Annotated in this window: 51 protein-coding genes (1 of these 51 running past the window's edge); 5 read left to right on the forward strand and 46 right to left on the reverse strand. The window is 44.2% G+C overall.

The genetic code is table 11. From position 1 onward, the window contains the following. Nucleotides 1-67 precede the first annotated feature (67 nt). The 6 genes from G5B11_RS10150 to G5B11_RS10175 all read right to left on the reverse strand — a co-directional run bounded on the left by G5B11_RS10150 (nucleotide 68) and on the right by G5B11_RS10175 (nucleotide 6,515). The gene (locus G5B11_RS10150; RefSeq protein ID WP_173727952.1) at nucleotides 68-478 is read right to left on the reverse strand and encodes an AAA family ATPase; all 411 of its coding nucleotides are present in this window, start codon (nucleotides 476-478) and stop codon (nucleotides 68-70) included. A gap of 563 nt (nucleotides 479-1,041) precedes the next feature. Next, nucleotides 1,042-1,221, reverse strand: coding sequence for a hypothetical protein (locus G5B11_RS10155; protein WP_055194971.1), 180 nt, complete (start codon nucleotides 1,219-1,221; stop codon nucleotides 1,042-1,044). A 13-nt stretch (nucleotides 1,222-1,234) separates the two neighbouring features. Further along, nucleotides 1,235-2,635 carry a zinc-ribbon domain-containing protein gene (locus tag G5B11_RS10160; protein WP_173727954.1) on the reverse strand — a complete coding sequence of 467 codons (1,401 nt, stop codon included), beginning with the start codon at nucleotides 2,633-2,635 and terminating at the stop codon, nucleotides 1,235-1,237. Between the two features lie 253 nt (nucleotides 2,636-2,888). After that, nucleotides 2,889-4,814, reverse strand: coding sequence for a lysine--tRNA ligase (gene lysS, locus G5B11_RS10165; RefSeq protein WP_173727957.1), 1,926 nt, complete (start codon nucleotides 4,812-4,814; stop codon nucleotides 2,889-2,891). 73 nt (nucleotides 4,815-4,887) lie between these two features. After that, nucleotides 4,888-5,370 carry a transcription elongation factor GreA gene (greA, locus tag G5B11_RS10170; RefSeq protein WP_158422077.1) on the reverse strand — a complete coding sequence of 161 codons (483 nt, stop codon included), beginning with the start codon at nucleotides 5,368-5,370 and terminating at the stop codon, nucleotides 4,888-4,890. A gap of 197 nt (nucleotides 5,371-5,567) precedes the next feature. Continuing rightward, the gene (locus tag G5B11_RS10175) at nucleotides 5,568-6,515 is read right to left on the reverse strand and encodes a glycosyltransferase family 2 protein (protein WP_173727959.1); all 948 of its coding nucleotides are present in this window, start codon (nucleotides 6,513-6,515) and stop codon (nucleotides 5,568-5,570) included. 430 nt (nucleotides 6,516-6,945) lie between these two features. Between G5B11_RS10175 and G5B11_RS10180 the strand changes: the two genes are divergently transcribed. The 3 genes from G5B11_RS10180 (at nucleotide 6,946) to G5B11_RS10190 (ending at nucleotide 10,604) form a co-directional block, all read left to right on the forward strand. Further along, on the forward strand, nucleotides 6,946-8,037 hold the full coding sequence (locus G5B11_RS10180) for a polysaccharide pyruvyl transferase family protein (protein ID WP_173727961.1): 1,092 nt from the start codon (nucleotides 6,946-6,948) through the stop codon (nucleotides 8,035-8,037). 9 nt (nucleotides 8,038-8,046) lie between these two features. Beyond that, complete coding sequence (locus G5B11_RS10185) at nucleotides 8,047-9,261, forward strand: Coenzyme F420 hydrogenase/dehydrogenase, beta subunit C-terminal domain (protein ID WP_173727963.1); 1,215 nt, start codon at nucleotides 8,047-8,049, stop codon at nucleotides 9,259-9,261. A gap of 131 nt (nucleotides 9,262-9,392) precedes the next feature. Then, complete coding sequence (locus tag G5B11_RS10190; RefSeq protein ID WP_173727965.1) at nucleotides 9,393-10,604, forward strand: lipopolysaccharide biosynthesis protein; 1,212 nt, start codon at nucleotides 9,393-9,395, stop codon at nucleotides 10,602-10,604. Nucleotides 10,605-10,768: 164 nt separating this feature from the next. Here G5B11_RS10190 and G5B11_RS10195 read toward each other — a convergent pair whose 3' ends face one another. The 21 genes from G5B11_RS10195 to G5B11_RS10295 form a co-directional block, all read right to left on the reverse strand. Further along, nucleotides 10,769-15,232 carry an Ig-like domain-containing protein gene (locus G5B11_RS10195; protein ID WP_173727967.1) on the reverse strand — a complete coding sequence of 1,488 codons (4,464 nt, stop codon included), beginning with the start codon at nucleotides 15,230-15,232 and terminating at the stop codon, nucleotides 10,769-10,771. After that, the gene (locus G5B11_RS10200) at nucleotides 15,207-15,944 is read right to left on the reverse strand and encodes a hypothetical protein (RefSeq protein WP_173727969.1); all 738 of its coding nucleotides are present in this window, start codon (nucleotides 15,942-15,944) and stop codon (nucleotides 15,207-15,209) included. The genes G5B11_RS10195 and G5B11_RS10200 overlap by 26 nt, the downstream gene beginning before the upstream one ends. 358 nt (nucleotides 15,945-16,302) lie before the next feature. After that, a complete protein-coding gene (locus G5B11_RS10205) occupies nucleotides 16,303-17,517 on the reverse strand; it encodes a M20/M25/M40 family metallo-hydrolase (protein ID WP_173727971.1) in 1,215 nt (404 codons plus the stop codon). A 27-nt stretch (nucleotides 17,518-17,544) separates the two neighbouring features. Then, nucleotides 17,545-18,516 (reverse strand): tRNA dihydrouridine synthase DusB, encoded by a 972-nt coding sequence (dusB, locus tag G5B11_RS10210; RefSeq protein ID WP_173727973.1) that lies wholly within the window; start codon nucleotides 18,514-18,516, stop codon nucleotides 17,545-17,547. 5 nt (nucleotides 18,517-18,521) lie between these two features. Continuing rightward, complete coding sequence (locus tag G5B11_RS10215) at nucleotides 18,522-18,866, reverse strand: DUF6145 family protein (protein WP_158422089.1); 345 nt, start codon at nucleotides 18,864-18,866, stop codon at nucleotides 18,522-18,524. A gap of 109 nt (nucleotides 18,867-18,975) precedes the next feature. Beyond that, a complete protein-coding gene (locus tag G5B11_RS10220; protein ID WP_173727975.1) occupies nucleotides 18,976-19,779 on the reverse strand; it encodes a biotin--[acetyl-CoA-carboxylase] ligase in 804 nt (267 codons plus the stop codon). Further along, nucleotides 19,779-20,780: an ornithine carbamoyltransferase gene (argF, locus tag G5B11_RS10225; RefSeq protein ID WP_173727977.1), complete on the reverse strand. Its 1,002-nt coding sequence runs from the start codon at nucleotides 20,778-20,780 to the stop codon at nucleotides 19,779-19,781. The genes G5B11_RS10220 and argF overlap by 1 nt, the downstream gene beginning before the upstream one ends. Nucleotides 20,781-20,840: 60 nt before the next feature. After that, nucleotides 20,841-21,779 carry an SPFH domain-containing protein gene (locus G5B11_RS10230; RefSeq protein ID WP_173727979.1) on the reverse strand — a complete coding sequence of 313 codons (939 nt, stop codon included), beginning with the start codon at nucleotides 21,777-21,779 and terminating at the stop codon, nucleotides 20,841-20,843. 3 nt (nucleotides 21,780-21,782) lie between these two features. Further along, nucleotides 21,783-22,223 carry an NfeD family protein gene (locus tag G5B11_RS10235; RefSeq protein ID WP_173727981.1) on the reverse strand — a complete coding sequence of 147 codons (441 nt, stop codon included), beginning with the start codon at nucleotides 22,221-22,223 and terminating at the stop codon, nucleotides 21,783-21,785. 12 nt (nucleotides 22,224-22,235) lie between these two features. Continuing rightward, on the reverse strand, nucleotides 22,236-23,027 hold the full coding sequence (locus G5B11_RS10240) for a TrmH family RNA methyltransferase (RefSeq protein ID WP_173727983.1): 792 nt from the start codon (nucleotides 23,025-23,027) through the stop codon (nucleotides 22,236-22,238). Nucleotides 23,028-23,045: 18 nt separating this feature from the next. Continuing rightward, a complete protein-coding gene (locus tag G5B11_RS10245; protein WP_173727986.1) occupies nucleotides 23,046-23,693 on the reverse strand; it encodes a potassium channel family protein in 648 nt (215 codons plus the stop codon). 10 nt (nucleotides 23,694-23,703) lie between these two features. Further along, nucleotides 23,704-25,062, reverse strand: a complete 1,359-nt coding sequence (locus G5B11_RS10250; RefSeq protein WP_244092972.1) for a TrkH family potassium uptake protein — start codon at nucleotides 25,060-25,062, stop codon at nucleotides 23,704-23,706. A gap of 34 nt (nucleotides 25,063-25,096) precedes the next feature. After that, nucleotides 25,097-26,101, reverse strand: coding sequence for a 6-phosphofructokinase (gene pfkA / locus G5B11_RS10255; RefSeq protein WP_158422064.1), 1,005 nt, complete (start codon nucleotides 26,099-26,101; stop codon nucleotides 25,097-25,099). A gap of 369 nt (nucleotides 26,102-26,470) precedes the next feature. Continuing rightward, nucleotides 26,471-29,938 carry a DNA polymerase III subunit alpha gene (locus G5B11_RS10260; RefSeq protein WP_173727988.1) on the reverse strand — a complete coding sequence of 1,156 codons (3,468 nt, stop codon included), beginning with the start codon at nucleotides 29,936-29,938 and terminating at the stop codon, nucleotides 26,471-26,473. 42 nt (nucleotides 29,939-29,980) lie between these two features. Beyond that, entirely contained in the window at nucleotides 29,981-30,820 is an 840-nt protein-coding gene (locus tag G5B11_RS10265) for a CvfB family protein (RefSeq protein WP_173727990.1), read from the reverse strand. A gap of 146 nt (nucleotides 30,821-30,966) precedes the next feature. Then, entirely contained in the window at nucleotides 30,967-32,232 is a 1,266-nt protein-coding gene (locus G5B11_RS10270; RefSeq protein WP_244092973.1) for a serine hydrolase, read from the reverse strand. 423 nt (nucleotides 32,233-32,655) lie between these two features. Beyond that, nucleotides 32,656-32,859, reverse strand: a complete 204-nt coding sequence (locus G5B11_RS10275) for a TA system antitoxin ParD family protein (protein ID WP_158422061.1) — start codon at nucleotides 32,857-32,859, stop codon at nucleotides 32,656-32,658. Nucleotides 32,860-32,861: 2 nt separating this feature from the next. Continuing rightward, the gene (locus G5B11_RS10280) at nucleotides 32,862-33,881 is read right to left on the reverse strand and encodes an SPFH domain-containing protein (RefSeq protein WP_173727992.1); all 1,020 of its coding nucleotides are present in this window, start codon (nucleotides 33,879-33,881) and stop codon (nucleotides 32,862-32,864) included. A 102-nt stretch (nucleotides 33,882-33,983) separates the two neighbouring features. After that, complete coding sequence (locus G5B11_RS10285) at nucleotides 33,984-34,889, reverse strand: ribokinase (RefSeq protein ID WP_158422059.1); 906 nt, start codon at nucleotides 34,887-34,889, stop codon at nucleotides 33,984-33,986. Between the two features lie 179 nt (nucleotides 34,890-35,068). Next, a complete protein-coding gene (locus G5B11_RS10290; RefSeq protein ID WP_173727994.1) occupies nucleotides 35,069-35,779 on the reverse strand; it encodes an acyl-[acyl-carrier-protein] thioesterase in 711 nt (236 codons plus the stop codon). 49 nt (nucleotides 35,780-35,828) lie between these two features. Further along, a complete protein-coding gene (locus tag G5B11_RS10295; protein ID WP_173727996.1) occupies nucleotides 35,829-37,199 on the reverse strand; it encodes an MATE family efflux transporter in 1,371 nt (456 codons plus the stop codon). A gap of 138 nt (nucleotides 37,200-37,337) precedes the next feature. Here G5B11_RS10295 and G5B11_RS10300 point away from each other — a divergent pair, with 138 nt between their 5' ends. Then, on the forward strand, nucleotides 37,338-38,549 hold the full coding sequence (locus G5B11_RS10300) for an MFS transporter (protein ID WP_173727998.1): 1,212 nt from the start codon (nucleotides 37,338-37,340) through the stop codon (nucleotides 38,547-38,549). On the opposite strand, the gene G5B11_RS10305 is transcribed toward G5B11_RS10300, so the two are convergent. From G5B11_RS10305 to G5B11_RS10345, 9 genes are all read right to left on the reverse strand, one after another. Beyond that, nucleotides 38,536-39,174: a transglutaminase domain-containing protein gene (locus G5B11_RS10305; protein ID WP_173728000.1), complete on the reverse strand. Its 639-nt coding sequence runs from the start codon at nucleotides 39,172-39,174 to the stop codon at nucleotides 38,536-38,538. The genes G5B11_RS10300 and G5B11_RS10305 overlap by 14 nt on opposite strands. After that, the gene (locus G5B11_RS10310; protein WP_173728002.1) at nucleotides 39,171-40,457 is read right to left on the reverse strand and encodes an L-cysteine desulfidase family protein; all 1,287 of its coding nucleotides are present in this window, start codon (nucleotides 40,455-40,457) and stop codon (nucleotides 39,171-39,173) included. The genes G5B11_RS10305 and G5B11_RS10310 overlap by 4 nt, the downstream gene beginning before the upstream one ends. A 95-nt stretch (nucleotides 40,458-40,552) precedes the next feature. Beyond that, nucleotides 40,553-41,095, reverse strand: a complete 543-nt coding sequence (locus tag G5B11_RS10315; protein ID WP_158422922.1) for an HdeD family acid-resistance protein — start codon at nucleotides 41,093-41,095, stop codon at nucleotides 40,553-40,555. Further along, the gene (ftsH, locus tag G5B11_RS10320; RefSeq protein WP_173728004.1) at nucleotides 41,092-42,921 is read right to left on the reverse strand and encodes an ATP-dependent zinc metalloprotease FtsH; all 1,830 of its coding nucleotides are present in this window, start codon (nucleotides 42,919-42,921) and stop codon (nucleotides 41,092-41,094) included. Before ftsH ends, G5B11_RS10315 begins: the two co-directional genes overlap by 4 nt. A 232-nt stretch (nucleotides 42,922-43,153) precedes the next feature. Beyond that, nucleotides 43,154-44,158: a PD-(D/E)XK nuclease domain-containing protein gene (locus G5B11_RS19445; RefSeq protein ID WP_244092974.1), complete on the reverse strand. Its 1,005-nt coding sequence runs from the start codon at nucleotides 44,156-44,158 to the stop codon at nucleotides 43,154-43,156. A 193-nt stretch (nucleotides 44,159-44,351) separates the two neighbouring features. Beyond that, nucleotides 44,352-44,999: a cyclase family protein gene (locus G5B11_RS10330; RefSeq protein WP_158422623.1), complete on the reverse strand. Its 648-nt coding sequence runs from the start codon at nucleotides 44,997-44,999 to the stop codon at nucleotides 44,352-44,354. 86 nt (nucleotides 45,000-45,085) lie between these two features. After that, nucleotides 45,086-46,420 carry an ATP-binding protein gene (locus G5B11_RS10335; RefSeq protein WP_173728006.1) on the reverse strand — a complete coding sequence of 445 codons (1,335 nt, stop codon included), beginning with the start codon at nucleotides 46,418-46,420 and terminating at the stop codon, nucleotides 45,086-45,088. A gap of 301 nt (nucleotides 46,421-46,721) precedes the next feature. Continuing rightward, nucleotides 46,722-46,934, reverse strand: coding sequence for a hypothetical protein (locus G5B11_RS10340; RefSeq protein ID WP_158422601.1), 213 nt, complete (start codon nucleotides 46,932-46,934; stop codon nucleotides 46,722-46,724). Between the two features lie 44 nt (nucleotides 46,935-46,978). Further along, a complete protein-coding gene (locus G5B11_RS10345; protein WP_158422602.1) occupies nucleotides 46,979-47,395 on the reverse strand; it encodes a hypothetical protein in 417 nt (138 codons plus the stop codon). Between the two features lie 454 nt (nucleotides 47,396-47,849). Here G5B11_RS10345 and G5B11_RS10350 point away from each other — a divergent pair, with 454 nt between their 5' ends. Next, nucleotides 47,850-48,389: a helix-turn-helix domain-containing protein gene (locus tag G5B11_RS10350; RefSeq protein ID WP_173728008.1), complete on the forward strand. Its 540-nt coding sequence runs from the start codon at nucleotides 47,850-47,852 to the stop codon at nucleotides 48,387-48,389. A 14-nt stretch (nucleotides 48,390-48,403) separates the two neighbouring features. Here G5B11_RS10350 and G5B11_RS10355 read toward each other — a convergent pair whose 3' ends face one another. The 10 genes from G5B11_RS10355 to G5B11_RS10395 all read right to left on the reverse strand — a co-directional run. After that, the gene (locus G5B11_RS10355) at nucleotides 48,404-49,000 is read right to left on the reverse strand and encodes a YitT family protein (protein ID WP_330603120.1); all 597 of its coding nucleotides are present in this window, start codon (nucleotides 48,998-49,000) and stop codon (nucleotides 48,404-48,406) included. A gap of 205 nt (nucleotides 49,001-49,205) precedes the next feature. Continuing rightward, the gene (locus tag G5B11_RS10360; protein ID WP_173728010.1) at nucleotides 49,206-49,967 is read right to left on the reverse strand and encodes an ABC transporter ATP-binding protein; all 762 of its coding nucleotides are present in this window, start codon (nucleotides 49,965-49,967) and stop codon (nucleotides 49,206-49,208) included. Between the two features lie 20 nt (nucleotides 49,968-49,987). Beyond that, nucleotides 49,988-52,363, reverse strand: a complete 2,376-nt coding sequence (locus G5B11_RS10365) for an ABC transporter permease (RefSeq protein WP_173728012.1) — start codon at nucleotides 52,361-52,363, stop codon at nucleotides 49,988-49,990. A gap of 117 nt (nucleotides 52,364-52,480) precedes the next feature. Then, nucleotides 52,481-53,569 (reverse strand): sensor histidine kinase, encoded by a 1,089-nt coding sequence (locus G5B11_RS10370; protein WP_173728014.1) that lies wholly within the window; start codon nucleotides 53,567-53,569, stop codon nucleotides 52,481-52,483. Continuing rightward, the gene (locus tag G5B11_RS10375) at nucleotides 53,562-54,224 is read right to left on the reverse strand and encodes a response regulator transcription factor (protein WP_158422608.1); all 663 of its coding nucleotides are present in this window, start codon (nucleotides 54,222-54,224) and stop codon (nucleotides 53,562-53,564) included. Before G5B11_RS10375 ends, G5B11_RS10370 begins: the two co-directional genes overlap by 8 nt. 154 nt (nucleotides 54,225-54,378) lie before the next feature. Further along, nucleotides 54,379-54,834, reverse strand: a complete 456-nt coding sequence (locus G5B11_RS10380) for a ferritin-like domain-containing protein (RefSeq protein ID WP_158422609.1) — start codon at nucleotides 54,832-54,834, stop codon at nucleotides 54,379-54,381. A gap of 183 nt (nucleotides 54,835-55,017) precedes the next feature. Then, nucleotides 55,018-55,419, reverse strand: a complete 402-nt coding sequence (locus tag G5B11_RS10385) for a (deoxy)nucleoside triphosphate pyrophosphohydrolase (RefSeq protein WP_158422610.1) — start codon at nucleotides 55,417-55,419, stop codon at nucleotides 55,018-55,020. Between the two features lie 21 nt (nucleotides 55,420-55,440). Continuing rightward, entirely contained in the window at nucleotides 55,441-57,006 is a 1,566-nt protein-coding gene (locus G5B11_RS10390) for a DUF3427 domain-containing protein (RefSeq protein ID WP_244092975.1), read from the reverse strand. Next, nucleotides 56,933-57,286 carry a DEAD/DEAH box helicase family protein gene (locus G5B11_RS19585; RefSeq protein ID WP_317258468.1) on the reverse strand — a complete coding sequence of 118 codons (354 nt, stop codon included), beginning with the start codon at nucleotides 57,284-57,286 and terminating at the stop codon, nucleotides 56,933-56,935. The genes G5B11_RS10390 and G5B11_RS19585 overlap by 74 nt, the downstream gene beginning before the upstream one ends. Then, nucleotides 57,258-57,671 carry the 3' portion of a phospholipase D-like domain-containing protein gene (locus G5B11_RS10395; RefSeq protein ID WP_173728016.1) on the reverse strand. The gene runs 114 nt beyond the window's last position, so 414 of the gene's 528 nt are visible here — the last part of the coding sequence; its start codon lies off the right edge, out of view; its stop codon occupies nucleotides 57,258-57,260. The genes G5B11_RS19585 and G5B11_RS10395 overlap by 29 nt, the downstream gene beginning before the upstream one ends.

Below are 57,671 nucleotides of genomic sequence, written 5' to 3' on the forward strand. Positions count from 1 at the left end.
ATAAATATGGGGTATTTCAAAAGTTAATCAGCATAATAATTTACTCCGCATTAGATTGTTTATGTGGTTAACCACATAAACAGTCAATAAGGACATAATCGTACTTGTCTTTTACAAGGCTCAGATAATTCTTCAGGACGCTTTCTCGGCTCATCGCCGTTACAAGCGTCATTTCCAATGACGATAGGCTGAGATTGGACGGTACAAGGTCTACCTTCTCTTTATGTTGCAGGATACCGTCAAAGGGATTTTGCTCCTGCTCCGATATGATTGCCTGAAGCTTCTCTGTCAGCGTTACGGAAAGGCTGTCGCTATCCCTCCAGCCGAGACAGGTCGTTAAATCTCCCTGCGGATCAGCGTCAATCAGAAGCACCTTTTTCCCTTGCATAGCAAGTCCAATGCCTAAATTAACCGTAGTCGTGGTCTTGCCCACACCGCCTTTTTGATTGCATACCGCAATCGTCTTGCAGTTTGACATCTCCGGCTTTACCTCCTTTCATAGATTTCACAGCCTGCCTCAATAAGAGGCGGCTATGTAAAGACCGCAGCATTTGTTCTCAACACCCCCTGCGGAAAGCGATTTGCTTTGTACGGGAAGCACTAAGGTTACGGTTTGCGAAACCGTATCATAGGAATCTCACCTCTGCCGGGTACTCCGCCAGCTCCGTAGAGAAGTATCATTATCATTCTGACTGTCATTGCCGTTTCAGTAGCAAGCTGAATTTCAGGTCGGGGATTCTCGCTCGTTCTCCGTATATCAATAGGAAAAGTCACGGCGTACCCACCTTCGGGCTATTCATCAGAACTAATGTCCTTAGCGCCTGTCTATTCAATTTTCAAGGTACTTTGAAGGGGGAAATCCCCTGCGGGAAAATAACCCCTTCACTCATTTGGACAAAGGGGGGCAAAATGCACACCCAAAATCGCCCCTTTTCCGAAAAAAATTTGAAAAAAATTTTTTGACCTTGAAAATTGCCCTAAAAACGCAAAAAAGCCGCCTGCTTCTCCGTAAAGAAACAAGCGGCATAACTGCGGTTTTATTCAGATGTATTGCACGGTCATCTTTTTCTTTCGTGCTTTTGTAAATTTGATAAGGACATCATCTACTGCGTCCGTATATCTGCCTTGTGCTATCAGATTATTTTTAAGGGCGATTAACGCCTGCAAAACCTGTCCGTACTCCTCGTCATCAAGATAGATATGAAATTGTCTGTCTTTCATCAAATCGTCTCCTTTATTTTATCTGTCCTTTTCTCCATTCAAAAAACCTCTGCCGGATAAACACTGTATCCTCATCTTCATTCGAGGTTATGAAAATATGTAAGCTGCGAAACGCTTTTTTGATTTTCATAGCGAAGTCTATTTCGCTGTTTCCTAATGTATATGGGATTTTAATCAGTTTGATCTCCCGCTTCCGGCACAGATATGCTTTCAAGGTTTCTACATTCTCTGTCCGACTAACCGTTTCAATCGCTGCTTTTTCTTCAGGTAAATATATTTCAAGAGGTATGCCGATAATCTTATCCGTATCCATCTGTACCTTTATGTGCTTCTTCGCTGCATAATACATAACCGCCAGCTTTGGAAAAACCGTCAGATAGTCTTTTTCACACACCTTACAGCCTTTTCCCTCAATCGCTCTTTCTGAAATTTTTGCCTTCCACGAGTGTCCGAGCGAACACTTCCACCATACACTCTGCATTGAATTCCTTGATATTTTGTTTGGGAAAATATCTTTGTTCCTCTCGTAATCCCATTCCGAAAGAAGATGTGTATCCGTCGTTGCTAAATCATTATACCCTGTCATAACCGCCCGATCTGCACAGACAGGACATACCGTTCCTTTTACACGAGCATATACGACTGACTGCCATTCATACCCGCACTCTCTGCACTTCCACCAGACATTTCTGCGGGACTTTTCGTTTATCATATCAGGAGTAAGAGGCAGATTCCTATCCGACCATTCCTGTGCAAGCTGAGGGTGTGTCGTAGCGAAATCATTAAATCCTTTCAGCAGAAGTTGACCGCTGCAATAAGGACACCCGCTTCCGCCTGAACGAGTGGAAATGAGCGTGTTCCATTCGTGACCTTTGCTGCACCGCCACCATACCTTCCGATTTGCAAAGACCGTAACCATATCAGGCTTTAGTGGGTAATTTCTCTCAGACCACTCAGAAGCGATTTGAGGGCGCTGTGAGGCAAGGTCATTAAATCCTACTAAGATTTTATTATGGGAGCAATACGGACAGCCTGTACCGTTTAACGCCCTGCTCTTAACCGTTGCTGTCCATTCGTGACCATATTTATCCTGCCAAATCACTTTTTTATGAGAGCCTGTCGTTACCATTGTCGGTTTCAGCGGATCATTCTTACTCGACCATTCATCAGCCAGCTCCGGCTTCAGCGTTGCCAGATCATTGATACCCTCTATCACTCTTGCGCCTGAGCAGATTGGGCAGTTTTCGCCGTTTGAACGAGCTTTAACACTTGTCTGCCATTCGTGACCGCAAGCGCCTTTCCACCAAACGACTTTGTTTGAGCCGTATGTAATCTTATCCGGAGTAAGCGGCAGGTTTTTATCCGACCATTCCGCAATAAGTTCAGGGTGTACCTCTGATAAAATATTGCTCATACTTAATCCTCTCCTTCCTCTGCGATTAGCTTCATTATATTGGGAAAGCGTGGATTGGTATAGTTTGCGATAATGGGTAGTAAAACTATGAGAAAATACAGAAGCCCCTGAGAAGCTATAACTTCTCAGGGGCTGTGTGAAACTAAAAATTATGCGATTTTTTTGTTGCTGCACCGATTTTAGCACCGATTGGTGTAAAATTGGTGTATTTGTGTAAAATCCGAGGTTTTCGGAAAATGAAGTACATCTCGTTTTAGTAGAGCTTTGCGCCCGCCGGAATATGGTCATCTACCATTAGAAGATGGAGCTTTTCTTCGCCTTCTTCGTGGTGTACCGCACTAATCAGCATACCGCAGGAATCAATGCCCATCATCGGTCTTGGCGGAAGATTGGTAATAGCGATACAGGTCTTACCAACCAGTTCTTCCGGCTCGTAATAGGCGTGAATACCGCTTAAAATCGTGCGTTCCGTGCCTGTTCCGTCGTCCAGCGTAAATTTGAGCAGCTTCTTGGACTTCGGTACGGCTTCGCAGGCAAGCACCTTGACTGCCCGGAAATCGGACTTGGAGAAAGTCTCAAAATCTACGAAATCCTTGAACAAAGGCTCGATCTCCACTTTGGAGAAATCTATCTTTTCCGGCTCGGCTTTTGGGGATTCAATCGGCTGAGAGTTTACACCAATTTCGTCCTTTACACCATTCAAGGGTTTCATTGTGGGGAACAGCAGCACATCACGAATAGCTGCGGAATCTGTAAGGAGCATACACATACGGTCAATACCGAAGCCGATACCACCTGTAGGCGGCATACCGATTTCCAATGCATTCAGGAAATCTTCGTCTGTATGATTGGCTTCCTCATCGCCCTGAGCGAACAGCTCTTCCTGAGCAGCAAAACGTGCTCTCTGGTCAATAGGATCATTCAGCTCGGAGTAGGCATTTGCCATCTCCCAGCCATTCATGAAGAACTCAAAACGCTCTACATAATCTGGATTCTTCGGTTTTTTCTTTGTAAGAGGAGAAATTTCAATAGGATGATCCATGACAAATGTAGGCTGGATCAAATGCTCCTCAACATACTCTTCAAAGAACAGATTCAGGATGTCACCCTTCTTATGGCGTTCCTCAAACTCTACATGATGCTCTCTTGCAGCTTCTCTTGCCTCTTCCAGTGTATGGATCTCATTAAAGTCCACACCAGAATACTTCTTAACTGCGTCTACCATGGTGATTCTCTCAAATGGCTTGCCCAGATCCATCTCCACACCATTGTATACGATGGTAGTAGTGCCCAGAACTTCCTGTGCCACATAACGGTACAGATTCTCGGTAAGATCCATCATGCCATGATAATCTGTATATGCCTGATAAAGCTCCATCAGTGTGAACTCCGGATTGTGACGGGTATCCAGACCCTCATTACGGAATACACGGCCGATCTCATAAACTCTTTCCAGACCGCCTACGATCAGTCTCTTCAGATAAAGCTCCAGTGAAATACGAAGCTTGAAATCCTCATCCAGTGCATTAAAATGAGTCTCAAAAGGTCTTGCAGCTGCACCGCCGGCATTAGATACCAACATAGGTGTTTCTACTTCCATAAAGCCCTGTCCGTCAAGATAACGGCGAACTGCACTTAAGATCCTTGAACGCTTGATAAATGTATCCTTTACCTCTGCATTCATGATCAGATCCACATATCTCTGACGATAACGGGTATCTGTATTGGTCAGTCCGTGGAATTTCTCTGGAAGGACCTGAAGGCTCTTGGAAAGCAGTGTCACCTCGGAAGCATGAATAGAGATCTCTCCGGTCTTTGTGCGGAATACCTGGCCTTTAATACCAATAATATCGCCTACATCCAGCTTTTTAAATGCTTTGTATGCATCTTCTCCGATACTGTCTCTTGCCACATAAGACTGGATCATGCCCTTCAGATCCTGCACATGGCAAAAGGATGCCTTACCCATTACACGCTTGGACATCATACGTCCGGCGATTGTTACATCTTTTCCTTCCAGTTCTTCAAACTGATCCTTAATATCCTGGCTGTGATGTGTCACATCATATTTAACGATTTTGAAAGGATCCTTTCCCTCTGCCTGCAGTTCAGCAAGCTTCTCCCTGCGGACCTTCAGCAGCTGGTTTAAATCTTGTTCCTGCTTCTTCTGCTCTGCCACTTTCGTGCCTCCCTATCTTCTTAAAAATTTCTGCCGCCCATGGGCCTTGCGCCTCTGAACGGCAGATAAAGTGTTATACGTTTCTCTGAATCTCAAGAACCTTGTATTTCATAATACCTGAGGGCATCTCTACCTCAACCACATCTCCTGTATGCGCACCGATCAGTGCTTTACCTACTGGAGACTCATTGGAAATCTTGCCCTGAAGGCTGTTAGCCTCTGTAGAGCCAACGATTTTCAGCTCAATGTCTTCTTCAAATTCATAATCATGAACCTTTACCTTACAGCCTACATTAATCTTGTCAAGGTCTACCTCATCCTCAACAACAACCTCTGCATTCTTCAGGATCTTCTCGATCTCTTCGATACGTGCCTCAATATCTCTCTGCTCATCCTTTGCAGCATCGTACTCTGCATTCTCAGACAGGTCACCCTGCTCTCTGGCCTCTTTAATCTTACCCGCAACTTCTTTTCTTTTTACTACCTTTAAATCATGCAGCTCTTCTTCCAGTTTTTTAAGTCCCGCATAAGTTAGTAAGTTCTTCTTTTCTTCCATCTGCCTTACTTCCTTTCAATCCGGATAATACGTTGTTATTCTTATAATCTATGCCACTCCGGTTATTACATTCATTGTCTGTTCACTGTTTTTCTGTATTTTTCAAGATAAAAAAGGGTACAAAAATCCCAGTGTATTCACAATTTCTGTATTATAACGAAAACCCCACTTTTTGTCAAGTGAGGTTTTCCCAGTTTTTATCCTTCCGGAAAAAGACGTTTGTACTGCATGTTCACTTCCTGCAGCTGAAATTCAAAATTCTGTTTGTGCTGCTGCACCAGGGTAGATAAAATAATCCCTGAAAACAGACAGATGATCGCAGACAGGATCACAAAACAGATCACGATCAGGCTTGGAATCTTAGTCACAACCCCCATGCTTAAATATTTCATAAAGATAGGGATAAAAAAGCCAGTACCAAGAACAAATAAAATGGCTGCAATCAGCGAAAAGAACTGCATTGGCCTGTAATCCTTATACATACGGATAATGGTACGGATCACCTTAAATCCGTCTGTATATGTATTCAGCTTGGACTCGCTGCCCTCTTGACGGTCACGATAATCAACGATCACATTATCAACCTGCATATTCTTGTCAATGGCATGGATCGTCATCTCTGTCTCGATCTCAAAATTCTTGGAAAGAACTGGATATGTCTTAACAAACTGGTAACTCATTGCCCGGTAGCCAGTCATAATATCCTTGATCCCACTGTGGAATAAACGGTTAATGCTTCCACGCACAATGCTATTGCCAAAATTATGGAATGGGCGCTTGTTCTCAGTAAAATATGTGGAAGAAAGCCGGTCTCCAACCACCATATCCGTCCCTTCATTCAGCACCTTGTCACACATCTCTCTGGCATACTCTGCCGGATAAGTATCATCTCCATCCACCATCAGATAACACTGAGCGTCAATATCCCTGAACATACTGCGGATCACATTGCCCTTACCTTGCTGATGTTCATAACGCACTACTGCCCCAGCCTTACGGGCTATCTGGTCTGTACCATCTGTAGAATTGTTGTCATATACATAAATCGTAGCTTCCGGAAGCGCAGCCTTCATATCCTGCACAACTTTCCCTACAGATTTGCTTTCATTATAGCAGGGAATCAGAACTGCTATTTTATCTGCCATGAAAAAACCTCCATTGTAAAAATTCAAGAATGCCTCGGCATTCTTGCTGCGAGGTGCGCGTCATGCAATTGCATGACATACTTCTCCTGCGCACCTCTGCAATCCTGCCGGAGGCTATATCAGCTGGGGGATTGACTCCCAGCTGATATATCTGTTGACAGTATACCATACCAGAGATAAATAGCAAACAAAAATTCATCGCCGTTCACCTCATTCACTGTAACAAAAAATTCCCCTGTGCCAGGAATTGTTATTTACTTTTTTCTTTCTTATGTTATAGTTAAAGAAAACAAAAGAAGAGGCTGATACATGCAAAGCCTCTTAATTTTTACTATGAAGATCCCGGACAACAGCCATAAATAAGCTATGCCTTCATGAGCGAATACATGGATATTGGATGGGCCAGGCCGTATGATTATGGAGGAAAAACATGAACAAAAAGCGTGTAGGCGTGATCACATTCCACGATTATGACAATTACGGGGCGATTCTCCAAAGTTATGCCCTTCAGCGAAAGCTTAAAGAAATGGGCACTTATCCAGAGATTATTGATTACCGCTGCGACTATATCAGCAATCCCTTCCGTCTTGTAAATCTTAAGAAAAAAGGACTTTTCAATTATATTTACGGTGCCATCGGACACATCTGCTATATCCCAAGACGGAGGCAGTGCAACCTATTCCGGAAGCACATGCGCTACAGCCAGCCGGTTTCCAGAGGCAATATGGGTGCTGTGGCAGGCAAATACGATATTTACATTGCAGGCAGTGACCAGATCTGGGACTATAAGCTGACCAATTTCGACACAACTTATTTCCTTGATTTTGTAAAAAAAGGCAAGAAAAAATGTAGCTATGCAGCTAGCATCGGTGAGCATGAGCCACCGGAACAGTACCGTAAGAAATACAGCTCCCTGCTGAAAGATTTTGATCAGATTCTGGTACGTGAGGATTATGGTGCCGATATTGTGGAGAGCCTCACCGGCAGCCGTCCTGGCATTACCTGCGACCCTACCCTGCTTCTTACAGCAGACGAATGGACATCTTTATTAAAAGAGCCCCGATGTAAAAGCAAATATATCCTGGTTTATCAGCTTGGGATCAACAAAGAACTGGTGGACTTTGTGCGCCGCCTGAAAAAGAAAACCGGCCTGCGTGTAGTTTATATTCCTTTCCCGCTTGTAGGCCTTATGAACTGTAGCTGCAAGATCGCCATTGGCCCTGCCCAGTGGATGGGACTTTTCAAAAACGCAGAATATGTAATTTCTGACTCTTTCCACGGTGTGGTTTATTCCCTGCTTTTTAACCGCAACTTTTTTGCCATGGTCAATGGCCATCATATGAACCGCAGGGTACAGCAGCTACTGAAAATGGTTGGCCTTTCCCACCGTACCATCGAAAACGTAAGTGATGAAGAGCTTACCCAGCCTATTGATTTTACCTTTGCCAATGAAGAGATCGCCCGGTTCCGTGAAGAATCCCTGGCACAGCTTCGCAGCCTGGTAAAGGAACAGGAGGATTGATCTGCAAATATGTTTACCGAAAATCTAAAAAAAAGCGATTGTTGCGGGTGTATGGCCTGTGCCAACATTTGCGGCAAATCTGCCATTACAATGAAGCACGATAAATGTGGTTTTTATTATCCTATCGTAGATGAGACCAAATGCGTAAATTGTGGCCTTTGTCAAAAAGTCTGTCCTATGGAAGACACTTTCACAGGTGTGGATGCCTCCCCGGATATTTATGCACTTCGTAACCGGGATCCCCAGATTCTGAAAGGAAGTTCATCCGGCGGCATGTTTACACTGCTGGCCAAGTGGGTCATTTCCCAGAATGGAGTAGTATACGGAGTTGCCTTTGACAAGGATTATAAGGTTCTTCACATGCGGGCACAGTCCATGGAAGAGGCATCTGCTTTCTGCACTTCCAAATATGTGGAAAGTGACCTATCTGAAGTTTACGTTTCCCTGTCACAGGATCTGAAATCTGGAAAAACTGTACTGCTGACCGGCACTCCCTGTCAGATCGCAGGCGTTCAAAAATTCCTTCGTACCAGGCATATTCCTACAGATAACCTGTATACCTGTGACAATATCTGTCACGGTGTTCCAAGCCGGATGCTATGGAAGGATTATCTTAAAATCCTGAAAGAAAAATATATTGCAAAGGATGACCGGATCACAGGGATCAACATGCGCAGCAAGCGGGTTTCCTGGAAAAAGCAGGTCATGGATGTAACCCTTGAAAAGGGAAATCTGGAAAGCGTTATGGAGGACTTTTCCTTCAACCGTTTCTTCCTCAGCCTTTATGGAAACCGCCCTTCCTGCTTCCATTGTCATTATACCAGCTATAAGCGGCCAGGTGACTTTACCCTTGGAGATTTCTGGAATGTGGAAAACGCAGGCGTTACCTTTGATGTGGAAGGCGGCGTGAATTTGGTACTTGTAAACACTCCCAAAGGCCAAAAGCTGTTTGATCAGCTAAAGGAAGAGGCAGATTACCAGTCTGTTTCCAAAAAAGCCAGCTGGCAGCCTCATCTGGAATATTCTGCGAAACCGCCTGCAAAGCAGGCTGCATTCTGGCATGAATATACCGAAAGCAACGACAAGGAAATGATAATGCGTAAATATATGCAAGGCTCCTTCCTTACAAAAGTGATCCGCAAGGTTACTCCGTTTTTACGTAAAACCGGTCTTTACGGTTTCGCTGGAAAAATGTATAAAACCCTTCTTGTAAGAAAGAAATAAGTGAGAAGTATTATGACTTACAATAATGCAAAGACCGAGAATAATCATGACTTGCAAATAGAAATATCCGGAAAGGAATGTGACTTACCATCGAATACGTGAATCAAGAAAAAAATGTTAAAAAAGCCTTTTTGTGGAATATGATCGGAAGTACCTGCTATTCAGCATCTTCCTTTCTTTACCTGCTGATCGTTACCAGACTATGTGGTGTAGAACTTGCCGGTTTTTTCTCCCTTAGCTATGCTACAGCACAGCTGCTCCTCCAGGTCGGCCGATATGGGATGCGTACCTTCCAGGCCACTGACCTGGATCACAAATATCTTTTTTCTGAATACAAAGTGTCCCGTGTATTTTCCTGTGCTGCCATGATGCTTTTTGGTGTCATTTACAGCGCCTACAGCTTTTCAGGAGAATACATTGCCATCAGCATTTTTGTTATCATGATGAAGATGATCGATGCAGTAGAGGATGTATTTCACGGCAATCTGCAGCAGAACTACCATGTAGAGCTTATGGGGAAAATGCTGGCTGTGCGTAATGTATATTCCGCAGTTTTCTTTACTCTGCTGCTTTATTTCACCAGGAATCTTTATCTGACCTGTGGTGCAACAGCCATTACATCCCTGATGCTGTGTCTTCTGGTAAATTCCTGGGCTGTGCAGCATATTTCCTCCCGGCAGCCGAAACGAAGCTTTCAGTTCTCCCATGTGCTGGAATTACTGAAAATGTGTACCCCGCTGTTTGCAGGTACCTTTCTTTCCCTGCTGCTTTACAATGTACCCAAGTATGCCATGTCCAATGTAATGACAGATGAATATCAGACCTATTACAGCATTTTATTTATGCCCTCTTTTGTGATCACACTGATGTGCGAATTTGTATTCAAGCCTATGATCACCACTATTGCAGGACTATGGTGGGATAATGATCTGAAGAAATTTGTTCTGTACGTAGCCCGTATCATCGGGATCATCTTCCTTTGCTGTGGTGGTATCGTCATTGCCGGGCATCTGCTTGGAAGGACTTTGCTGGAGCTGATCTATGGAGTAGATCTTTCTCCCTATAAGCTTCACTTTATCGTACTTCTCATAGGCGGCGGTATCGGTGCTGAGGTGTACATGATCTACAATATCCTGATCGCCATCCGTAAAGGAGGCTGCATCCTTCCGGTCTATGCACTGACTGCCCTGATCACCATTCTCCCGGCAAAGGCTATGGTACAGAAGCTAGGGATCATGGGTGCATCCCTTAATTATCTGTTGTCCTGTTCTGTTTTATTTATTATGTTTTTTGCCATTTTGATCTGGGTGATCCTGAAGAAAAAGAAAGCATTATCTCATTGATCTTTCTTTACAATAGGCTGTCCTATACGCAAACAGCTGCTTTTTTGAATAATCACTTTATATCCTTATAGAATTACAGGGGACTGCATCTGCAGTCCCCCGTTTGTTTGCATATCATGGATCTGTCTGCGGCTTTGCTGCAGGTGTGATCCCTTGCCTCATAATTATTTCTTTTTTACTGTAACAATACACTTGGCACTGATCTTCTTGCCAACCTTTACAATGATCACAGCTGTTCCCGCTTTCTTTGCAGTGATCTTTCCAGTCTTGCTTACAGTTGCCACTTTTTTATTAGAAGAACTGTAAGTTACCTTTGTCTTGCAGGTAACAGGTGTTACAACTGGTTTCAGCTGATAAACTTTCTTTTTCTGCGGTTTCAGCTTCAGTGTCACTTTTTCTGGTACACCGGTAAGTGACCATGCAGCTACACTGCCTTTCTGTACATTCACCTGAATGGTCTTCTTCTGTTTCTTCGCTGTTACAATGGTGATAACTACCTTTCCGGTTGACTTCTTGGAAGCCTTCAGCTGAATGGTGTTCTTTTTCAGCTTCTTAACTGCTACGATCTTCTTATTGGAAGAAGCCACAGACTTGATACTGTCTTTTGATGCCAACGGAATCACCAAAGATACTTTCTGATTTCTCTTGATTGGAAGAACATAAGGCTCTGTCTGTGCTTTTTCAGTTGCGCCACAAACGCTGCAGGCTCTTGTCTGCTCACCAGCATCCACATAAGTAGCCTCTTTGGTCACTGTCCACTGGCCCCAGGTATGTACACCTGTTGCAGGGATCACTTCTGTCTTTGTGCCGCCGCATACTGCACATTTTGCTTCTTTTACTCCTGCCTCTGTACAGGTTGCTGCCTTTGTTACTACCCACTGGCCCCAGGTATGTGCGCCTGTTGCTGGGATCGCTTCTGTCTTTGTAGCACTGCATACTGCACATTTTGCTTCTTTTACTCCTGCTACAGTGCAGGTAGCTGCCTTTGTTACTGTCCATTCACCCCAGGTATGTGCTCCTGTTGCTGGAAGTACCTGATCCCTTGTATCTCCGCAGATCTCACAACGCTGTACACTGGATCCGTCTACACCACAGGTAGGATTGGTAACAGTCTCATCTTTCCACTGATGATCGCATGCTTCCTCTGACTGTCTTACAAAAACAGCAGCCTCATCCACGCCGATCAGTTCATCACCCATCTTCACTTCGGCTTGAACCCAAAGAGCACCCGGCATACCCAGTTCCTGATAGATTTTCCACAGCTTTGCGCCATAGAGAGTGAGCATGGTGCCATCTGCACTTACTGCATAATTATCTCCAGGAATCATGATTTTTTCGTCGCCTCGATATCCATACAGACTCCAGATAATTTCCGGCATCTTATCTGCCGGCATCCGAATCTTAATATTCAGCATGCAAATCTCATTATTATAGATCCAGCTATTGCTAAACTCCGGATCCCTCAGCTCAGAGATTGTTACATCCTGATCCTTGTTTAAGATACGGTCGAAATGAATCTCTTCTTCTGCTACATCTTCCCAGAATTCATTGCCATAACGGTCACTATGGAGTTCCTGTGCTACCAGTACGATCTGAGTCTCAGTGCCTGATATACGTACCAATGCCGGGATATCCTGCTCTGCAGTAGCAGGTGTTCTTTCCCATTTCTCACTATCATATTCCACACGCCAGCGAACATTTTTATTATCCAGTGTGCCTGTGATCTTTTCTCCGGTTTCAGGATCAAGACCTGCATATTTAACTGTAGGATTATACTGGTTCAGATCTACCACAGAACCAACTTTATTACCTATATCACCATTGTCATCCCAGCCTTCCAGTTGTACATTATAATGCAGGTTTCTTACAGAAATGTTGATATCAGTATACGCATCCCAGTCCGGATAGTCTTTTTGATCCACATCATCAAAATGTGTTGCCCTAGATACAGCCCTGAAGCCAACACCAAATTGACCTTCGTCTTCGCTCTTTGTTGCCTGCACAACTGCTTTATTTTCGCCCATTTCTATAGAGGCGAGATTTCCAGGAACACCTCCGTCCATCTCTATATAATATTCATTGGAAGGTACCTCTGTTTTCTCAGTATTACCATCTTCGCCCTGTACTTCTTTGTATACCTTGAAGCTGATCTTCTGGTTTTCTCCTTTCAGCATCTGCCAGCCGGTTTCAAACTCAGCTTCCAGTGAATAAATGGTGTCATGTACCCAGATATCAAAGGTATGTGTCTGCGCGTCACCGTGAATATCATTATAGGTAACTGTCACCCTGGTACCGCCGTACTTGACTCCTGTAAAGAGATAACCGTCGTCCTTTTCTTCGTAGGATACGGATGGCTCAGGATCGTCCTCCTCCAGACTCTCTATCTTTATTCCTTTGATCTTGCATGGAACAGGCTCACCAGACGGATACTCACTGTTTTCCACATAACAGTTGAAATCCTTGCTAAGCCAGAAACGATTTCCCTTAAACATCTGAGTACCATAGCTAGGATACTGGTAATCCTCTATGGCATCTCTTGAGTATATGCCTGCTCTCTCCTCAAACACCTTTATACCATCTGTTTCAGGTGCTCCTGCTCCTACATAGACACGAATCTCAATCCACTGTCCCTCCTGCAGATTCTTCTGGACCTCTGCCAGAACCTTTCCATTCACATGAAGCTTAGAAGCATCTTCTGCATCCACGTGCCAGGATCCGGCATCGATCGTTCCCAGCTGATCCCCATCGTTTTCAGACCGAGTGCCTACTTCCCAGTCGATCCGGTAAAGTGCTTCACCTTTATCCTTCAGGTTCTCTGTGTTAAGCTGAAGTACATAATCCTCTTCGTTGTTGAATACATAGGTGCCGCCCTCCTCGCGAAGATTCTCGAACCATACGGAATAATCAAGCTCGTCAAACCAGAAGTTTCTGCGGCAGATCTCATCCAGCCCACCATTTTCATTCTTAATGTTGGCAATCAACGCTATATTTGTACTCTCGATTCCCAGTCTGGTAAACCGTGGGAATATGTTTCCTACCGGAGATTTTGCAGACCAAAGATTCCAATCAACTTCCCAGGTATATTCAACATCGTCTCTTATTGTTTCCTGGTCGCCTTCTACATGCCGGGTGGAGATTCCCAGGTTGTTCAGATTAAAAGTACCGCCAACCGGAGGATTTGGCGCTTCTTCTGCTACAGAGATATAATCGTATCCATCACACACGTCAAAATAAAACTCATTCTCAGCAACAGGCACCAGCTCACCCTGCTCGTTCTTTATGGATGCCCTCACCCGGATAGAAGTCTCACCTCGGTTTTCGCCATCCGTGCTCTCTACATGAATATAGGTTTTGCCATCCTTCTGGATAAAGGAAACATCCTTCAGGAAATCATAATCGATCAACTCGCCATTTTCATTCTCAATTAGTTCCAGAGAGAAGTCCTCAATGTCTTCGCCTCCCATTTCCTGGTCACTGTGTCTCCACTCATGATGCAGGGTTACAGGCAGATCCATAGCAGTTCCCGGAAGCATGGAATTATTGTCATTAGGATAAACCGCATCCAGGTTGTACATATCCTTTTCTACATAAAATTCTGTCTCATGTACCTGCGTCGCTCCAGAAATATCCGTATAGGAAATGAATGCTTTTACCTGACCCGGACGATTGGCATTAAGATTCCATCCACCCTCATGTTCTGTCACTTCAAAAATATCGTCATTGCCTTCCAGTTCAACACCGGTGATCTGGAAGTTAATTGGTTCTCCCCCAATATGTTCCTTATCCTCTACATAGCCTTCGCCTTCTTTATTGATCCAGATATTCTGATCTACAAGAACGGATCTATAGTCATTCTCAAAATGGTACTCATACCAGGATTCTGCAAGATCCAGACCGGCTTCATCTGTATACAGAACAAATTCACACTGTGGCTCATCACTCGCACCGGGAATATAACCTACTACCTCTGTGCGGATCACAAAATGCCAACCCTCTTCCAGCTCCTGATAAGCCTTTGCAAATCTGGCACCGTTAATGTAGAGCATGTTACCCTCTGACTTCCAGAAAGCCGTCTCATCTGTGCCAATATATGGGATAAAGGAATCCTTTTCTGTGTCTTCTTGTATTTTACCAACAGACCAGCGGACATAATAATATTCGCCATTGCAACCAAGTTTATAGACTCCAAACTCCACACAAGAGTTTTCCTCATTATCATATACAAAAGTATAATTACCGTCATCGTCGCCTCGCAGATTCTCGAAATACATATCATAATCCAGACAATCAAAACTGTACTCCCTGCCGCAGATTTCTTTCCACTCACCAGCATCATTCTTTGCCTCTGCCGCAATATAAAGATCTGCATCATCAGCTGTCTTGCGGTATACTATAGGAAAATCTGCCGCACCATCACTTACATTTTTCTTCACATACCACATATTCTCATCCGGCTCAACCAGTCGGAAACGTACATCCTCCCGTACTTGGGGTACTTCTGCCCCAACTGTATAATGCAGTACCTTAAGTCCAGACAGATACAGCTGCTTACCTGCCCCTAATTCACTGTTATCGTCCAGCAGCTTCTGTGGTGCAAGCACATCATATGCAGATATCCGTTCCACCATCCGCACCCTCTTTTGCTTTCACAAGCAAAGAGTTATCCTCAGGATTAATGGTAACATCAATCAGATTGCTGTCATATGCTGTGCCGTCTTTAAGCTCCAGCTCATATTCTATAGCATTCTCTTCATCACCATTCTCTCCACCAGCATTCTCTCCATTATCATTCCCTGTATCCACGTCAGGTTCTGTTTCCGCAAGATTGATGACTTCTCCATCACCGCCATCGCCTTCATTATCATCATACCATTCAGAAACAGATGTGAAAATCTTCATCTCACTGCCTGGAAACATATGCCAGTCTCCACTTTCATATTCCGCATACAGCTCATAGTGGACAGAGCCTCCGTCATCTGGCTCTTCTCCCTCTGCCGGATTCTCTCCCTCTACCGAATCTCCTGCATTATCACTGAGAAGATCCACATCCTCTACCTCTTCACAGGTAAACTCTGCCGGCTCCTCTGTACTCTCATCTGCCGGTGCTGCCGTAAACGAATCCTCCGGTACATCCTCCACATCCTCTACAGATGTTTCCCCTGAAGGTATCTCTTCTGCCTGTGATACCTCTCCTGCCTGCTCCTGATCGGAAAACTCCTCCACATCCACGATCTGCTGATCCGCTTCTTCAGCCAATGCCATAGATGGGCAGCTTCCTGCCACCATGGAAAAGGCCAGTGTCCATGCGCCCAGACGCTTCCATACTTCCTTATGTCTCATGCACATCCTCCTTTTCTTGTCAAGCGGATATCCGCCATCCGCTTCGCTGCTTGCACATAATCAAATCACTGTCCTGCAGTTGATCCAGTTATGCTGTTGATAGTTATTCGCTCTTTGAGCATATTTTCACTCAACAGGTTAGTTACATTCATAATAATGGTATAAAATTCATTTTTCAACCAATAATCCGGAATTTATATTATACAATCTGCACAAAAAATCCTGTCTGCAAGCTATCTTTACTTACAAACAGGATTACAAGATTTCTGATCTATATGATGAGGACAGGGTCAAAAGGTCTAAATCCACCTGAGCTTGCTCATAAGTGGATGAAAGACCTTGAGACTCGCCCCCAAAATTATGCGTGTCTTATCGGAAGCTGATACTTCCTGTATCCCTGAAAACCAGAAAGTGCCAGAACAAGCAACAGTTCCTTCTGGGGTGCCCGCCAAGCCTCCTCAGGCTGAAACCATTCGTGAACCGTATGGGTATCTCCCCCATCTCCTGCACGGCCCAGTGCCACTGCAGGAATCCCCAGGGAAATAGGAATATTGGCATCTGTACTGGATGCGTCATGAAATACCGGTGTATAGCCAACAGCACTTGTGGCATCCCAGGCTGCACGGACGATCAGCTCATCCGGCTTCTGTGCCCCTGCCGGACGTCTGCCTTTTTCCTCAAAGATCACTGTTACCTTCTCTTTTGTATCCCACCGGGCATTTTCCTGGCTGACAGCATCTTCTGTCACCTGCTTAAACTGTGCGGACAATGCAGATAATTCTTCTGCACTGTCAGATCGCAGATCCACCAGCATAGAGCATCTCTCAGGAATACTGTTTACAGAAGTGCCGCCCTCCACAACGCCTACATTAAATGTGGTCTTAGGCAGCTTTTTTACCTGAAAATCTGCGATCCGGCTGATGGCCCTTCCCATTGCGTGAACAGGATTGGGAAGTCCGAAATCACTGAAGCTGTGACCGCCCGGTCCTAAAAATGTTACCAGATATCGTTCGCTTCCGGTGGCAGTATGGATGATCCCACCGGGAACCACATTATCTACCGTGATAAAACCATCACAGGCATGTGGATCCCTGAAAATGTATTTTACACCTTTCAGGTCGCCCAGACCTTCCTCGCATACATTGGCGCAGAAGATAATATCTCCTTCCCCATGGATATCCAGAGCCTTCATAGCCCTGGCCACGCTGAGGATCTCTGCAATGGCTCTTGTATCATCATTGATCCCAGGACATGTATACCGGTTTCCCTCTTTTTTGATGGTCAGGTCAGTACCTTGTGGAAATACCGTATCTGTATGGGCTGCTATCATCACCACCGGTCCTTTACCAGTCCCCTTAATGGTGCCAAATACATTGCCCACCCGGTCCATACCAACATTGTCCAGACCTATCCTCTCCATCTTATCCATAATGCAGACTGCCCGGTCCTGCTCAAAACCGGAGGGAGCCGGAATCTGTACCAATTCCAGAAGCTCCTTAAGGGTACAGTCATCATCTTCCTTCAGATATGCAAATGCTTTCCGGATGATCTCCATATTTTTCAGCTGTTCCATCCCGTTCTCCTTTCCAGTTCGTCCTGCTTATTCCGGTTGGATCAGCTCCAGCAGCTTCTCCAGCTCTTCATAAGAGGATATATTATTGGATTCCCGGCGCAATGCAGAGCTGTGAGGCAGCCCTGCTGTATACCAGGCCACATGCTTCCGCATCTCCCGGATACCCATATATTCTCCCTTCAAGTCGATCTGCGCCCTTGCATGCCGCAGGATCATCTGGCAGAGCTCTTCTCTGGATGGTCCCGGAAGCAGTTCACCAGTAGTAAAATAATGATTCATTTCCCGGAAGATCCATGGATTCCCTTCCGCTGCCCGTCCGATCATGATCCCATCACAGCCCGTCTGCTTCATCAGCTCTTCTGCCTTCAAAGGAGAAGTCACATCTCCGTTGCCGATCACAGGAATCTTTACTGCCTCCTTCACCTTACGGATGGCATCCCAGTTAGCCTGACCGGAATAATACTGCTCCCTGGTCCGTCCATGGACTGCAATGGCAGAGGCTCCCGCATCTTCGATCCGTTTGGCGATTTCCGCCAGATCCACAGCTTCTTTTTCAAAACCAATACGGATCTTTGCAGTCACCGGCTTATGGATGGCAGCCACAATACTCTTTATGATCTGGGAAATCCTTTCCGGATCCTTAAGGAGGGCAGAACCTTCCCCGTTATTCACTACCTTTGGCACAGGACAGCCCATATTAATATCCAGAATATCAAAAGGCTGTTCCTCGATGCTGGCAGCCACCTGAGCCATTAATTCCGGCTCATTGCCAAAAAGCTGCATGGATACCGGATGCTCCACCGGGTCGATCTCCATCAGCGCCTTGGTATTCTTATTGTGATAGGAGATAGCCTTTGCGCTGATCATCTCCATGCAGATCAGGCCGGCTCCCTGTTCTTTACAAAGCCTGCGGAAAGCCAGATCTGTAACACCTGCCATAGGGGCAAGCACAAAAGGATTCTCTATTTCAACATTGCCTATTTTCCAACGGAGCTCCATGAAGTCTACTCCTTAATGCCAGCCGGATCTTCTCCCAGGAAAAAGACCCTGTAATATAATTCCAATGATTCCAGAAGTTCACTTTTCTGCTGACGGAGCTGCTTGATCCGCAGCGCACCGCCGATATCGTCATATCGTCCGTCAGCCTCCAGTGCCTCTGTCTTAAACTGAAGATCTCCGTTCTGGTCAAACTCCAGTGTAAAAATTCCTCCGATCTCCTCTGTAAAAAGAACGCACATGATCTGCAGTTCTTTCTTTACATGATCCGGGAGAGATGAAAAATCTTCGTTAAAATAATATTTCTGCTCATATGCGCTTGCACCGCAGAGCACAATATTGTCCTGATACATCTGTTCATTCCTCTCCTGCAATGTATACTGATTCATTTAATCCATTGCCCTAGTACAGTGAATATTAAGTAACCACCATATTGACTTGCCTTAATTTTCACTGTACTAATCATACGTAGCTGTAAAGACCTCGCACAGATACTTCCCCTGCATTCACAGTAGTATAAGTGCCATCCTGCCGCTCTACGATCAATACGCCAATGTCCGTGATCCCTCTGGCGATCCCTTCAAAAGAATTCTCCCCTGCGATCACACGTACAGGCTGATCCATATTGGCCAGCAGTTCCTCATAATCTTCCCTTATAAGGCTTAAGTCACAGGTCTTGGCAAACTTCTCATAATTCTTCTCAAAAGCCTCCATCACCAGGCCGGGAACCAGGCTTCTGTCAAACTCATGGCCTGCTTCCAGATAAAGGGAAGTGGCTTTATCTGCCATTTCCTCCGGAAACTTCTTAATATTTATATTGATTCCTACGCCAATGACCACGTTGCGGATCTTGTTGCCCTCCACAGCCATCTCTGTAAGGATCCCACAAATCTTCTTATGGGATGCCACCACATCATTGGGCCACTTAATAGTCGTATCAAATCCCAATTTGTTTACTGCCTGTGCTACGGATAATCCCATAACAATGGTAAGCATGGAAGCATATTTCGGCTCGAACTCCGGCAAAAGCAGCAGACTCATCATAACCGAGGTGCCCCGTGGTGCCTGCCAGGAACGGCCCAGCCGTCCTCTTCCTGCACTCTGATACTCTGCCACAGCCAGCGTACCGTGAGGAAATTTCCTGTCAGCCAAACGCTTTGCCATCAGATTGGTAGAATCTGTTCTTTTCACAAAATGGACGGTTTGACCCGCCCATTTTGTATGAATATTTGCTGAAATTGTATCTTTATCGTATAAAATATCCATTATAATCCTTCCGGTAATCCCAGTGTTGCAGCCATCACAGCTTTGATGGTATGCATACGGTTCTCTGCCTCATCAAATACCTTTGACTGTGCAGACTCAAATACTTCATCAGTAACTTCCATCTCGGTAAGGCCGAAACGCTGTCCCATTTCCTTGCCGATCTTTGTCTTAAGATCATGGAATGCGGGCAAGCAGTGAAGAAAGATCGCCTTCTCTCCTGCATTCTCCATCACATGCTTTGTCACACGGTATGGTGTAAGATCTTTGATACGCTCTTCCCATACCTCATCCGGCTCACCCATAGATACCCACACATCTGTATAAATAACGTCTGCATTCCTGGTACCTTCCTTTACATCCTCTGTAAGAGTTATAGTTGCTCCGGATTCCTTTGCATACTCATGGCACTGTGCCACCAGTTCATCATTAGGGAAATACTTGCTGTTTGTGCAGGCTGTAAAATGCATACCCAGCTTGGAGCAGGCAACCATCAGGGAATTGCCCATGTTATAACGGGCATCGCCCATATATACAAGACGGATCCCCTGCAGATGTCCGAAATGCTCATGGATGGTAAGCATATCTGCCAGCATCTGGGTAGGATGATACTCGTTGGTCAGGCCGTTCCATACCGGGACTCCTGCATATTTTGCCAGTTCTTCCACAATATCCTGGCCGAATCCACGGTATTCAATACCATCATACATCCTGCCAAGAACTCTTGCTGTATCTGCAATACTCTCTTTCTTGCCGATCTGTGATCCAGTAGGATCCAGGTAGGTGCTGCCCATGCCAAGGTCATGTGCTGCCACCTCAAAAGAGCAACGGGTTCTGGTGCTGGTCTTTTCAAAGATCAGGGCAATATTCTTGCCTTTGTAATACTCAGTAAGCTCACCTGCTTTTTTCTTTGCTTTCAGTTCTGCAGAAAGCTCCAGAAGATAAATGATCTCCTCCGTTGTAAAATCCTTTAATGTAAGAAAATTCCGTCCTTTTAAATTCATAGTCATTCTCCTGTAGTATGTCTTTGCTCTGTTATGCCGGATCTATCCTTGTCAGATTCTTTATTCGGTCTTCTTATCGTCAGTTACAATTTCCTTCAGGGAAGAAGCCAGACCTGCTATTCCCTGGATCTCAGAAGGAATAATGATCTTGGTTGCTTTGCCGTCTGCTACCTTTGTAAGTGCTTCAAAGCTCTTCAAAGTAAGAACTGCATTGTCTGCCCCTGCTTCTTTGATCATACGAAGACCTTCTGCATTTGCCTTCTGTACCTTAAGTACTGCTTCTGCCTGGCCTTCGGCCTCTTTGATCATGCGCTCTTTCTGAGCTTCTGCACGAAGGATGGCAGCCTGCTTCTCAGCCTCAGCATCCAGGATCGCAGATTCTTTCTTACCTTCTGCCACAAGGATGGTGGATTTCTTCTCTCCTTCTGCGATCAGGATCGCTTCTCGTCTCTCGCGCTCTGCCTTCATCTGCTTTTCCATGGCTTCCTGGATCGCAGCCGGCGGGATGATATTCTTCAGCTCTACACGATTCACCTTGATGCCCCATGGGTCTGTGGCAACATCCAGGGAGGCACGCATCTTGGTATTGATCACTTCACGGGAGGTAAGTGTTTCATCCAGCTCCATATCTCCGATAATATTCCTAAGTGTGGTGGCTGACAGATTCTCAATGGCCATGATAGGATTCTCCACACCGTAAGCATACAGCTTAGGATCTGTGATCTGGAAAAATACAACGGTGTCGATCTGCATGGTTACATTATCTTTTGTAATCACAGGCTGAGGTGGAAAATCCACTACCTGTTCTTTCAGGTTGACCTTTCTGGCAACTCTCTCGATAAAAGGCACCTTAAAATGTACACCAGTGCTCCATGTGGCACGGTATGCACCAAGGCGTTCCAGCACAACTGCATAAGCCTGGGGCACAATGCGGATACAGGATGCCAGCACCCATAATGCCAGAATAACGATCACCAATAATGCCAAAATTCCTCCCATAAATTAATCCTCCTTTTTCACCTTCACAATTAATTTGACCCCACGGACTTCCGTGATGGTAACTACCGTCTTCTCAGGAATGATCTCCTTGTCATCCGATGTCCTTGCCAGCCATTCAATATCATTGATGCGAACCTGTCCGGTCTGTGCCAGATTGTCAATCTTCTGGATCACTACTGCGGACTGACCCATCAGGCTGTTCACATTGGTACGGACCATGCCCTTATTCAGACATTTCTTTAGTACAGGTCTGGCCAGAATCAGAAGTATCAGAGAAACAGCCAGAAACAGTAAGATCTGCAGCCATTCTTCTGCCCCCATGCCTGCAGCAAGAGCAGCCACCAGAGCACCTCCTGCAAACCAGATAGTGGTAAGCTGCACCGTCACGGCTTCAGCTACCAGAAAAAAAGTAAGTATTGCCAGCCAGATAAAGACTTCCTGCATAGAATCTCCTCCTTATCCTCTCCTCTGCCTTGCAGCCTCATACATAAGGATCCCGGCAGCCATAGCCGCATTCAGGGATTCTACCTGCCCGTTCATTGGAATCCGTATCAGACAATCCGCTGCCTGCGACGCCTGATCCGTAAGTCCCTTTCCTTCATTACCGATCAGGAAAGCAGTTCCTCCCTGATAATCCTCTTTATCATAGGTATTCCTGCCCTGCAGATGAGCTGCAAAAAGCCGGATATGATGTTTTTCCAGCTGTTCTTTTAATGATACCACACTTTCCACGTATAGAAAAGGCATTCTGTAAATAGAACCCATGGTGGAACGTATCACCTTGGGATTGGTAATGTCCACACAGGTTCTGGTAAGAAAGATCACGTCCACTCCGGCGCCCTCGGCTGTACGGAAGATCGTTCCTGCATTGCCCGGATCCTGCAGATCCTCAAGCACCATCACCAGTGGGTGCATTTGATCTGCTGCCCGGCTTCCCCAAATGTCTTCTTCTGTATAGGAAGGCTTCTTAAGAAGAGTAAGGATACCCTGCGGTGTCTGAGTATCGCTCATCTGTCTGAATACGGAATCTGAAACCACTTCACAAGGAAAGCCTTCGGCATGGCTCATCAGCTCAGTATCCCCAGTAACAGACTCGGCCAGATAAACTCTGGAAACCCAGTCAGCCGGAGCTTCCAGGAACATCTTCCTGCCCTCTGCCACAAACAGCCCCTGCTCTCTCCTTGCCTTTGCCTTTTGATTTAACTGTATTATATTTTTGATCTGTCCGTTATTCACACTGGTTATCATAAATCAGGAACCTTCCCCTTAGTTCAGTCTTTCCAGTACTTTATTTTTGCCTATAGCCATCAAATGCCAGTCTGCTTCCAACGGCTTCATCGGGTCCAGATTAATTTCTACATCATCCCCTACCTTGATGGCGATAATATTAATATCATGGCTCTCACGAAGCTGCAATTCCTGCAGGCTTTTGCCTATCCACTCCGTCGGCACAGGAAACTCTGCCATACTGAATTCAGTGGAAAGCTCAAATACATCCAGAAAACCTCCGGACATCAGATTTCTTGCCACACGAAGTCCCATGGACTGCTCCGGATAAATCACCCTGTCTGCGCCGATCTTCTCAAGGATCTTGCCGTGAAGGGCATTCATGGCTTTTGCCAGAACATAGGGTACTCCCAGCTCCTTGGCTTGCATAGTGGCCATAATACTGGCTTCCATATTCTCAGCCACTGCGATCACTGCCACATCCACATTCTGCACACCCAGAGCCCGTAAAACTTCAGGCTCACGCACATCTGCACGAACTGCATAAGTAACCTTATCTGCAATCTCCTGGATATTTTCTTCCCTTGCATCAATTGCCAGTACGTCACAATCCGACTCTGCCAGTGTTTCTGCCACTGACATACCAAATTGTCCAAGTCCGATCACTGCATAGCTTTTTTCCTTCATGTCATGTCTCCTATCCAATCATCACATCTTCTTCTGCAAGATGGATATTCTCTGATCTGCGCTGTTCTCTTGCCACCACGGCTGCACCTAAAGTAAGAGGGCCGATACGTCCAAGATACATGGTCAGCATTACAATGTATTTCCCTGCCAGACTCAAATGTGGCGTCAGCCCTCTGGACAAACCTACTGTTCCCAGGGCTGAAGTTAATTCATAAATAACGTCCATCAGATCTGCCTGTGGCATCGCTACAGCCAGAAGCATAATCATGATCAATAAAACCAACAAAGACATCCCTGCTACCACAAGGGCAGAACGGATGTAGCTGCTGCGAATCTTCCGATTGTGGCTTTCCACATCCTTATCACCACGAAGATTGGCCCGGATGCTAAGCACTAGCACTGCAATGGTCGTTGTCTTAATACCACCGGCTGTACCCATAGGGGATCCTCCGATGAGCATCAGTACCAAACACAGCACAAAGGTAGCATTGGTAAATGCTGCCTGATCTGTTGTGAAAAATCCGGCGGTTCTGGTGGTCACAGACTGAAAAGCAGATGCAAGCAGCTGCCTGCCTGTAGACATCCCTGCAAAAGTATCCGGATTGTTCCTTTCAAACAAAAAGATCAACAGCGTACCTCCAATAACCAGGATCAGGGTTGTTTTTAATACCAGCTTGCTTTGCAGACGAAGAGTTGCATAAACTTTTTTCACTGACAACTTGTGATTCTGTTTTGCCTTTTTTATTTTTTCCCAAATATCCCACCACACAATAAAGCCAAGACCCGAAGAAATAATCAGAGCCATAGTGGTAAGATTCACCAGCACATTTCCCTGATAAGGAGCCAGACTGGTCTCGCCCAGAAGATCGATCCCTGCATTGCAAAATGCTGACACTGCTGTAAACACCGCATGAACCATTCCCTTACGGAAGCCAAACTGAGGCACAAAACAAAATGCATACAGCACTGCGCCGGTCCCTTCTGCAACCAAAATACAAAGTACGGTTTTTCGCACAACTTTAACCAGTCCTGACATCTGATCCAGGTTATAGGACTCCTTGATCAGCCTCCGGTTCCGCAGGGAAATCTTCTTGTGAAGTCCAATAAACAGCATACTTGCCAGAGATACCACTCCTATACCTCCGATCTGGATCAGTAAAAGGATAGCCGCTTTGCCTATTGTCGACCAATGGGTAGCTGTGGTCACTGTCACCAGGCCGGTTACACACACGCTGGTAGTAGCCGTAAATAATGCATCTGCAAAAGAAGTGCTTTCCCCCGGTGCGGTGCAAAACGGGAGCCAGAGAAAAAATCCTCCTACAAAAATTACCCCCGCAAAGCTGAGGGCAATTATTTGTGCTGTTTTCAATTTATGAAATTTTTCCTGTAAACATCGTCTAAAACTATTTCTGTAATCCATGTTTGTCATAATTATGGGAAAGGGATTTACAAACCTCCCACTGATATTCTGAAACGCTCTTCTGCATAGCAAGTGCCTCGTCAATATCGAAGTCCACAAAATCTCCATGACGATATCCAACTACTCTGCAGCTCTTGCCTGCTACCAGAAGGTCTACAGCCATTGCCCCCATCATAGATGCATACACACGGTCCTTACATGTAGGGCTTCCACCACGCTGCATGTGTCCAAGGATAGTGGCACGGGTCTCAATACCTGTAGCTGCTTCGATACGTTTTGCCATAGCCTGAGAATTACCGATACCCTCTGCATTTACGATGATATGATGCTTCTTGCCAAGCTTACGGCTCTCAATAATGTTGTTGATCAGCTTCTGCTCATCATAGTCGTATTTCTCAGGGATCAGCACATCCTCTGCGCCGTTGGCAATACCGCACCATAATGCCAGATATCCGGCTCCACGGCCCATAACCTCGATAATACTGCATCTCTCATGGGAAGTAGAGGTATCACGTACCTTATCAATTGCTTCCATAGCTGTATTAACAGCTGTATCAAATCCGATGGTGTACTCTGTACATGCAATATCCAGGTCGATCGTGCCTGGTACACCGATGGTATTCACACCAAGGGCAGCCAGCTTCTGTGCTCCTGCAAAGGAACCGTCTCCACCGATCACTACCAGTCCGTCAATACCATGCTTCTTGCAGATCTCTGCGCCTCTCTTCTGACCTTCTGCTGTACGGAATTCTGCACAACGTGCTGTATAAAGGATCGTACCGCCACGCTCAATGGTATCGGATACATCCTTCGCTGTCATATCTATAATCTCTTCATTCAGCAGTCCATTATATCCCTTCAGTATACCTTTTACATTTAATCCGCTGCTAAGTCCACGTCTTACCACTGCACGGATTGCTGCGTTCATTCCAGGAGCATCACCGCCGCTGGTAAGGACACCAATGGTCTTAATTTTTTTCTCTGCCATAATAATTACTCCTCCATCTTCTGAGTTCCTTGAGATGCCTGTATTCTCTCTGATACAATCTACATCTCGGGGTTAATCCTTTTCTACACATATTCAGCACTAGTTTATAGCATCTTTCTGTTTTTTTCAATACTCTGTCCCTGTTTTTTTTCAGAAGCTTTTTATAAACTTTACATTAGAAACTTTTTAAACTTTACATTAGAAACTTTTATTCAAGAATGCCTCGGCATTCTTGCTGCGAGGTGCGCGTCATGCAATTGCATGACATACTTCTCCTGCGCACCTCTGCAATCCTGCCGGAGGCTATATCAGCTGGGGGATTGACTCCCAGCTGATATACTTCATAAGAAGCTTTTTACAAATTTCATATCAGAAGCTTTTCAGTGCACGCTCTACCACGCGTACATTCTCACTGCCATATTCCCTCCGGAATTTTTCCAGCCATTCTTCCTGCAAAGCTACCCTGTATCCGGCCGGCAGCTTTTTCATTGCTTTTACATCCTTCAGATAGATCACAACGGAAGCATTGCCCGGAACTGCTCTCAGTTCTTCCATCAAATGTGCTTCCCGGTCTGCATATGCATCCCTGTCATCAAACTGCAGCCAAAGCTCCCTTGGCACTTCTTCAAAGGTACGCACCCTTTCCAGGATCAGCTTGCTGGCCTTATCATCTTCAGCGGATACCCGTCCCTGGATCAGCACACGGGCATCTTCATCCAAAAGGCTCTGATACTTTTCATAATCCCTTGGAAAAACCACTACTTCCACAGTACCCACCAGATCCTCCAGGGTAACAAAGGCCATCACCTTATTATTCTTGGTATATTTAATGGTTTTCTCGGTCACCATACCACCAACTACAACCTTCTGGTTATCCATTACCACGGAAAGTCCAGTCTCTTCATCCGGCTGAAAATCTGTGGTCTTTGCACTGATGTTCTTTTCAAGTATGCCTCTGTACTGTTCCAAGGGATGTCCGCTAAGATAAATCCCCAGTACATCTTTTTCAAAGGCCAGGATAACTTCCTTTGCATATTCTCCCACATCTGGCATACTGATCTCATAAGCCTTCTTATCTTCTTCACCAACCAAGTCAAACAGGCTCATCTGCCCTGCCATGCTGTTCTTCTTATTCTGGCTGATATGATCCACTACCCGGCTATAAACCAGCATTTTCTGCTGCCGGTTGCCTGGCAGGCAGTCAAGTGCCCCTGCCTTGATAAAATTTTCGATGGCGCGTTTATTCACCTGCCCGCTGTTTCTTTCGATGAAATCACTCAGTGTACGGTAGATTCCGTTTTCCCTGCGCTCCTTCACCAGCGATTCGATCACAGGCCTGCCCACACTTTTAATAGCGGAAAGGCCATAACGGATCCTTCCCTGGTCAACAGAAAAGCCACGTTCTCCGTTATTAATATCCGGAGGCAAAATCTGAATTCCCATCTGGCGGCATACCTGAATATACTCTGCCACTTTGGCTGGCATTTCAATCACGGAGGTCATAAGCGCAGCCATAAATTCCACAGAATAATAATATTTCAGATAAGCCGTCTGATAAGCTACGATTGCATAAGCTGCCGCATGGGATTTATTAAAAGCATATTTTGCAAAATCAGTCATTTCATCATAGATCTTATTTGCTGTCTTCTCAGAGATCCCGTTGGCAATACAGCCAGGCACTCCCTCCTGCTCATTTCCATATACAAAGTTCTGCCGCTCTTTTTCCATGACAGAAGCTTTTTTCTTGGACATTGCACGACGCACAAGATCACTTCGTCCTAATGTATAGCCTGCCAGATTACGCACGATCTGCATAACCTGCTCCTGATATACGATACATCCGTAGGTTGGGCTAAGGATTGGCTCCAGCTGCGGGCAGTCGTAGCGAATGGTATCCGGACGGTTCTTGCCACGGATATACTGGGGAATAAAATCCATCGGGCCCGGACGATACAGGGAAATACCGGCGATCACGTCCTCCAGGCTCTGAGGCTTCAGTTCCTTCATAAAGTTCTTCATACCAGAACTTTCCAGCTGGAACACGCCATCTGTACGACCTGTGCCAAGGGATGCCAGAACCTTGCTGTCATTATAATCAATGTGGGACATATCCAGGGTGATCCCCTTATCTTTCTCCACCATTTTCGCTGCATTCTGGATCACTGTTAATGTACGAAGCCCAAGGAAATCCATTTTCAAAAGGCCCAGTTCTTCCAGCGTAGTCATAGTAAACTGAGCTACAATGGTGCCGTCCTGGGCTCTGGAAAGAGGTACGTATTCATCCACCTCTTTCTGGCTGATCACAACACCGGCTGCATGCATGGAGGTATGCCTTGGAAGTCCTTCCAGGCGCTTTGCCATATCGATCAGATGGTGCACATCCTCCTGCTCGTCATAAGTTTTTTTCAGCTCCGGATTCATTTCCAGTGCTTTATCAATGGTAATATTCGGCTCCTGGGGAATCATCTTTGCAATGGTATCCACCTGGGCATAAGGCATGTCCAATACACGTCCCACATCCCTGATCACACCACGGGCAGCCAATGTACCAAAGGTAACGATCTGCACTACACAGTCCTTACCGTATTTGCGAACCACGTAATCGATCACTTCCTGCCTGCGCTCAAAACAGAAGTCCACATCAATATCCGGCATGGATACTCGTTCCGGATTCAGGAAACGCTCAAAAAGCAGATCGTAACGGATAGGATCCAGCTGGGTGATCCCCAGGGTATAAGCAACCAGGCTTCCAGCTGCAGAACCTCTGCCCGGTCCTACCATGATCTCATGATCCCTTGCATATTTAATAAAGTCCCACACGATCAGGAAATAATCCACGTATCCCATATTTTTGATTGTGGTAAGCTCATAATCCAGACGGCTTTCCAACTCTTCTGTCACCGGATCGTATCGTTCTTCCAGGCCTTCCCGGCACAGCTTATTCAAATATTCCCAGGAGGTATATCCATCCGGTACATCATATCTGGGCAGCTTTGTGTTGCCGAACTCAATATCCACGTGGCACCTCTGTGCGATCTTGTGTGTATTTTCCAGAGCCTCCGGCGCATAAGGAAACAGTGCTGCCATTTCTTCTTCTGACTTAACATAATACTGTCCGCCTTCATAACGCATACGGTCTGTATCTGTAAGCTTCTTGCCGGTCTGCAGGCAAAGCAGGATATCATGGGAATCTGCGTCTGTTTCATAAGTGTAATGCACATCATTGGTGGCAACCAGCTGGATCCCTGTTTCCTGGTGCATCCGCATCAACTGCTGATTGACCATCTGCTGCTGTGGAATCCCGTGATCCTGAAGTTCCAGAAAAAAGTTCCCATCTCCGAAAATCTCCTGATATCTGAGGGCAGCCTTTTTGCCATCCTCATACATTCCTTTCTGAAGATATCTGGCAACCTCGCCAGCCAGGCAGGCGCTTAAGGCAATCAGCCCCTCATGATACTCCCGCAGAAGTTCCAGATCCACTCTTGGCTTGTAGTAAAAACCTTCTACAAAACCCTTGGATACGATCTTCATCAGATTTTGATAACCCTGGTTATTCTCAGCAAGAAGCACCAGATGATAGTATCTGTCATCTCCGCTTCCTACTTCCCTGTCGAACCTGGAGCCGGGAGCCACATACACTTCACATCCAAGGATAGGATTGATGCCTGCCGCTTTTGCCGCACGATAAAAGTCGATCACTCCATACATAACTCCATGGTCTGTGATCGCAGCACTGTCCATTCCCAGTTCCTTCACTCTGGACACATATTCATTTATCTTATTTGATCCATCCAGCAGACTATATTCTGTATGGACATGCAGATGCGTGAAAGCCACTGTGTGTACCTCATTTCCTGTTTATATTATTTCTTGCCTCTGTTATTTTTTGTATATTCTTCTCTCTTTAATCTCTATTTTGCCTTCTTTCAGAAGGTGCCCAATTGCCCTTTTGAATGCATTTTTGCTCAAGCCGAATTCTCTTTTGATCACTTCCGGGGATGCCTTATCATAAAAAGGAAGAACCCCTGCAAATTCATCGATCACGCTAAGCACGGACTCTGCATCCTCTTCGATCTGCAGGTATGCTTTCTGGCGATCTGTGACATTCATCTTGCCGTCTTCTTTTACTTCTGTTACACGCAGATCCAGAATCTCTCCCGGACGGTATTTCCCGGCAGCCTCCCTTGCGGGAATCAGTGCAGAATACTTGTCATCAACAGCCACAAATACACCAAAATTACCGCTGATCTCATATACACGGCCTTTTACCTGGTCTCCCACCACATAAGGTGTGCGTGTAGAAAGATAATGATATACTTTCATGGTAGCGCAAAGACGCTGGCTTTTATCAATATAAAGAGCCACCAGTACGTCTTTCCCTTCCTGCATCCTGGTGGTCTGCTCATGATATGGAAGCAGAAGGTCTTTTTCCAGTCCCCAATTCAGGAATGCTCCGATCCTTGTCACCTGGGAAACCTTCAGAACTGCAGTCTGCCCTACCTGAAGCATGGGCTCTCTGGTGGTAGCGATGAGACGGTCTTTGGAATCTTTATAAATGAATACGGTCAGCTCATCTCCTGCTTTCGTGCCTGCAGGCACCTGTTTGGCAGGGAGTAGTACAGAATCTTTGCCTTCTTTATCATCCTTTTCAGCCAGATATACACCGAAATCCACTGTTTTTACTACAGTCAGTGTCTGTTTTTTTCCTAATTCAATCATGGGTTCTCCTTATTATATATTTTTACGAAAATGATTATTGTCAGTATAGCACACACACAATGTAAAAGATACTCTCAATCCACATGGGCCTAATTGTTGGTTTGCTCTTTTTGCAGCATTCCCCCAATTTGCGGTTGAATAGAATACTATTTAAGTGTGTCTGCGTATTGCAGAAGCCGGCGTGTATCCGCCCATCTGGCATCGCTTGTAGGGCCTCCCAGTGTAACGGAAATATAGGTCTTTCCATTTCCGGCCTGGATCATACCAACAAAACAATGGCCAGCTTTACGGGTATAGCCTGTTTTGATCCCGTATACTCTGTCCATATTGCCAAGAAGCTTATTGGTGGTACGGAATGTATAGGTATTGCCGTTCAGGCTGGTGATGGTCCCTTGCTGCCGTTTTACGATTTTTCGGATCATAGGCTTCTTCCATGCATAACAGGCGATCTTTGCCAGATCCCGGGCAGTTGTATAATGGTCCATCCCTGCATCCAGTCCGTTTGGTGTGGCAAAATGGGTATTCTTACATCCCAGGACTGCTGCTTTTTTATTCATCAGCTTTACAAATTTAGGTACTGATCCGCTTACATGCTCTGCAAGTGCTACTGCTGTATCATTGTGGGATGGAATCAGCAGGGAATAAAGAAGATCCTTCAGTACAAAGCTTTCCCCTTGCTGCAGGTACAGCTTGGTAGGCTCCTGGGCTGCTGCATTGGCAGATGCAGTCACCTTCTCGGTTAGTTTGCAATTCTCCAAAGCCAATATAGCCGTCATCAGCTTGGTGGTGCTTGCATTTGCATGGCGCAGATCCGGGTTCTTGGAATAAAGCACTTTTCCAGTGTCAGCCTCTACAAGGATCCCACATGGACTGCTAAGGGAAACAGACGGGCCGCTTCCTGTCATCCTGCCATTAGAATCAAACCTGCAATTCACACCGGAGATCCGTTTCGTTCCTGTGGTCAGCTTGCCCTTTGCATCAAAATAATAGGTATAACGGCTGCGGATCCACCCCTGGCTTCTGCGGCCGTCGCTTCGCAGATAATAGGTCTTCTTTCCATTTTTGTAGATCCATGCATTTTTATACATGTATCCTTCTGATTTCTTCCCAAAGTAATACCACCTGGTACCGATCTTGTGCCAGCTGTACTGCCTGACCCCTTTTGCAGAAAAATAATATGTTTTCCCCCTGACAGATAAAAGGCAATCCTTTGCCATCTGTCCATCTTTGTCATAATAATACCAATTTCCATTTCTGGCGGTAAATCTGCCCCCTGTAACCTTTTCAATATTCTTTACGCTGGTCACTTTTGCAGAAACCGGCACTGTCGCTCCCAGAAGCAGTATCAGCATTACCAGAAGACACAGCCTGTATATGCCTGCTCTTTTTCTCTCTTTTCCTGTACTCATCATTTCCCCCGCTTTAAAGTAAAACAAAATATCAGTTCTATTTATTTTCCTATTTTCCCCAATTTTAGTCAAGGCATTTTTCAGGGCAAAATAAAAAAGGCGTTCTATCTCACACGCCTTTTTCTCAAAACTTCTGTATAGCATTATTGATTACGGAATCTGGAAAGGAAATCCCGTGTAAGAGCATCTTTCGGATCCTGGAAAAGCTTTTTCGGCTCTCCCTCTTCTACGATCACTCCATCAAGTCGAGCCTCGTATTATTAAGTCCTATAATTTTTTATGCAATAGAAACATTACTGAACAATTGTCTATTACACATAAAAAAATCGCAACAGGCGCAATTTACCAATTCACCGCGCCGTTGCGATTCATTCACGTAATAACCCTAACCCCTGGTAAAGTCAAGGAGAAATATTATACGATCTCTTATATATCCAGTTCTGGGGGAACATCCAGTTCCTCGGATACATATTTCCCATTTTTCTTGCGCTGCCTTACGCATTCCGACAAAAGATACTCGATCTGTCCATTCACTGAACGAAAATCATCCTCCGCCCAGGCAGCGATCTGATCATATAATTTTGCTGAAAGTCTGAGCGGAATCTGTTTCTTTGCCTTAGTATCTGCCACGATTAATACAGACTTCCTGAATTAACAATAGGCTGTGCGTCACGATTGCCGCAAAGTACTACAAGAAGGTTGGATACCATGGCCGCTTTCCGCTCCTCGTCCAGTTCTACCACACCATTCTCATTTAGTCTGTCCAGTGCCATCTCCACCATACCAACAGCACCGTCTACGATCATCTTCCTTGCATCAATGATCGCAGATGCCTGCTGCCTCTGAAGCATAACGGCTGCAATCTCCGGTGCATATGCCAGATAAGTGATCCTTGCCTCAATGATCTCAAGTCCTGCGATCTCAACCTTCTGCTGAATCTCCTTACGGATACGCTCGGCAACCACTTCACTGGATCCTCTAAGGCTGCCTTCATCTGCGATACCGTCTCCTGTAGTGTCTACATTAGGAGCCACATCATATGGATAGATCCGTACAATATTTCTCAGGGCACTGTCACACTGAAGGGACAGATATTCTTTATAATTATCTACATCAAACACAGCCTTTGCAGTATCTACCACACGCCACATAACTGCAATACCGATCTCGATAGGATTACCCAGACAGTCATTGATCTTCTGACGGTTATTGTTCAGAGTCATGATCTTCAGTGAAATCTTATTATTTGTGATCTGAATTTCGCTGCTTTCTTTCGCAGATGCGCCAAGAACACTTGCCAGGGAACCTTTCCCGGAACCTCCGTCTACATCGCCGCTCTGGTTCAGCTTTGTCTTAGCTGCCGGATTCACACTGCTGCAAAATGGATTGACCCAGTAAAAACCATTCTCCTTCAAAGTACCGATATACTTACCAAATAAGGTCAATACCAGTGCTTCCTGGGGCTTCAGGACACGCAATCCTACAAAGGGGATCCAGCCTATAGCTGCCCATACAATACCAACAACCATAACTGGGATCACTTCCTGAACCGCACCAAATGCGATAGCTCCTACCCCCACTGCATACAGCAGGAGAAACAGAAGCATCATGGCCATGCCATTTTTCTTGTTGTTTAATACTTTTTCTTTCATTTTCTTTTTCTTCCTCCTAAAATATCAAATGTATTTTGATATTTTGATGATATCATTTTAATATCATATTGTCAATAGAGACTTTTGCAACGACCCTCCATATTATCTTTCTTTTAAGAACTCCACCACTTCCTGATACAGCGGAATAGACGGTGCTGCGCCTGGACGGGACACTGCGATTGCAGAAGCTGCAGAAGCCATTTCCAGACATTTTGGAATGTCCTCACCAGCACACAGACCTGCAAGGAAATATCCGCAGAAGGTATCTCCTGCAGCTGTAGTATCCACTGCCTTTACACGGTAAATATCATGGGTATAGGTTTCCTCACCCTTCTTGCAGAGAACCCCTGCATCTCCAAGAGTAAGTACGATTACTGCTGCCGGATATTTCTCGGAAAGGATCTCCAGCACTTTCTTGTAATCCGGATTCGCCTCCTGAATCCCTGCGATCGCTGCACCTTCCACTTCATTAACAATAAAATAATCTACACAGTCCAACGGCAGATCTTCCATGGACTTTGGAATCGGTGACGGATTAAATGCCACCTTCAGACCCAGTTCATGTGCCCTCCGGATCATATAAGGAACCTCATTTACCTCATACTGCATCAGCACAACGTCCCCCGGCTCTCCCTTTTCTGTAAGAACCTTGTCAATATATTCTTTAGTAAAGTCACGGTTGGTGCCGCCATATACAATGATACAGTTATGTCCTGTACTATCTACCTGGATAATAGCATGGCCGCTCTGTCCTGGAAGCACCTGGATCTGAGAAATATCCACGCCTGCATCCTTCATAAAATCAGTGAGCATAGCACCATCTTCTCCTACCGCTCCTGCGTGTACTACGCATGCGCCTGCTCTCGCCGCTGCCACAGACTGGTTCAGACCTTTGCCGCCTACATTCAGCTGGATGCCATCTGCCAGTATGGTTTCTCCCGGAAGTACAAAATTCTCCACCTGATATACCTTATCAATATTCATAGATCCAAATGAAATGATTTTCATAAAATATTCCCTCCCAATTCCCGTATTTCATTGACATTTTCTTTTTTCCGGCTTATGACGAATAAACCATTTTATACAATAATACCATATCAGGAATAAAAGCTCAAAATTTTTTCATAAATAATTCCCAAAATCGAATGTGTATACAGCCCACATCATCTGCCTTCCCTCCAGCAGTCTTATTTCGCCTGAAATTCCACGACAGCATAAGATTCACCCTCTTTTGTTTCCAATGCCACCACTACTTTACCAGGCTCTGTATGCACTCTTGGATAAAATACATCCCCAAGCACTGCCTGTTTCTTATACTCTGCACGCATCTGGTGGATCTTAAAGTCCTCCGGCAGATAATCCGCTGCGATCCGGATATACTGGCAATTATTCACATGATGATGGGTGTCCAGGTTGTGCTTCTGCACAGTGAATGGCTCCTGATCTGTCATCTCCTCCGGAAGCTGGATCTTCCTGGAAACCTGCTCCATTTCTAAGGGCTCTTCCAGCACATATCCACGGCAGTCCTCTTCTGTAAGCCTTGCAGGCAGCCCGGTGTTTGTATTAATGTTGATCCATCGGGAATTGGCATAAGCCAGCCTTTCCCCATTTTCACCTTCAAGGACAAAATTACGCATCCCTGTAAATCCCTTAAAGGCATACGGCTTAGTAAGTGCTGTGATCTTTTCTCCCAGCATAGGATACCGATCGATCACTACCTGCCAGGATGCCAGCACCCAGGCACGTTTTCTTTCTTCTACTGCCAGCATTCCCTGTCCGATCTCTTCCGATTGGAAAGTACAGCAATCCTGAAAATAATCAAGAATCGCCGGCAGTGTAAGGCATTTATCCTCACCAATTTCACTGTATCTAACCTTTCCTTCAAAACGATAACTCATAATTTTAATTCTCCTTTTTCTGTATATATGCTATTTTCTGATGCAAGTTCTATTTTCCCTCTGTCTCCATTCTTTTCAGCTCCGGAAATACAGTGAAAATCATAGTAAGAAAACAAAGGCTGCCGCCGATCACATTAGATACCGGTTCTGCCAGAAAAACTCCATCTGTACCCATCTTCAGCAGATAAGGGAGGATATAAGTAAGTGGTACTACGATCACAACCTTACGGAGAATAGAGAAAAATACAGCCTGTTTTTTCTTGTTCAGAGATTTGAATACAGTCTGTCCCATATACTGAAAATCCATAAAGATGAATGCTGAAAAATACTGTTTCAGTGCTGGAATTGCGTCTTCTAGAAGCATATGGTCCGAACTGAAAATGCTCATCAGCTGTTTGGGAAAGAAAATGATCACGCTCCACATCACCGCTGTATAAAGAAGGATCATCACACTCATGGTGAAGATCGCACGGCGCACATGCCCGGATCGGTGGGCCCCATAATTATAGCTGATAATAGGAGAAGACCCTTCTGTCAATGCATAGATCGGCGTTTCTACCATCTGACGTACACTGGATATGATTGTCATTACGGATATGTATACATCGCCACCGGTTACAGACAGTACGTTATTGCAGCAGATCGTTACCAAGCTGTTGGTAAGCTGCATAATAAAGCCAGCGGTTCCAAGACTGATAATATTTTTGCAATATCCTATGCATCCTGATAATTCTTTTTTCTTTAAGAGCCGTACTTTTAATTCTGCTTTTTTGTGCAAAAAAGCGATTACAAACAAGGCAGAGAAAATCTGCGAGATCACCGTAGCGATCGCTGCACCGCAGACCCCCATATGTAATACAAAAATAAAAACCGGATCCAGCAGAATATTCAATACTGCACCTACTGTCACCGAGCACATCCCGGCCACCGCGTATCCCTGTGCATTAATAAACGGATTCATTCCTGTAGCGATCATCGAAGGCAAAGTACCCAGCAGATAGATCAGCATATAGGGAAGGGCATATCCAATCGCTTCCTGGGATGCCCCAAACAAAATCAGAAGCGGCTTCGCCGCCAGAAGACCAGTTGTCATCAAAACCAGTGCACTGCCACACAACATGGTAAAGGATGTGTCCATGATCAGCCTGGCTTCCCGGTCATCTCCTTTTCCACGGCTGATTGCAAAAAGAGGTGCACCGCCGCTGCCAAAAAGATTGCAAAATGCCATAATGATCACGATCACCGGAAAGCAAAGTCCTACTGCTCCCAATGCTTTCGTCCCTGTTTCCGGGATCCTGGCAATATAGATCCTGTCCACGATGTTATAAAGAAGGCTGAGAATCTGGGCTGCCAGCATGGGGATGGCTGTACCCAGGATGTTTTTTGTAATGGTTCCGTTTTCAAAATCTACCCGCTTCATATTACTTTTCCCCTTGTTTTTTCTATATATAATTGCTATTTTTATTATGAATGTTATAATTGTAATAATGTAGGGCAAAAGACCTTTGACCCTGATCCACATTGATAAACATATCACAAACAAAGGAGTTATACAATCATGTTCTCATCTTCTACACAGCCTTCAAATCTGACTCCCAGGTATTCCTGTATCCAGTTTTTCTTCTGGATCGTTTTTGTTACCTTGGCCAATTTTGCCAGCGTATTTCTCCTGAATACCGGCTTCACTAATACCCAGATTGGTATTATCATCGCTTTGGCAGGCGTTGTTTCTGCACTTTTGCAGCCAACCGTTGCCAGCTATGCCGACAAGAACAGCAGCCCATCTCTGAAAAAGATATGCATTTTTATTTCACTGATTGCCCTTGTTTTGTCAGCATTTTTGTTGTTCTATACACGTTCTCTGCTGTGCACTGGAATCTTTTACGGAAGCTGCTTTGTGCTTATACAGCTGCTTACCCCTATGGTCAACTCGCTGGGAATGGAAAGCCTGAACCAGGGCAAAAAGCTGAATTTCGGCATTGGCAGAGGTATGGGATCCCTGTCTGCTGCCGTGATCGCATCTACTCTGGGTATCCTGGTAGACAGATTTGGAATCAGAGCCATCCCTGCAAGCATTTCCATTGGGCTGCTTCTTTTTCTTTTTTCCTTGTGGATTTTCCCTTTCCGGAAAGTTCCAAAAGAACACCAACAAAATCTGACGGCAGCAGAAAAAGCACCTGGATCCGGTGCTTTGTATTTCTTTCGCAAATATAAAAAATTTACCATCGTACTGCTTGGTTCTATCATGGTGTATGTAAGCCATGTGCTGATCAACAGCTTTGCATATCAGGTCATTGTAGAAAAAGGAGGATCCAGCACTGATATGGGGATCGCTATGGCTCTTGCTGCCATAATCGAGCTTCCTACCATGTTCCTTTTCGGCTATATGCAGAAAAAGATCCGCTGTGATATATGGTTCCGCAGCTGCGGTATTTTCTTTGCGCTGAAAACCCTGTTTTCTCTGCTCGCCCCTAATATGACTGTATATTATATCATTCAGATCTTTCAGGCCTTTGGCTGGGCTTTGATTTCTGTTTCCTCTGTATATTACGTAAACTCCATTATGGAGCCACAGGATGTGATCAAGGGCCAGGCCTATTTCACCATGACCTACACCATCGGAACAGTTCTTGGGGCACTTCTGGGTGGCTGGCTTATCGATCTGGCAGGTGTTTCTGCCATGCTGATCTTTGGTACAGCTGCCGCTTCCATCGGCGCAGTGCTTATGCTTTTTGCTACCGAGAAGCCTGCAGAAGCTACTTCCAGATAACCCTACCCTTTTTCACAGTCATTGCATAAGTTTTATCCCTGCGCATCCGGAACGGATATCTGATCTCTGACACCAGGAACAGATTCTGATCTGAATGCGCTCTTTGCATACTGCAGTCACAGATCAGCCATCTGGACCCGATCCTGACCTCACACCATCCATGTGGTGACAGTTGCACATAGGGACCTCGTGCCGTAACACCGCCTACTGCCACCCGGCTGTCATATCCCAATACTCTGGCAATATATGCCATAGCCGCTGCATAATAGTAGCAGCTGCCTCTTTTTCTGGTAAACATGTACCTGGCACAAGATTTTATATTCCTGGCAGTAGGCACTTCCGTACCCATATGGAAATATGAAAATTTCACCAGTGCATCATAGCACTGACGCAGTCGCTGCCTTGTCTTATTCTTTCTTGATGAATTCTTCAACACAAAATCCACGGCCTGGCGGATCTCTCCTGCCTTTACCACAGTACCGGTTCTGTCCACATACACATAGCCTTTTCTCTTTGTACCTGTGATCCTGTTCCTGACAGCAGCATTTACCTGCACTGTTCCCACATCTGCCCCTGCCAGCAATACTGCTAAAAGACACACCAATATTAAAATCTTCTTTTTCATGAGCATCCGGCATCCCACCATCCGGTCATCACATTTAGGATTTCCTGATCCGTCTGGCGCATTCCAACCCGTCCGATGTACCCCATAGCCTTAATGGTTTGTTCCACATCCTCTTCCACGATCCCGTCTCCCGGAAGAAAACTTTTGTTTTCCATACTCAGATGAAAGGCCATGATCGCCGCATTTACCGAGGATGCAATCTTGGCTGCACAAGAAGGCTTTGCGCCATCACAGATGATGCCTCCAACATTTCCCAGTGTATTGATGATCGCAGCCGAAACCTGACTATAATCACCGCCATACATATAAGTGATCCCTGCTCCCACACCGCAGGCAGAACATACAGCACCACAGTAAGCCGACAGACCCCCTATGTAATATTTCTGGTGCACAGCAGTAAGATTACTCACCACCAGTGCACGATACAGCTTCTCTTCCGGCACATCCCATTCCTGAGCATAGACAAGCACTGGCATAGAAACCGTGATCCCCTGATTGCCACTTCCGGAATTAATCACAACCGGCATGGAACAGCCGCCCATCCTGGCATCACTTCCTGCTGCCGCCCTGGCACATGCACGGGCAGCTACTGTACCTCCCCAGGCATTCTCCAGGGTTTTCCCGATCTGTGCCCCATAGGGATGCTCCAAGCCTTCCTGAGAGATCGCTGTATTTAACCGGATCTGCCGTCCAATAATATCACGGATATCTTCCATACGTACACAGTCTGCAAATTCCAGGATCCCACGTACAGAAAGCTCTCTTCTTTCTTCTTCCGTACTCTTTCCATCATTTTTCAGCTGGTCATAGAGAACCTGCCCATCTTTTAGGACTCGCACAATATTAGTATGTGTTTCGGAAATCACTACCACTGCACTATGTATTCCTTTTTCCACATGGGCTTCTATATAGATCTTCTCTGTGGTATCTGCCAGGGCAAATGTACAGATCCCATCTGCCAGGAGTGCTGCTGCCTTTTCTCTGTCATTGGCTGTCACACTTTCCAGAACTTCCAATTCTTTCGAGGCATCTCCACCTACAGCTCCAAGAACTGCTGCTGCATTGATTCCTTTCATCCCGCCGGAATTAGGAACTGCTGCACCCTTTGCATTTTTGATAATATTTCCGCTGCACCGGATATGAATAGATTCCGGGCACTCTCCCAGCACCTGTGCTGCCTTTGCTGTCGCATAAGCTACTGCGATCGGCTCCGTACAGCCCATAGCCGGTATCAGCTCCTTTTTCAGAATATCCAGATAATTTGCATACTGTACTGCATCCACTGTATTTTCCTCCTGTTACATTGGCCATCACCTTAGGTAAATCAGGGCTTCCCCTTTGCCCTGAAGGCTCCTTCTCTGGCCTTATTATAACACAATCACCAGCCGCCTCCAATATCTGAAAACGCAGTGATCAGGCAATCAATACCCAGGAGCAGTAAATACACTCCCATAAGCACTCCAATGGAAAAAACAGAAAATCCAGGGTTTACGATCATCAGCACTGCCAGCACCAGCCCTGCTGTATTGATGACCAGGCTGAAATAATAATAAGCATTACCAGCCACAAAGCGTACAATATTCAGATGGGACAGTCTGGAAATACAATGTGCGATAAACCAGATAGGCACTAAAAGCGCAATGATCCATTTTCCTGCATCCGGATGTACCAATAGCATAAACCCTGCCATAACGCTTAAAAGTCCGGCAATCAGGGATACAGAAGGTCCAAATCCCATATGCTGTTCCATCTTTACATAAAAAACAAGATCTCCGATACCAGTTACCACAGCCAGAAGTCCGTACAAGATCACAAAACCTTCCAGAATACTGCCAGGATGTACACAGGTAAAAATTCCCAGAAGGATCAAAAGAAGTCCTTCAATAAATTCCAGCCATCCAAAACCAGAACGTCTTCTCATTTCTGTCCGCCTCCTTCTTCATTCAAAATCTGCATAAACTCATCTCCTGTAATGGTTTCTTTTTCATAGAGAACCTTTGCAAGCTGATCCAGCTTCTCCCGGTTATCCTCCAGAAGCTTTTTCGCTTTTTCATGCTCTTTTCTTACAAGCTCTACCACCTTGCGGTCGATCTCTTTCTGGGTATCCGAAGAACATGCAAGAGATGTATCGCCGCCCAAATACTGGTTATTTACAGTTTCCATGGCAACCATGTCAAATTCCTCACTCATTCCGTAGCGGGTGATCATGGCTCTTGCCAGTTTGGTTGCCTGCTCTATATCATTGGATGCACCTGTGGTGATCTCTCCAAATACCACTTCTTCTGCTGCACGGCCGCCGGTAAAGGTGGCAATTTTGTTCAGAATCTCCTGCTTTGTCAGAAGATATTTATCCCCCTGTTCTACCTGCATGGTATAACCAAGCGCACCGGAAGTCCTTGGAATAATGGTGATCTTCTGTACAGGTGCAGAATTTGTCTGAAGGGCAGCAACAAGGGCATGACCGATCTCATGATAGGAAACCACTTTCTTTTCATGGTCTGAGAGCACGGCATTCTTCTTCTGGTATCCGGCGATCACTACCTCTACGCTTTCCTCCAGATCCGCTTCCTCTACTACAGTTCGACCACTTCGTACTGCACGAAGGGCAGCCTCATTGATAATATTGGCCAGTTCAGCACCGGATGCTCCGGATGCCATTCTTGCAATAGTATGGAAATCTACATCATCGGATGCATGGATCTTTCTTGCATGAACCTTCAGGATCGCTTCCCTGCCCTGGAGATCCGGCAATTCTACCGGCACTCTCCTGTCAAAACGTCCTGGTCGGGTCAGTGCAGGGTCCAGGGATTCCGGACGGTTGGTTGCTGCCAGGATGATCACACCATTATTTCCCTCAAATCCATCCATCTCAGTAAGCAGCTGGTTCAGAGTCTGCTCCCGTTCATCATTTCCGCCCACCTGACCATCACGTTTTTTACCGATAGCATCGATCTCATCAATGAATACAATACACGGAGCCTTTTCCTTTGCCTGCTTAAAAAGGTCACGTACCTTGGAAGCTCCCATGCCTACAAACATTTCCACAAATTCAGAGCCGGACATGGAGAAAAACGGCACATTCGCTTCTCCGGCCACAGCCTTTGCCAGCATAGTCTTACCTGTACCTGGAGGGCCTACAAGCAAAACTCCTTTTGGCATTGCAGCACCTACCTGGGTATATTTCTCAGGATTGTGAAGGTAATCTACGATCTCAGCCAGGTTTTCTTTTGCCTCATCCTCACCTGCTACATCGCTGAAATGGATTCCTTCTGTTGACTGCACATATACTTTTGCATTGCTTTTGCCCATTCCAAAGCTTAAGGCATTCTTACCACCTGCCTGCTCGATCAGCTTCTTGCTCATGTACTGTCCAAGCAGTACAAAGATCAAAAGCGGAAGAAACACAGTCAGCAGAGTACTCATCAGCGGAGACATGGTTGTGTCAATCTCTTTTGTAAATTCTGCCCCACTTTTATGAAGACGCTCTGTCAGGGTAGGGTCCTCCATAACGCCTGTTTTATATATCTTATCTTCATCCTTATTCGTAAATACGATCTGATTATCTTCAATTTCTACTTTACCGATCTTGCCATCATCGATCATGTCCATGAATGTTCCATAATCCACTTCTTTCACCTGACGTTCCATAAGAACAGGTGAAACAAACAGATTAAAGAGAAACAGTACAAGTATGACGATCCCATAATAATACATCAACGGCTTTTTCGGTGATTTCACTTCTTTCATGATCTGTGTATCCTCCTTTTTTATTCCTTTCTGAGCCAGAAATTCCTGTAATTTTTCAACTCCTGCTCCGGTTGTTCTATATTCTATCGCACAGGCTACCGGTTTTCAATAAACAGATTTCCTCAAATGCACAAAAAAGACATAAAAAAAGAGCATATGTGCACTTTTGCATATATACTCTTTGCTTATTATACTTGAAGCCATTGCCCCACATCATTTTAGCTATATTTTTTCACAGCTCTACAGCTATTTCCACGTTCTTGCCACAAAATGCAACTCCATATTTATAAATATGATCTATACCAGCAGCTTTTAAATCTATATCATATTTATTCTCATTTATCTGCCGTAAAGCTGTCTCAGAAAGCTGTTTTAACTGTTTTTCCGTACAGTCTTTTCCTGCCTTTAATTCTATCAGGATACCTGGCAGCCCTTTACTTAAAGGTTTTAACTGGATATCATATCTGCCATCCCCGGATTCCCTGTTTGAAGTTGCGAATGTACCTCCTACTAATGCACATAAACCTAACATGAATCCATGATAGAAATTCTCCCCAGCTGTATCAAAAAAACTGACAGATTGAAGCAGCATCGTCTGGATTAACTTCTGAAGTTTTTTGCAGTCTTCGGTAAAAATTGCTTCCTGAACCTGGATTGCAGTAGGCTGGGGAATCAGCCTTTCAAGCTTCTGCAATATTTCTTTACGATACACTACCGCAATTTCCTGATTCGGCAAAGCCACCTGGCACATAAAATCCCCATTAAAAGATAAAGTTGTACTCACAGCTTTTAAATATCCGGTAATGAGAAGAAAGCTGTAGATCGTTGACGGATTATTTTTAATCTGTGGATAAATCACCCCGGTATCAATATACGTGATAAAACTTTCGCCGTTAAGCAACGCTGTTAAACGGATGTACATTTCTGCATCCGCTTCACCAAGAATCTCACCAATAATATCATTACTTCCTGTTGATACCCAGAAGGCCCTTGGTTCACATTCATTGCTGAAATAATTAATGACAGACCAGGGATTAAAAATCTCTGTTTTACCAAAGCAATAGCCATCATACCATTTACAGATCTCATCATACTTGTCAGATGCCCCATAATAATCGGCCATCTTTTTTACTTCATCAGCAGTAAAGCCAAAATAAGAACTGTATTTATTATCCAGCACAGAATAAATGGCAAGATTATTCATTCCACTGAAGATGCTTTCTTTTGCTACTCGCAAAATCCCGGTAAGAAATCCGAAAGATAAATTCTTATTATCCTTAAATCCCCCTTTCCCATATTTTTCTGCAGATATTCTGCCGCTTTTGTATAGGCAGACATGGACAGTCCCATGTCGCTCCCATTTTCACCGCATCATATACAAGTCCTCGGATCTCTGAAGCCTTGTCAGCCATAAATTCCCGCTGTTCCCCTTATTTTTCCCACCATGCAACTGCCCGGATAGGAGATCCGTCACAGTTTTCCAGTTTTAAAGGAAAACAGCTGAACCAAAACAGATCATCTCCACAGAGTTCCAAATTTTTCAGATTTTCAATATTCACGATCTCTTTTTCTTTAAAAAGCTGTTTATGTCTTGTCAGATTCTCATCTGCGATAGGATCCAGGCCGATCACATCAAAGCCGATCCCTTTATAATTGCCAGCCAGAATATACTGCATCACCTGCTCATCCAGGCAGGGATAATCCCCGAAGTAACTGTCTGTTCCCCAGCGCTTATCCCATCCAAGATAAAAAAGGAGAAAATCAGCCTGTGCACTTTTTTCTCCATATTTCATAATCTGCGCCATTGTGATAGGCTCCCCTTCTTTCAGGCCACAGCAGTCAATCACCAGTGCTTTTCCAATAAACTGCTCTGCCGTGAACTGATCCAGGGTGGTCCGTCCTGCATACAGATGAGCCGGTGGATCCATGTGTGTACCTGTATGAGTAAACATACACAGCTTTGTTTCTTTAAATCCATCCTTTTCATAACTGTTTGCAGGCAAAAACTGGGGCGGCTCTGTCCCCGGATAAACCGGCATGTCTGGCCGGATGGTATGTGTCAGATCAATTACTTTCATATTCATGTCTCCTCCCTCAGGTGCTCTCATATTATCTAACCATATTTTAGCATGTCTTGCGCCTGATGTGGAGAAAAACTTATTCGTCATGATTTCCCTGATAAATATTTTTTCAATAAAAATGTGCAGAAATATGGAAATGTGCAAATCCCATCCTCAATTCCTACGTTGCTGTCTGCCAGCTTTATCCCCCAATGAATATCACTGTACGAATCACTGGATATTAACTTTCGCAGGGATCTTGAACGATTATTGTTTGCTTTTACTTCTACTGGTACCAGTTCATCCTTCGTTCTCACAAAAAAATCTTCTTCCAGAGTCGCACTCTCTTTTTTATAATAATACAGCCCTAGCCCTTGTTTTATAAAGGCCTCTGCCACAAAGTTTTCATATAAAGCGCCTTTATACACTCCCAGATTTTTATTCGCTCTCAGATCTTCCTGCGCCTCTTCATCTAAGGATGCGATCAGCAAACCGGTATCTGGATAATAAATCTTATATTTTGACTCATCATAATTTCCCTTCAGCGGAAGTTCCGGATAGTTCAAGCAGTAACATATGGATATTACTCCCGCATCCTCCAACCAGGTTATACATCCCATATATTCCCGGCTTCTGGCCTTTTTATCTATTTTGCTCAACTGAAACTTCTTATTTTCTTTTGCAAGCTGTGCAGGAACATTTCGATATACACTTACAATTTTAGTCTGATCCAGACCCTCTGCGTATTTCCGGATATCTTCCTCATAATCCAGCTGGATCTGTCTTTGGATTTCCAATGTTTCAGAAAAAGTGCCTGTTTCAATATACTTTTTGACAACAGCCGGCATCCCACCTAGAACACAGAAGTCCAGAAACAGCTTTTTATAAACCGCTAATTCCGTATCAGAAAATGGAACTCCATCCTGCATATGCTTTAAAAGATTGTCAATATGAATTTCTGTATATCCCTTTGCCCACAGAAACTCTTCAAAATCCATGGAAAACATTTCGTAATCTGTTTTGTATCCAACACTGTTGCTATGAATTTTCTTGCAGTTAATTCCAAGTAAAGAACCACTGCATATCACATCAAATCTGCCATCCAGCTTAAACGCTTTCAGAGAAGTTGCAATATCTGGAACTTCCTGCAATTCATCAAAGATAATCAGGGTTTTGCCTTGAATAAATTTTTTTGATGGATCCAGCAGAGATATATTTTTTATAATTTCATTAACCCCATAGCCATCACTTAATATTGTTTTGTATTTTGGTTCAAGTACAAAATTAATACTTACAATGTTTTCATAATTTTTCTGTGCAAAATGAAAAATGGACTCTGTTTTGCCAATCTGCCTTGCGCCTTTTACAATTAGCGGAAGCTTATCCTCACGATTTCTCCATGCTAAAAGATAATCGTCTATTTTCCTTCTTAAATACATCGTCTGCTACCTCCTGATGTTAGTATATCACGTTTTTGTCTCTTTTCAATTTGGTTTTCACGTTTTTATCTTCTTTTTATTCTGATTTTTCACGTTTTTATGCGTTTTTTGCAGTAGTATTTCACGTTTTTATAAAATCATTCAAGAGAAGCACTTTCTATTTGTAATTCCAACAATACCGCAAATAATATGTCCGAACCATTTCCACGCAAAAATCCGGAACAATGCGATGCACTCTCACATTATTCCGGATTATGATGTCTAATGATTTTACTTTACCTTTTGTATTGCATTTCACTGTTTATCTGGACGCAACCAATCCTATAACCCCGATAATGAGCAGCAGCGGAAATGCTACTGAAAGCAGTCCGCCTGCCACCATAACGATCAGTATCAAAGGAAGAAATACAATATTTAATACAAATTTGGAAATTCCCCAGGCTGCCTTAAGCCCAAAACAAAACAGTTTTCCAAACACACCGAACATACAAAAAACAAATAATAATGTAAACATCTCTGTGTCACTCCTTTAAAATCCTTCAATATCTTTTAATATCATCAATATCTCTGCAGCTGCCTTAATACATCTTCCACCCTGCGGATGGCTTCGTCAATCTGTCTGCGCGCCTTGTTGATCCTGTCCTGAACCATCAGATCCACAAATGCATTGTCAAAAAAGACATCTGCAAAAGTCAGAAGATCACTGGTTTCAATATGCAGGTCATATATCATACTTACGTCTCGCAGTTCTCTGCTGAAATTATCCAGATCATATCTGGCCTGTTCCATACACTGTCTGGCATGCTGCATCTTGGACTGCTTCACCATACTGGAAAAGAATCCTCCTTGAAAAATATCCCACAAGCCCCAGTTCCTTGCACTTGAAAGATTATCCTGTGCTGCCCGGAGGCTATGTAATGCTCTCTGACCTGCCTCAATGGCTTCTCTTTTTTCTTTTTCTATATCATATCCCATGATGATTCTCCTTATTGTATACTACCTTTTCTTCCTGCTCATATCATACATTATATCGCTGTTTGTTGCTGAAATAAATCCATTTTCTGAATTTCTTTCTTTTGGTAATGCGTCCTACATAAATAAAATCATTCTTACCAGTGTTCCAACCACAGTTACGATCAGCCATTCATTCTTTATCATTTCTTCTTCCTCTGCTTTCATATTGTGCTGGCTTGAAAACCGATTTATCTTTTATCCCAAGCCTGTTGCTGTATTCCGGATTTTGTCTCATCTCTTCCAGTATCCGTACCATCCTTCTTCTTTCGATAACGTCCATACTTCCTTTCTTTTTTATTTCCTTGCCGTCAACTGATAAATCCAGTATAATAAAACACAGCACAAAAATATACATCTGCTTTATTGAAATAACAGCACATATTTCTCTGTTTTGGAGATATAGGGAGGAGCCAGTATGGGGAAGCAATCTACCCGTGAGAATAAAACAATTTATCAGGTCTGCCGCGAAGAGCAGGGACTGACCCGTGAAAAAGCCAGCGAAAAAATGATCGGTGTATCGGCTTCAAGAATTGAAAAAATAGAATACGAACTGCAGGATCCTACGCCATATGATATCGTCCAGATGGCTGACTGTTACAGGCGGCCGGATCTGTGCAACTATTATTGTTCCCACAAGTGTACCATTGGTGACAGATATGTACCTGAGATTGAGGTTTCCGAGCTCTCCACCATTATCCTGGAAACCATTGCAAGTCTGAATGAGATCAATCCTCTTACCAGCCGCCTGATCCAGATTGCCAGAGACGGGAAAGTCACGGACGATGAGATCCATGATTTTGCATATATCAGCCAAAAGCTGGATGAAGTTTCCCTGGCCATTGATTCCCTAAATCTGTGGGTAGACAAAACCGCAGGAGAAAATAACCTTAACATAGAGCTTTTAAACAGAGAAAAAGAAAACTTAAAATTAAAGTCAAAAAAGGGCGGTAATTAAACCACCCTTCTCCATCAATCCGATTGCCTTGGATCTCCTTGCCTGGATCTTAATTTACTTATATCAAAATCCTGTATGATTCCGATCAGCTGTCCGGATATGATCACCGTCAGAAGTGAATACCCGATCCGCTTCAGTGGAATATAGCTGATAGACAGCATAAGCACCACAAGATCGCTGATCAGATACACCCACTGTACCTTAAGGCCCGTTAAATGGGATACTCCCATTGCAAGGGCATCATCTCCGGAAATAGCACCTCCGATCCTTACACATGCCCCTGCTCCAACACCTACGAATATTGCTCCTACGACAGATGCCACCAAAGGCATGTTATAAAGCTGAGGCCATAAGGGCTCAAACTGTTCAAAGATACGGTATGCCACAGAAAAGCTTACTGTGGCTATACCTGAATAGACAAGAAATATACGTCCCAGTATTTTCCATCCTAACGCATAGCAGATCACATTGGCTACAAAATTCGTAACCGCAGGCGATATGCCAAACCAGTGCTCCAGCAAAAGGTTCAGACCAATCACGCCTCCTTCCGTCACCCCGGAAAGTGAATGGACATGATAAAGGCCAAAGGCCAGAAACGTGCTGCCCAACACAGCAATGATGCAATTTTTAATTTTGATATCTTTAAAAAGTTTTTCCCTCAATCCCAATTTTTACTCACCAATCTTTTCTGTTATTTCTCGCTGCCCTATCTTTCTGAGCAGCAAAAATACTCCTCACATGACAGAGCGTGTAAAGACTATTATCCCCTATCATGACCAAATCGTCAAGCAAAAACCGATTATTGATTCTTTTATCCTACCAGCCCAGATCCATCAGCCAGTTATTTAATCCACGTTCCCTTTCCTTTTCAGCTGTAAGATGTTCCGGATGGGTATATTCTCCCTTAATATTGCCATCTACAATATAAAGGATCCTGCTGCATCTAGCGGCAACCTTTGCATCATGTGTAACCATTACAATAGTCGTACCCTCCCGGTTCAGTTTTACCAGTTCGTCCATTACCTCATTGGAAGAGGTACGGTTTAAAGCTCCTGTAGGTTCATCTGCAAACAGCAGTCTTGGCTGATTCATCATACTTCTGCAGATACAGGCTCTCTGAAGCTGTCCGCCGGATACCTCATTCACATCATTATCAGCGATTTCAATAATACCCAGCTTACGCATCAGCTGTTCTCCTCTTTTTTGCTTCTGGCTTCTGCTTTCATCTGTTTTTTTGCTTTCTGCAGCCGGAAGTATGATATTATCCAGGATAGTCAGATTTTTCATCATATACATCTGTTGAAAAATAAATCCCATTTCATCCAGCCGAAGCTTTGTCAGTTCCTTTTCACTAAGAGTAGTCAAGTCCTTTCCTTCAAAAAGCACCTGTCCGCCTGTTGCACGATCCATCCCGGATATTGCATACAAAAGCGTGGATTTTCCGGAACCCGAAGGACCCATGATCGCCACCATATCTCCTTCATTTACCTGAAGATTTACATTTCTAAGTACGTTGTTCTGTCGTTTATCTATAACATATGTTTTGCAAAGATTCTTTGCACAAAGTAATGCTGCCATTTTGATTTCCTCCCTTTTTGCTACTCGATGTTTGCTGTATCATTGCTTCTGGTCTTCCGGATATGCAGGGCGGTAATCCCTGCCCCAAGGAATGTGATAAAGAAAATGATCACCGGATACATAAGAAAAATTTTCCACGGACTGATCACAAATGAAACCTTTCCGGCTCCTGTCATGCCAAACAGCGGATTGCCAACCAGATATGTTACAGGAACTGAACATAACGCAGCCAGCAGCACTGCAAATAATGTAACTATTCCAAACCGCATAATGTGCCATCCGATGATCCTGGAGTTGCCAAAGCCAATAGCCTTCAAAATAGCGATCTGACTTCTTTCATCTGCAAGGAATGACCGTTCCATCAGAACGCATACCAACAGGATCACGATCATTGTAATACCAAGCAAAAGATACTGTACAGCCTCCACAGTAGATGCTATACCCATCATATCATCACAATACTCCACTGCATTCATCACGTGATCGATTTCAAACAGCTTTTCTACTTTTTCTTTACGAGTTTCAATTTCTTCTGCGGGAGGATCATCCTGGAAATTGATCTGATAAGGCATCAAAGTTGAAAGATATCTAAAATCTGTAGGTGCATCCTCATGAAGCCGGATCACCTGTCCAAGCTGATTCATACTCTGGAAATATGCCACCACCACACAATCAACGGTTTCTGTCCCAAAATCAATTGACATGGTATCTCCAAGTTTCGCACCTGTCAGGTTGCTAATAGTAGGGGTGATGGCAATTTCATTTTTATTTCCAGGTGCCTCCCCTTCCGTGTATTCGTACTCTGATGCATTTGTATGGATTCCCTGCTGGCAGGAAAGAGAATAATCTTTATCCTTTACCCGCACCTTATATTTATACAATGCTTCCACGCACATCTTTGCAGGCATTCCATCATCAGCCAGAAGTTGTTCCTGATCAGCCAGATATGTTTCTACCTGCTTTTCCCCATCCTGGGTCATGCTGTTGATCCCGGTCTCCTGATCCTGATAATACAGATCACTTCGTTTTCCGAAGGTTGTAACAAAAGTATCACTTCGCAGGGTTGCACTCACATTCACAAATACCAGCACAAACAGCGTACAGATAAAAAAGGCAATGATAATAGTCATATACCGTCTCGGTGCACTGAATATATCATTCACTGCCAGAAATGTACTGGTGCTTCTGTGGCTTTTCCCAAGCCTGAACGGGGATTTCTTCTTGTAGCGCTCCCCTGTCTCACCGGAACGGATAGCATCAATAGGTGAATACTTTTTCACCAGCTTCGTACACCGGAATGTAAAAAGAAGGATCACACCTACCACTAGAACTGCGCCAATCACTGACAGAAGAAAATGGTTATCTGCTTCCAGTACCATATTATTACTTACAGACTGCAAAAGCAGCTTTGAAAAAGGAACACTGAGCAAAAGCCCTGCCCCGGCTCCTACCACTGACATTATCAGATGCTTTGCAAGATACAGGCTGCGGATTCTGAAATTGCTGATACCAATTGCCTTCATAACCCCGATCTCACGAAATTCCTCGGAAATAGTAAAAGTAATGGAGAATTTCAGCACAACAAAAGAGATCAGAATCAGACACACACTTAAGATCAGTATTGTAAATGCTACGATCATGTTCATCACATAAGTGGTTTTTATCATGGAATATGCACCAGAAAACATAACTCCTGGTACTTCAGAGATCAAGGATGCCAGATCCGACTCCTGTGCACCATCTGCCAGGTCAATATAGCACACCTGCCCCTGATATCTGCTTCGCACATTATCATTTGCAAACAGCTTTTCCATGTCGGTCTGACTGAAAAGAAACCGTCTGTTTTGCATCATAGGGGAACCGAAAAGCGCATCCTTTGCTGTGCCGTCCAGCGTTACAGAAAAAGATACACTGTCATGTGTAACCATAATTTTATCGCCTGTCTTAAGATCGTTCTCTTCCATGAAATCCCCGGTTACATAGGCATGCCCGGGCTGGATTTCTGTGATCTGTTTGTTGTCTTTATCAAAGTATTTCAGCTGACTGTCTTCCAAAGCCTGGAAAACTACTGAATTTTTCGCTTCGATCTTTGTTCCGTCCGCTTTTTTCAGATTGGATTTAACACCCCAGATCACAGGTTCTATGCGGCATTCTTTGATATCATCATTTCCTTGCAACACATCTTCCAGCGCTGTCTTGCTTTCTTCTCCCATGGAGATCACCACATAATCCCCGATCCCGGCCTTTTTCAGATAATGGTCTGTTCCGTTCATAACAGAGACCACATTACTGAGTCCGCTTGCCACAAACATGGCAGCCAGCAGGATAAAAGAAAGAAGGACAGCATTCATCACTTTTTTTCTTTTTAAATCTTTTTTCAAAATACGAAAAAACATCCTGGATTTTCCTCCCTTTGTTTGATGTACCCATCTTACAGGAGAATTTATTAAACAATCCTTAAATGCCTGCTGTTCAGTAACTATTTTTATCTTAATCATTGCTTTTTACACCGGTCATACCTTTCGCACAACCATAGTTACAACAAAATCCTGCTCCTGGATTTCCGCATATACTTCCCCATCCATTTTCCGCATCAGCTGCCTGCTGATATAAAGCCCCAGCCCGGATCCCTTGGCTGAACCGGCATTGCTGCCTCGATAAAAAGAATCAAACAGATTCACAAGCTCTTCTGCTTTTAGTGTACAGCCGGAATTAAGCACATGAATCAATATACAATCCTCTTCCTCTCCAAAAGAGAGATTAACTCTTTCTCCATCCCCGTATTTCACCGCATTTTCCAGGAGATTCTGCAATACCTCGATCAGCCGGTCAGGATCTCCCTTTAATAAACAGTCTGTATAGGCCTGTATTCCAAAGCTGACATGCAGCTGTCCCAGTTTGTCCTCATAAAGCATCCGAATCGCTTCTATCACAGTTGAAAGATAAACCTCCCCTGGATCTACTGTCAGATGCAGGAAATCCTCCCTGGAAGCTTCCGTAATCTCACTTACGTAATCTTCGATCTCTTTTACATTTTTCTCAATGCCATGATATGCTTCCACACACTTTTCTTCCGTTGTATAAAGCCCTTCTTCCAGCACTCTTACGTACAGGTGGATGGCAGATAAAGGCGTCTTGATATCATGTGTAAGAGACAGGATCAGAGTCTTTTTCTCCTTTTGCAACTGTAGTTGTTTTTCTTTATTATCCTCAAGAGTATTTCGCAGCATGTCCATTCCCCATAGGAATCTGCCAAGGTATTGGCTTTTCTCTGCCGGAATCGGCATGGACAGATTTCCCTTTGCCAGTTCCTCTGTAAGATGCTCCATTCTGTGAAAAGGTTTTATTATTTTTTTCTTCATATAAGTCACTAAAAAAACAGACATGAAAAACAAGATTCCCAGGGCAATATCCATAAGGATCCATGTTCTGTAGTCTGTCCGATTATAAAAAACCTTGTAGATCGTATCTGTTTTTTCTTGTAGTTTCCGGATCACTGGTTCAGGATCTGCAATCCATATGTAGTAAATCAGGTTTGCAATCCCAATGAAAACCAGTTCCAGTCCAAGAAATCTTCTTGCAAATTTTTTATACTCATTCATATCGATACCCAGTCCCCCACACAGTAATAATATGCTTTGGATCCTTCGGATCCTGCTCAATCTTCTTACGAAGCCATTTAATGTGAACAGTAAGGGTCTGTAGCTCGGATTCGCTGTCACTGCCCCATACACGATTAAACAGGTATTCCTTCTTTAGAGTAGTTCCTTTATTCTCGACCAACAGCTTTAGTAATTGAAATTCCTTTTCCGTAACATTCACAGGCTTTCCATTCACAGTAATGGTCTGGGATACGTTATTCAGCTTCAGATGGCCGCACACAAGCTCATCCAGCGCATATTTCCGCTTGAAGATCCCATTGATCTTTGCCATCAGTATATCAATATCATAAGGCTTGCCGATGTAGTCATCCGCTCCAATCTGCAAGCCTTTTAATGTACTTTCCTTATCTGTCCTGGCACTTGCAATGAGAATATGGGTATTGGAAGTCTCCCGTATTTTGGCACAGACAGAAAAACCATCCACTCCTGGCAGGCCGATATCCAGCACGATCAGATTGGCGCCGTACCTTTCAAAAATGTCAAGGGCTTTTTCCCCTGTTTCTGCAAGACTTACGGTATAATTCTCTTTTCTGATAAAATCGCATAACAGTGTCCCGATTTCTATGTTGTCTTCTACAATAATAATATCCGGCACCTGTTTCTCCCTCCTGTGGTTCAGTCATGTCTTGTAACTGATATACAGATTATACATCTGCCAGCCAAAAGTCAACAAAATGTTTGATCATTCCCGATACCACAGCATTATAAATCCCGGCTGAAAATTCAGCCGGGTTATTTCTACACATCCACTATGCCATGCTGTTGACCGTTTTATATTTATAAAGCATCTCCGCATGGTTCTGCTCTTCGATCTGGATATCTGCCAAAAGTTTTCTCACACCTGGATCTCCAAACGCAAACACTTCCGTATTGTAAGTGGAAGAAACAAGTTTTTCTGTTCCGATACAATCGGTTGCAAGGAAGCTGTCTGCCTTCTTATCCTCTGAAGGTGCCATACTGTACGTAGCGGTTGGTTGATAATCTTTCCCCGCACAGTCATTGCAATCACAGGAAGGTACTCTTCCAGACAATACCTGTGTGAGCGAATCTAAATGTTTCTGCTCTTTTCCCTGCAGGTCTGTAAACAGGTCAACAAGTACCTGATCCTTGGCAAGCTTACTATATCTCTGGTATTTTTCCACACAGGACTGCTCCTGTGTCTGCAAATCTTTGATCACAGTTGTCTCTTTGTCACTTAATATCATCTTTCTGCCTCTTTCCCACAGGTCTTAAAACCTGTGATAAATTTGTATGATTCATGATGATATTATGCGCCCCAGAAATAGTAATTATTCATTTTCTTTGTAATAAAGCGACTAAGTCCGTTTCAAGAATCTTAAGTTTCTCGATCGTTAAGGAGCTTGTTATATTTTGCTCCACCAGTTCGATTATTTCATATACTTCCCAATCGTATTGATCAAAGAGATATCTGCCGGCAGCCAAGCAACGCTGTCTAACTGATCCTTGGTAAGCCACTTTGCAGCTTCTGCTTCTTTTAGCTCAAGATGGCCTTTTGTTACTTCCGCCCAAAAACAATCCATAGAAAGGTGGAAGCTGGGATAATCATACTCAATCGTATCCACCCATTCACCAATCTTGATTTCTGTATCCAGTTCTTCCATTATTTCTCTTGCAAGAGCCTGCTGTGGTGTCTCTCCGGCTTCTACCTTTCCTCCCGGAAATTCCCATCCACCCTTAAATTCACCATAGCCTCTTGCCGTTGCAAATATTTTATTTTTCTCTTTCATATTGTCGCAGATAATTGCTGCTACTACTTTTATTGTTTTCATCTATTGAATACCTCTAACTATTTATGCCGTAATATTAGACTGCAAGTATCTTAACAAATCCTCTCGCACTGCATGATGCATTTTTATAGTAACCTTTGTGATTGGCTGCATACGTCCACGATTATCTTCTTTCTGTGCATTTAAGGCTTTTACGATATCGAACTGTCCCATGTAATAAAAACTTGTCTCCGCATCTGATTTTTTCACAAGTAAATGCTTTCTTGCAGCTCCAAGCACATCCTGCATATAAGAGCTGTCCAGACCTTTTCCAATCTGTGAATCCCACTTAAAGATCAGATTGTCCTCAAATGCATCTGCGTAATCCGGTTTTCCATCCACATAATTTTTTTCATCCTGGCTCTCTTCTTTATGATAGGTAATGAAAATAAAAACATCGTCTTTAATTCGTTTCATACCATACATGATAGAGGAAAGATCCTTCCCACAGTTCATAAGCAGACTGACATCCCTTCTGGAATACTTTTCATATAGCACAAAGGGATTGTCCGCACTCCTTCCCGGAAGATACCTCTCCTGATATCTGGTAATACCAACCTTTATAATATCTTCCACCTGTGTATAGAACTGCCTGTGTGTAAGTCTTTCAGCGTAGCTTTGCACTCTTTGGATCATTCCAGGCCGGGTGCTTTCCAGGATATCGATCAGACTGAATTTCTGATATTCTGCTTCTTTACTCACAAAATGTCCCTGCAGCACCTGAACAGCATCCTTTACCTGTGCTATGCTGACCTCAAATCCAAACTTCTTTTTGTATTCTTCTGCAAAATCCTCAATCTCGATCTGATCTTTGTGAAGAAGCTGACCAAGTATTGCAAGCTCATCTGGACGCACTCCTGAGAGAACCGTTTTAGACAAGTACTCCAGTGTTAATTTTTCCTGTTCACTTAAACAATTCTTGTATTTCTCCTTTTCCATAGCCTGCATAAAAGCATCATACGTTTTATATTCTCTAATGATCACCAACGGATCAATTTCCTGATTCTCATAGAAATCATACAGAAGCGGAATCCGTCCCAATCGATTCTTCAAAGAAATATAGCTTTCTTTGATCAAGGCTTTCATACCTTTAATCCTGTCGATGGACTTAAAGATCTTGTCCTTGGAGATCTGGTCAAAATGAACGGTCGATGCCCCTGGTATTGTACTATTCCCACTAATCACGTACTTGCGGATCACATCTGCATTATAGGAACGATCCCCTGATAATGCCACCGGTATCATGAAATTATTATTATAATTCCCGATAAAATCCAAAACAACAACATATTCTTTCCCCGGTGCTTTTCTCAGACCTCGTCCCAGCTGCTGAATGAATACAATCGGCGACTGTGTAGGTCTAAGCATAATAACCTGATTCACTTCAACAATATCCACGCCTTCATTTAATATGTCACAGGAGAAAATATAATCCAGAGGCTGCATCTCCTCTGTTGCAGCAGCTTCATCCATGGCCACTCTTTCAAATGCCGCCTGGCGTATCTCCTCACTGTCATTACCACTTAATGCAACTGTACGGTATCCCAGTGCATTGAACTTTCGTGATAATTTTACCGTCCTGGTTATCATCCCGTTTGTCCGGAGTAGCTGTCATGCCCAAGAACAGCTTCGGTTTAAAATAATTAATGACCTTGGTGTAGATGTTGTTAGAACTATGGTGTGCTTCATCCAAAATAATGCAATCAAAATCATCCGGCTTGTACTGAAACAAATGTGTATCTCTATTCAAAGTTTCTACTGTTGCAAAAACATAGTCTTTCTCATATTCATAGGAACCGGCACCCACAAGGCCCATGGTAACACGTCTGTCAAATACCTTTTCATACGATTTCCTCTGCGACTTCTCCATTTTCCGTAGAAATCAGTTTTGTATTCCACTCTTTATTAACCGTCAGCGCCGCACTTGTCATATTGGAACTTCCAATGATGATCCGGTAAATCTCTTCTTTTTTGAAAATATATCCCTTCGTGTGGAAGCCATTTCCGGCAGCTTCCACGTCATACATTTTCAACGTAATATTTTTCAATCCATTGAGTTTTTCAAGTGCTCTCGGCTCGCTGAAATTCAGATAATTGGTTGTAAGAATCTGCCCCTTAATCCCCTTTTCTTCAAGCTCTTTTAAGGTCTGAAGAAGCGGAGTCACACCACCCATTGTGATAAATGCAACACTGATCTGAAACTGATCACAGCGCAGCAATTCATCCTCCACAGATGAAATTACCTTCTTCCCTTC

The sequence above is a fragment of the Blautia glucerasea genome, assembly GCF_013304385.1.
GTDB classification, from domain to species: Bacteria; Bacillota; Clostridia; order Lachnospirales; family Lachnospiraceae; genus Blautia_A; species Blautia_A ammoniilytica.

Excerpts from the sequence above, each read along its gene's own strand:
- G5B11_RS19585 (WP_317258468.1), bottom strand. The coding sequence starts at position 57,286 with ATGGAGAAGTCGCAGAGGAAATCGTATGAAAAGGTATTTGACAGACGT.
- G5B11_RS10385 (WP_158422610.1), bottom strand. The coding sequence starts at position 55,419 with ATGAAAACAATAAAAGTAGTAGCAGCAATTATCTGCGACAATATGAAA.
- G5B11_RS10205 (WP_173727971.1), bottom strand. The coding sequence starts at position 17,517 with ATGGAACAGCTGAAAAATATGGAGATCATCCGGAAAGCATTTGCATAT.
- G5B11_RS10265 (WP_173727990.1), bottom strand. The coding sequence starts at position 30,820 with ATGATTGAATTAGGAAAAAAACAGACACTGACTGTAGTAAAAACAGTG.
- G5B11_RS10330 (WP_158422623.1), bottom strand. The coding sequence starts at position 44,999 with ATGAAAGTAATTGATCTGACACATACCATCCGGCCAGACATGCCGGTT.
- G5B11_RS10365 (WP_173728012.1), bottom strand. The coding sequence starts at position 52,363 with ATGTTTTTTCGTATTTTGAAAAAAGATTTAAAAAGAAAAAAAGTGATG.
- G5B11_RS10295 (WP_173727996.1), bottom strand. The coding sequence starts at position 37,199 with ATGAAGCGGGTAGATTTTGAAAACGGAACCATTACAAAAAACATCCTG.
- G5B11_RS10285 (WP_158422059.1), bottom strand. The coding sequence starts at position 34,889 with ATGAAAATCATTTCATTTGGATCTATGAATATTGATAAGGTATATCAG.
- G5B11_RS10160 (WP_173727954.1), bottom strand. The coding sequence starts at position 2,635 with ATGAGCAATATTTTATCAGAGGTACACCCTGAACTTATTGCGGAATGG.
- G5B11_RS10315 (WP_158422922.1), bottom strand. The coding sequence starts at position 41,095 with ATGAGAAGACGTTCTGGTTTTGGATGGCTGGAATTTATTGAAGGACTT.
- G5B11_RS10280 (WP_173727992.1), bottom strand. The coding sequence starts at position 33,881 with ATGAAAGAAAAAGTATTAAACAACAAGAAAAATGGCATGGCCATGATG.
- G5B11_RS10345 (WP_158422602.1), bottom strand. The coding sequence starts at position 47,395 with ATGGGATATGATATAGAAAAAGAAAAAAGAGAAGCCATTGAGGCAGGT.
- G5B11_RS10300 (WP_173727998.1), top strand. The coding sequence starts at position 37,338 with ATGTTCTCATCTTCTACACAGCCTTCAAATCTGACTCCCAGGTATTCC.
- G5B11_RS10230 (WP_173727979.1), bottom strand. The coding sequence starts at position 21,779 with ATGGGAGGAATTTTGGCATTATTGGTGATCGTTATTCTGGCATTATGG.
- G5B11_RS10220 (WP_173727975.1), bottom strand. The coding sequence starts at position 19,779 with ATGGATATTTTATACGATAAAGATACAATTTCAGCAAATATTCATACA.
- greA (WP_158422077.1), bottom strand. The coding sequence starts at position 5,370 with ATGGAAGAAAAGAAGAACTTACTAACTTATGCGGGACTTAAAAAACTG.
- G5B11_RS10240 (WP_173727983.1), bottom strand. The coding sequence starts at position 23,027 with ATGATAACCAGTGTGAATAACGGACAGATCAAAAATATAATACAGTTA.
- G5B11_RS10200 (WP_173727969.1), bottom strand. The coding sequence starts at position 15,944 with ATGAGACATAAGGAAGTATGGAAGCGTCTGGGCGCATGGACACTGGCC.
- G5B11_RS10175 (WP_173727959.1), bottom strand. The coding sequence starts at position 6,515 with ATGGCAGATAAAATAGCAGTTCTGATTCCCTGCTATAATGAAAGCAAA.
- G5B11_RS10390 (WP_244092975.1), bottom strand. The coding sequence starts at position 57,006 with ATGATAACCAGGACGGTAAAATTATCACGAAAGTTCAATGCACTGGGA.
- G5B11_RS10185 (WP_173727963.1), top strand. The coding sequence starts at position 8,047 with ATGTTTACCGAAAATCTAAAAAAAAGCGATTGTTGCGGGTGTATGGCC.
- G5B11_RS10180 (WP_173727961.1), top strand. The coding sequence starts at position 6,946 with ATGAACAAAAAGCGTGTAGGCGTGATCACATTCCACGATTATGACAAT.
- G5B11_RS10350 (WP_173728008.1), top strand. The coding sequence starts at position 47,850 with ATGGGGAAGCAATCTACCCGTGAGAATAAAACAATTTATCAGGTCTGC.
- G5B11_RS10340 (WP_158422601.1), bottom strand. The coding sequence starts at position 46,934 with ATGTTTACATTATTATTTGTTTTTTGTATGTTCGGTGTGTTTGGAAAA.
- G5B11_RS10370 (WP_173728014.1), bottom strand. The coding sequence starts at position 53,569 with ATGAATGAGTATAAAAAATTTGCAAGAAGATTTCTTGGACTGGAACTG.
- G5B11_RS10195 (WP_173727967.1), bottom strand. The coding sequence starts at position 15,232 with ATGGTGGAACGGATATCTGCATATGATGTGCTTGCACCACAGAAGCTG.
- G5B11_RS10335 (WP_173728006.1), bottom strand. The coding sequence starts at position 46,420 with ATGTATTTAAGAAGGAAAATAGACGATTATCTTTTAGCATGGAGAAAT.
- pfkA (WP_158422064.1), bottom strand. The coding sequence starts at position 26,101 with ATGGCAGAGAAAAAAATTAAGACCATTGGTGTCCTTACCAGCGGCGGT.
- G5B11_RS10380 (WP_158422609.1), bottom strand. The coding sequence starts at position 54,834 with ATGATATTAAGTGACAAAGAGACAACTGTGATCAAAGATTTGCAGACA.
- dusB (WP_173727973.1), bottom strand. The coding sequence starts at position 18,516 with ATGGAGCTCCGTTGGAAAATAGGCAATGTTGAAATAGAGAATCCTTTT.
- G5B11_RS10290 (WP_173727994.1), bottom strand. The coding sequence starts at position 35,779 with ATGAGTTATCGTTTTGAAGGAAAGGTTAGATACAGTGAAATTGGTGAG.
- ftsH (WP_173728004.1), bottom strand. The coding sequence starts at position 42,921 with ATGAAAGAAGTGAAATCACCGAAAAAGCCGTTGATGTATTATTATGGG.
- argF (WP_173727977.1), bottom strand. The coding sequence starts at position 20,780 with ATGAATTTAAAAGGACGGAATTTTCTTACATTAAAGGATTTTACAACG.
- G5B11_RS10235 (WP_173727981.1), bottom strand. The coding sequence starts at position 22,223 with ATGCAGGAAGTCTTTATCTGGCTGGCAATACTTACTTTTTTTCTGGTA.
- G5B11_RS10155 (WP_055194971.1), bottom strand. The coding sequence starts at position 1,221 with ATGAAAGACAGACAATTTCATATCTATCTTGATGACGAGGAGTACGGA.
- G5B11_RS10150 (WP_173727952.1), bottom strand. The coding sequence starts at position 478 with ATGTCAAACTGCAAGACGATTGCGGTATGCAATCAAAAAGGCGGTGTG.
- G5B11_RS10245 (WP_173727986.1), bottom strand. The coding sequence starts at position 23,693 with ATGAAGGAAAAAAGCTATGCAGTGATCGGACTTGGACAATTTGGTATG.
- G5B11_RS10305 (WP_173728000.1), bottom strand. The coding sequence starts at position 39,174 with ATGAAAAAGAAGATTTTAATATTGGTGTGTCTTTTAGCAGTATTGCTG.
- G5B11_RS10360 (WP_173728010.1), bottom strand. The coding sequence starts at position 49,967 with ATGGCAGCATTACTTTGTGCAAAGAATCTTTGCAAAACATATGTTATA.
- G5B11_RS10270 (WP_244092973.1), bottom strand. The coding sequence starts at position 32,232 with ATGATGAGTACAGGAAAAGAGAGAAAAAGAGCAGGCATATACAGGCTG.
- G5B11_RS10215 (WP_158422089.1), bottom strand. The coding sequence starts at position 18,866 with ATGTATCAGGACAATATTGTGCTCTGCGGTGCAAGCGCATATGAGCAG.